The organism is Bradyrhizobium sp. P3_C3 (assembly GCF_056402655.1).
Window position 1 is genome coordinate 1 of the sequence record NZ_JBFUGY010000024.1, and the last position, 57671, is coordinate 57671.

47 protein-coding genes and 1 pseudogene (1 of these 48 running past the window's edge) are annotated in these 57671 nt (G+C 63.3%); 33 read left to right on the top strand and 15 right to left on the bottom strand.

Annotated elements, in window-relative coordinates; translation table 11 throughout:
• From AC1DW2_RS25125 to AC1DW2_RS25145, 5 genes and pseudogenes are all read left to right on the top strand, one after another.
• Nucleotides 1-250 (top strand): annotated as a pseudogene (locus tag AC1DW2_RS25125) (L,D-transpeptidase family protein); the annotation flags it as partial.
• Between the two features lie 942 nt (nt 251-1192).
• A complete protein-coding gene (locus AC1DW2_RS25130) occupies nt 1193-1597 on the top strand; it encodes a nuclear transport factor 2 family protein (RefSeq protein WP_477007362.1) in 405 nt (134 codons plus the stop codon).
• 1212 nt (nt 1598-2809) lie between these two features.
• On the top strand, nt 2810-3028 hold the full coding sequence (locus AC1DW2_RS25135; protein WP_477007363.1) for a DUF1127 domain-containing protein: 219 nt from the start codon (nt 2810-2812) through the stop codon (nt 3026-3028).
• 994 nt (nt 3029-4022) lie between these two features.
• Nucleotides 4023-5099, top strand: coding sequence for a hypothetical protein (locus tag AC1DW2_RS25140; protein ID WP_071915261.1), 1077 nt, complete (start codon nt 4023-4025; stop codon nt 5097-5099).
• A gap of 425 nt (nt 5100-5524) precedes the next feature.
• On the top strand, nt 5525-6787 hold the full coding sequence (locus tag AC1DW2_RS25145; RefSeq protein WP_477007364.1) for a patatin-like phospholipase family protein: 1263 nt from the start codon (nt 5525-5527) through the stop codon (nt 6785-6787).
• 60 nt (nt 6788-6847) lie between these two features.
• Here the strand turns inward: AC1DW2_RS25145 and AC1DW2_RS25150 are convergent, their stop codons facing one another.
• The 5 genes from AC1DW2_RS25150 to AC1DW2_RS25170 form a co-directional block, all read right to left on the bottom strand.
• A complete protein-coding gene (locus tag AC1DW2_RS25150; RefSeq protein ID WP_477007365.1) occupies nt 6848-10207 on the bottom strand; it encodes an AAA family ATPase in 3360 nt (1119 codons plus the stop codon).
• 644 nt (nt 10208-10851) lie between these two features.
• Nucleotides 10852-11565 (bottom strand): ABC transporter ATP-binding protein, encoded by a 714-nt coding sequence (locus AC1DW2_RS25155; RefSeq protein ID WP_477007366.1) that lies wholly within the window; start codon nt 11563-11565, stop codon nt 10852-10854.
• On the bottom strand, nt 11562-13331 hold the full coding sequence (locus tag AC1DW2_RS25160; protein ID WP_477007367.1) for a branched-chain amino acid ABC transporter ATP-binding protein/permease: 1770 nt from the start codon (nt 13329-13331) through the stop codon (nt 11562-11564). Before AC1DW2_RS25160 ends, AC1DW2_RS25155 begins: the two co-directional genes overlap by 4 nt.
• The gene (locus AC1DW2_RS25165) at nt 13328-14371 is read right to left on the bottom strand and encodes a branched-chain amino acid ABC transporter permease (protein ID WP_477007368.1); all 1044 of its coding nucleotides are present in this window, start codon (nt 14369-14371) and stop codon (nt 13328-13330) included. The genes AC1DW2_RS25160 and AC1DW2_RS25165 overlap by 4 nt, the downstream gene beginning before the upstream one ends.
• A gap of 43 nt (nt 14372-14414) precedes the next feature.
• Nucleotides 14415-15563 (bottom strand): ABC transporter substrate-binding protein, encoded by a 1149-nt coding sequence (locus AC1DW2_RS25170; RefSeq protein WP_038943768.1) that lies wholly within the window; start codon nt 15561-15563, stop codon nt 14415-14417.
• Between the two features lie 619 nt (nt 15564-16182).
• Here AC1DW2_RS25170 and AC1DW2_RS25175 point away from each other — a divergent pair.
• The 7 genes from AC1DW2_RS25175 to AC1DW2_RS25205 are packed head-to-tail and all read left to right on the top strand — an operon-like array spanning nt 16183 to nt 23554.
• On the top strand, nt 16183-16965 hold the full coding sequence (locus AC1DW2_RS25175; protein WP_063984212.1) for an aspartate/glutamate racemase family protein: 783 nt from the start codon (nt 16183-16185) through the stop codon (nt 16963-16965).
• 16 nt (nt 16966-16981) lie between these two features.
• Nucleotides 16982-17410, top strand: a complete 429-nt coding sequence (locus AC1DW2_RS25180) for an organic hydroperoxide resistance protein (protein ID WP_477007431.1) — start codon at nt 16982-16984, stop codon at nt 17408-17410.
• Nucleotides 17411-17434: 24 nt separating this feature from the next.
• Nucleotides 17435-18613, top strand: a complete 1179-nt coding sequence (locus AC1DW2_RS25185; RefSeq protein ID WP_166352002.1) for a thiolase family protein — start codon at nt 17435-17437, stop codon at nt 18611-18613.
• Nucleotides 18610-19851 carry an SDR family NAD(P)-dependent oxidoreductase gene (locus AC1DW2_RS25190; RefSeq protein ID WP_477007369.1) on the top strand — a complete coding sequence of 414 codons (1242 nt, stop codon included), beginning with the start codon at nt 18610-18612 and terminating at the stop codon, nt 19849-19851. Before AC1DW2_RS25185 ends, AC1DW2_RS25190 begins: the two co-directional genes overlap by 4 nt.
• Nucleotides 19852-19885: 34 nt before the next feature.
• Nucleotides 19886-20668 (top strand): cyclase family protein, encoded by a 783-nt coding sequence (locus AC1DW2_RS25195; protein ID WP_085404198.1) that lies wholly within the window; start codon nt 19886-19888, stop codon nt 20666-20668.
• Between the two features lie 57 nt (nt 20669-20725).
• Nucleotides 20726-21883 carry an ABC transporter substrate-binding protein gene (locus AC1DW2_RS25200; protein WP_477007370.1) on the top strand — a complete coding sequence of 386 codons (1158 nt, stop codon included), beginning with the start codon at nt 20726-20728 and terminating at the stop codon, nt 21881-21883.
• 9 nt (nt 21884-21892) lie between these two features.
• Nucleotides 21893-23554, top strand: a complete 1662-nt coding sequence (locus tag AC1DW2_RS25205) for an ATP-dependent acyl-CoA ligase (protein WP_477007371.1) — start codon at nt 21893-21895, stop codon at nt 23552-23554.
• A 12-nt stretch (nt 23555-23566) separates the two neighbouring features.
• Here the strand turns inward: AC1DW2_RS25205 and AC1DW2_RS25210 are convergent, their stop codons facing one another.
• On the bottom strand, nt 23567-24070 hold the full coding sequence (locus tag AC1DW2_RS25210; protein WP_028149405.1) for a MarR family winged helix-turn-helix transcriptional regulator: 504 nt from the start codon (nt 24068-24070) through the stop codon (nt 23567-23569).
• Between the two features lie 290 nt (nt 24071-24360).
• On the opposite strand from AC1DW2_RS25210, the gene AC1DW2_RS25215 reads away from it, so the two are divergent.
• From AC1DW2_RS25215 to AC1DW2_RS25225, 3 genes are read left to right on the top strand one after another with little or no spacing between them, the layout of a single operon-like run.
• Nucleotides 24361-26679, top strand: a complete 2319-nt coding sequence (locus AC1DW2_RS25215) for a bifunctional salicylyl-CoA 5-hydroxylase/oxidoreductase (RefSeq protein ID WP_477007372.1) — start codon at nt 24361-24363, stop codon at nt 26677-26679.
• Between the two features lie 16 nt (nt 26680-26695).
• The gene (locus tag AC1DW2_RS25220) at nt 26696-27874 is read left to right on the top strand and encodes an acyl-CoA dehydrogenase family protein (RefSeq protein ID WP_477007373.1); all 1179 of its coding nucleotides are present in this window, start codon (nt 26696-26698) and stop codon (nt 27872-27874) included.
• Nucleotides 27875-27892: 18 nt separating this feature from the next.
• The gene (locus AC1DW2_RS25225) at nt 27893-28324 is read left to right on the top strand and encodes a RidA family protein (protein ID WP_477007374.1); all 432 of its coding nucleotides are present in this window, start codon (nt 27893-27895) and stop codon (nt 28322-28324) included.
• Between the two features lie 50 nt (nt 28325-28374).
• Here the strand turns inward: AC1DW2_RS25225 and AC1DW2_RS25230 are convergent, their stop codons facing one another.
• The gene (locus AC1DW2_RS25230; RefSeq protein WP_477007375.1) at nt 28375-29211 is read right to left on the bottom strand and encodes an MBL fold metallo-hydrolase; all 837 of its coding nucleotides are present in this window, start codon (nt 29209-29211) and stop codon (nt 28375-28377) included.
• 24 nt (nt 29212-29235) lie between these two features.
• A complete protein-coding gene (locus AC1DW2_RS25235; protein WP_477007376.1) occupies nt 29236-29604 on the bottom strand; it encodes a nuclear transport factor 2 family protein in 369 nt (122 codons plus the stop codon).
• Nucleotides 29605-29785: 181 nt separating this feature from the next.
• On the opposite strand from AC1DW2_RS25235, the gene AC1DW2_RS25240 reads away from it, so the two are divergent.
• Complete coding sequence (locus tag AC1DW2_RS25240; RefSeq protein WP_477007377.1) at nt 29786-30667, top strand: LysR substrate-binding domain-containing protein; 882 nt, start codon at nt 29786-29788, stop codon at nt 30665-30667.
• Between the two features lie 248 nt (nt 30668-30915).
• On the opposite strand, the gene AC1DW2_RS25245 is transcribed toward AC1DW2_RS25240, so the two are convergent.
• Nucleotides 30916-31821, bottom strand: a complete 906-nt coding sequence (locus tag AC1DW2_RS25245) for a LysR substrate-binding domain-containing protein (RefSeq protein WP_477007378.1) — start codon at nt 31819-31821, stop codon at nt 30916-30918.
• A gap of 224 nt (nt 31822-32045) precedes the next feature.
• Between AC1DW2_RS25245 and dctA the strand changes: the two genes are divergently transcribed.
• The 3 genes from dctA to AC1DW2_RS25260 all read left to right on the top strand — a co-directional run bounded on the left by dctA (nt 32046) and on the right by AC1DW2_RS25260 (nt 34813).
• The gene (gene dctA / locus AC1DW2_RS25250) at nt 32046-33377 is read left to right on the top strand and encodes a C4-dicarboxylate transporter DctA (protein WP_477007379.1); all 1332 of its coding nucleotides are present in this window, start codon (nt 32046-32048) and stop codon (nt 33375-33377) included.
• A gap of 27 nt (nt 33378-33404) precedes the next feature.
• A complete protein-coding gene (locus AC1DW2_RS25255) occupies nt 33405-33914 on the top strand; it encodes an ureidoglycolate lyase (protein ID WP_477007380.1) in 510 nt (169 codons plus the stop codon).
• Nucleotides 33915-33976: 62 nt separating this feature from the next.
• Nucleotides 33977-34813 (top strand): bifunctional allantoicase/(S)-ureidoglycine aminohydrolase, encoded by an 837-nt coding sequence (locus tag AC1DW2_RS25260; RefSeq protein WP_477007381.1) that lies wholly within the window; start codon nt 33977-33979, stop codon nt 34811-34813.
• Nucleotides 34814-34888: 75 nt separating this feature from the next.
• Here AC1DW2_RS25260 and AC1DW2_RS25265 read toward each other — a convergent pair whose 3' ends face one another.
• The 5 genes from AC1DW2_RS25265 to AC1DW2_RS25285 form a co-directional block, all read right to left on the bottom strand.
• Nucleotides 34889-35929 (bottom strand): Bug family tripartite tricarboxylate transporter substrate binding protein, encoded by a 1041-nt coding sequence (locus AC1DW2_RS25265; protein ID WP_166093381.1) that lies wholly within the window; start codon nt 35927-35929, stop codon nt 34889-34891.
• A 215-nt stretch (nt 35930-36144) separates the two neighbouring features.
• Complete coding sequence (locus AC1DW2_RS25270; protein ID WP_477007382.1) at nt 36145-36831, bottom strand: siderophore-interacting protein; 687 nt, start codon at nt 36829-36831, stop codon at nt 36145-36147.
• An 84-nt stretch (nt 36832-36915) separates the two neighbouring features.
• On the bottom strand, nt 36916-37605 hold the full coding sequence (locus AC1DW2_RS25275) for an O-methyltransferase (protein ID WP_477007383.1): 690 nt from the start codon (nt 37603-37605) through the stop codon (nt 36916-36918).
• A gap of 105 nt (nt 37606-37710) precedes the next feature.
• Nucleotides 37711-38535, bottom strand: coding sequence for an AraC family transcriptional regulator (locus AC1DW2_RS25280; protein WP_439034480.1), 825 nt, complete (start codon nt 38533-38535; stop codon nt 37711-37713).
• 95 nt (nt 38536-38630) lie between these two features.
• Nucleotides 38631-39599 carry a LysR family transcriptional regulator gene (locus tag AC1DW2_RS25285; protein ID WP_439035734.1) on the bottom strand — a complete coding sequence of 323 codons (969 nt, stop codon included), beginning with the start codon at nt 39597-39599 and terminating at the stop codon, nt 38631-38633.
• Nucleotides 39600-39772: 173 nt separating this feature from the next.
• Between AC1DW2_RS25285 and AC1DW2_RS25290 the strand changes: the two genes are divergently transcribed.
• The 13 genes from AC1DW2_RS25290 (at nt 39773) to AC1DW2_RS25350 (ending at nt 55738) form a co-directional block, all read left to right on the top strand.
• A complete protein-coding gene (locus AC1DW2_RS25290; protein WP_477007384.1) occupies nt 39773-40393 on the top strand; it encodes a UbiX family flavin prenyltransferase in 621 nt (206 codons plus the stop codon).
• Between the two features lie 25 nt (nt 40394-40418).
• Nucleotides 40419-41840, top strand: coding sequence for a UbiD family decarboxylase (locus AC1DW2_RS25295; RefSeq protein WP_477007432.1), 1422 nt, complete (start codon nt 40419-40421; stop codon nt 41838-41840).
• A 127-nt stretch (nt 41841-41967) separates the two neighbouring features.
• Complete coding sequence (locus AC1DW2_RS25300; protein WP_477007385.1) at nt 41968-42807, top strand: helix-turn-helix transcriptional regulator; 840 nt, start codon at nt 41968-41970, stop codon at nt 42805-42807.
• A 143-nt stretch (nt 42808-42950) separates the two neighbouring features.
• Nucleotides 42951-45953: a xanthine dehydrogenase family protein molybdopterin-binding subunit gene (locus AC1DW2_RS25305; protein ID WP_477007386.1), complete on the top strand. Its 3003-nt coding sequence runs from the start codon at nt 42951-42953 to the stop codon at nt 45951-45953.
• Complete coding sequence (locus AC1DW2_RS25310) at nt 45950-46765, top strand: FAD binding domain-containing protein (protein ID WP_477007387.1); 816 nt, start codon at nt 45950-45952, stop codon at nt 46763-46765. The genes AC1DW2_RS25305 and AC1DW2_RS25310 overlap by 4 nt, the downstream gene beginning before the upstream one ends.
• Entirely contained in the window at nt 46762-47280 is a 519-nt protein-coding gene (locus AC1DW2_RS25315; protein WP_166093438.1) for a (2Fe-2S)-binding protein, read from the top strand. The genes AC1DW2_RS25310 and AC1DW2_RS25315 overlap by 4 nt, the downstream gene beginning before the upstream one ends.
• Nucleotides 47273-48817 carry an AMP-binding protein gene (locus tag AC1DW2_RS25320; protein ID WP_477007388.1) on the top strand — a complete coding sequence of 515 codons (1545 nt, stop codon included), beginning with the start codon at nt 47273-47275 and terminating at the stop codon, nt 48815-48817. Before AC1DW2_RS25315 ends, AC1DW2_RS25320 begins: the two co-directional genes overlap by 8 nt.
• Nucleotides 48818-48846: 29 nt before the next feature.
• On the top strand, nt 48847-49653 hold the full coding sequence (locus tag AC1DW2_RS25325) for an enoyl-CoA hydratase/isomerase family protein (RefSeq protein WP_477007389.1): 807 nt from the start codon (nt 48847-48849) through the stop codon (nt 49651-49653).
• Between the two features lie 72 nt (nt 49654-49725).
• Nucleotides 49726-51057 carry an MFS transporter gene (locus AC1DW2_RS25330; protein WP_477007390.1) on the top strand — a complete coding sequence of 444 codons (1332 nt, stop codon included), beginning with the start codon at nt 49726-49728 and terminating at the stop codon, nt 51055-51057.
• Between the two features lie 63 nt (nt 51058-51120).
• Complete coding sequence (locus AC1DW2_RS25335) at nt 51121-52818, top strand: GMC family oxidoreductase (protein WP_477007391.1); 1698 nt, start codon at nt 51121-51123, stop codon at nt 52816-52818.
• A 592-nt stretch (nt 52819-53410) separates the two neighbouring features.
• Complete coding sequence (locus AC1DW2_RS25340) at nt 53411-54403, top strand: NAD(P)-dependent oxidoreductase (RefSeq protein ID WP_477007392.1); 993 nt, start codon at nt 53411-53413, stop codon at nt 54401-54403.
• Between the two features lie 16 nt (nt 54404-54419).
• The gene (locus tag AC1DW2_RS25345) at nt 54420-55202 is read left to right on the top strand and encodes a class II aldolase/adducin family protein (protein ID WP_183243337.1); all 783 of its coding nucleotides are present in this window, start codon (nt 54420-54422) and stop codon (nt 55200-55202) included.
• A 134-nt stretch (nt 55203-55336) separates the two neighbouring features.
• Entirely contained in the window at nt 55337-55738 is a 402-nt protein-coding gene (locus tag AC1DW2_RS25350) for a VOC family protein (RefSeq protein ID WP_477007393.1), read from the top strand.
• Between the two features lie 25 nt (nt 55739-55763).
• On the opposite strand, the gene AC1DW2_RS25355 is transcribed toward AC1DW2_RS25350, so the two are convergent.
• A complete protein-coding gene (locus AC1DW2_RS25355) occupies nt 55764-56678 on the bottom strand; it encodes a LysR family transcriptional regulator (RefSeq protein ID WP_477007394.1) in 915 nt (304 codons plus the stop codon).
• Between the two features lie 89 nt (nt 56679-56767).
• On the opposite strand from AC1DW2_RS25355, the gene AC1DW2_RS25360 reads away from it, so the two are divergent.
• Nucleotides 56768-57671: the 5' portion of a hypothetical protein gene (locus tag AC1DW2_RS25360; RefSeq protein WP_477007395.1), read on the top strand. It continues 20 nt past the right edge of the window; only the first 904 of its 924 coding nucleotides appear in the window; it begins with the start codon at nt 56768-56770; its stop codon lies off the right edge, out of view.

Below are 57671 nucleotides of genomic sequence, written 5' to 3' on the forward strand. Positions count from 1 at the left end.
CCCGATCTATAGCGGACTGGACGGCGGAATGAACGAGGCGTTTCTTGCAAAGTATCTGGTCAGAGTGACGCTTGCGAAAGTGATGCCGTATGCATCTTATCTGCCGCAACTGCCGCCAATCCCCTGGGTCACCAACGATGGTTCGTTGACGAGTAGATGGTTTGGCACCTCGTTCTCGAAACCGATTGCATGTGATCTGGCTCGTTCCAGCTTCCTGTCGACCGTCGTGGTAGGAGACGACGGGTGCTAGAGCGCCCGGTCTACTTCAGGCTTGCATCCAGAGTCAGCTGCCGGGTCACTGCCAGCCTCGCCAATGCTTTCTCAAGGTCTGAATACGCCCGGAAGCGGAGTGCGATGAAGCGCTGCGCGAGTCGGCTCGGGCTAGGTGTGGACCCATGCGTTTCAGCTAAGAGCGAGTTATTCGATCAACTCGTCGGCGCGGGTGAGCAATTTCGGTGGGACGCCTTCGCGCAAATTAAGATTACGAAGTGCACTCGCGCGTTAACTGCTTTCCATCCCGCTGCCACTGCGAGGTTAAGGCGGCCACTCGGCGAACGCTCGGGTGCAGGTCTGCTATGGGTCATTCGCGTCATTTTTGGCCTGTTTGCCGGATGTCTGCTTCTCCCCTGACAGCAGCGGAATAGCACACATCCACCAACCGCTGCTTCGGGCCAATAGGCGACATCGCCGATCAGCCTTTTGCATTCAATGACCTCGTCGTTTCCATCAACACCTGACGGGCAGGTGAGCTTAACCATCCAGAATCGGTCAAGTGTATTGCCCCTTCGGTGCAAACTGTCTTCTGGCGAGAGATGGGCGTCAACGGTAACATTGCGCACACTGTTGGAGCGGGGAGAGACGAATGATCTCTGCTTGTTGGCTTGCCGTTTGGATCGCGTGCTTCGGCTTGGGAATGGCCGTGGTCTTCCGGACGGGGCTTGGTATTGAACGTTGGTCTCCCGCTCTCGGCTTGGCCTATCTCGTAATCATTGGCCCTTCAGTTCCAATCGTAGCTTGGTTGGCCGCGGATCAGATCGTAACTGTAGAGCAGGCCAGTTGCGCGGAGTTGGACCCAGCAGCGGATCGGCTGAACGGCATGTCGCCATCCGAATTCCGCGTGCGCTGTATCGCGACCCAAGACAATTCGGGTTGGCTTGCTCGTCGCAGAACATGAAAGCTCTGGAGACAAATCATGCCGGAAGCGCTTGAAGTCGAGATATCTGCCTTCTTCAACAAATACATGGAGACATTCACCACCTGGGATGGTGATCAAATCGCCAAACTCTACTGCGCTCCCTGCATCACCATGCGGGGTGACGGGTCGATACATTGTTTTCAGTCACGTGACGAGATTGCGCGGTTTTTCCAAGGAGTGGCCGACACCTACCGACGCGAAGGGACCGAAAGTGGAACTCTGCACGATGTAGTGGCTGTTCCTATAGGCGAACGCAGTGCTCTCGGAACTGTAACGTGGAAAAACCTCCGACCGGATGGAAGCGTCACAAGGCAATGGCGGCAGTCGTACAACCTTGTTCGCTCCCCCGACGGCTGGCGCATCATTGCTACGACATTTCACCTAAGCGGGGTACCGAGCTAGTGATTTCCGCTTTGGGTCAAAAGCTGCGGTCAGCCCAACCATCGTGTGACGCCCGCTTTCCCGTAGACAGCCGACATCGCGACGCCTCTTGCGCTGGTCGGCTGGCGTGATTCTGCTCAACCAAAAGCGGTCATGTGTCGATCTCGGTTCTGAAGATGAATGGAGCTCGATGAGATGTTTCGCATTTTATGGCACAGGTAACCCTTGCGCGCCGGTTTCGCCGAGCGCACTCTTGCAGAGCGCTTTCACAAGAACTACGGAGGGTGCGATCATGCCACGGGTCAAGCAAGCTTCGAAGCAGAAGCGCACAGCCAAAGCCGCCACCGTGAAGGTGCTAGGTGCGGCCGGACTGGGTCTTTCGCTGGCGAGTAGCGCATCCGCATCCACGATGCCCGCTACCGGTATCCCGCAATCCAACACCTCGCCAAATCAGCGCTTCTTTCTTGGCGAAGAGGAAATGGCCGACGTCAGTCTGGCCACGTTCCATCTTTTCGATAGAGAAAACTTTGGCGGCGGCGTGCAGCTAGCGCGGGGGTGCGGTGGTTGCGGGTGCGGCCATGGTGGCGGGGGGTGCGGCGGCGGCCGAGGTTGCGGCGGCGGCGGGTTTGTTGGCGGCCGAGGTTGCGGTGGTGGTGGGTTTGTTGGCATCCGAGGTTGCGGTGGTGGCGGGCTCGTTGGCATTCGAGGTTGCGGTGGTAGCGGGTTCGTTGGCATCCGAGGTTGCGGTGGCTTCCGTGGTTGCCGTGGCTTCCGTGGTTGCGGTTGCGGCGGCTGCGGGTTCAGCATCGGATTCTATGACGACATCGGGTTCGATGACTGGGGGTATGGTGGCTGGGGGTTCGGTGGTTGCGCGGGTTGCTGCGGATCCTGGGGAGCGTGCCGCTTGTGCTAAGTCCCACCAAGGACTCTGCTAAGCTGCGATCAGCCTCTCGCTGGTTACGAGTTTAAGGTCGACTTCGGGTCAAAATGCGAAGAACTCAGAGCGAGCAAATCCAGTCCGCACCGCCTCGCTAAGCGGACCTCCTTGAGCGGTGTCGTCACTTCGCTGATGGGCCAACATCGGACTTCCCAAGAATACATGACGCAAAGTGATTGTCAGGCGAAGCCGGGGCATCTCCGTTCCTTGGGCCAGAGATGCTACCTGCTGCTGACAGTATGCTGTCAGTAGCACAGCGATACAGTCCTCCCGAACTTATAGGGGGAGATAAAGCTGTGAAGTTGTCTTCAACACGCCTGATCTCCGCTGATATCAAGGCTCTCGTCAACCTCTACGAGGTTTGGGCCAGCGTTGGCGCGACCCTTCATCTCTGGCGGCAGCGTTATCGCGATCGCCGGGAGCTCGCGCGCTGGACCGAGCCCGACCTGCACGATATCGGCGTCTCCCGGAGCGACATCGCGCACGAACTCGAAAAGCCGTCTTGGCGGGCCTAGCGACGGCAGCCGCGCCGGCACCGGGTTAAGGGGATTCGAGGTTTAGCCGCCCCCATAAGGTGCTGCCTGCACGTTCCCGAACCTGTTGAAGTTGTTCTCCGGATTATACCCGGAGTCGCGCAGGTTCTTGATGTACATCTCGCGGTCGTTGGAATTACCTGGGCCCACAGCATATGGGCTCAGCCCCCTCGACCCCTCGCTCGGCGACGGCGCAGGCGACGCGCGGCCATGATGGGTCCTCTGTGCGGCCAAAGCGCCAGAAGTAGAAATTGCGAGAATAGCAACGATGACAAGAATGCTTTTGGCCATAGATCAGCTCTTCGATAATCCACGGGACTGGCATGACCGGCACTCATCGGCCATGGTCGAGGGATGATTGCCATACCGTACCAGGGGCCGCCCTGGCACCCGTACCCGCGCCCTTCCGCCCAAGCAGGCGGCGCAAGCGCGGCAATCGCCAGTAGTCTGGTCTTTTCGTGGCTGGCGATTTCTGATCACTATACGATGGGGACGACCGCTCTGTCTGGCAACACGAGGTCCTTCAAACTAGCGCGAGGACCGGTCGAGCCTAAGCCCAATGCCTGCGCGGCGAACGGGTGGTCCGGTCTGGGTCAAAAGGCGACCTTCGGGCGCGGCTGATTTAGGTCCGTTCAACCCTCAACAGCGGACATCGGAACACTGCCGCCGCAGGTCCGAAAAGTGCCATAAGCTGCCATTGAAGACGAAGGCACATTTTTTTCTCGATCCTGACCGGCATTCTTCCCGATGTCCTAAAGTCTATCTTGGTTGAAAAGACACGAGAGGCAGCGAAATGCTACCGGCACCAATCACTTGTTGCTTCTACCGTTGTCGCGGACTCTGCCTTCAGACTTGGATCGTCGCGACTTTCGCAATCGTGATGGCCTCCGCTCCACTGCAAGCCTCAACAGCACCAAAAACGTCAGCGTGCGGATACCTCGCTGGTCTAATTGATAAGGCACCGCCATCAGGGCCGTTGTTCCTGCCCAGCTATCCGACCGTCGAATCGGGGCCTCTGCATGGCGCCGCCTACCTCTATGACAATGCGGTAGCCGCCATCGCGTTGGTCGGTTGCGGTGAGCAAGACAAAGCGTATCGGATTGGCTCGGCGCTTCTCTGGGCCATCGACAACGACCGCACCTGGCATGATGGACGGCTCCGGAACGCTTACGCCGCGGGCGTGGTGGGGAATGGCCCCGTCAAACTTCCGGGGTGGTGGGACAATACTCAGAACAAATGGTTAGAGGATCGATATCAGGTGGGCAGCGATGTTGGTAACATGGCATGGGCCATGTTGGCGTTGCTGTCGCTTGATGATGTGAACGCCGGCTCTCGGTTCCGCGATGGTGCAGCACGGCTTGGCGCCTGGGTCGCGCAATGGGCCGATACGCGCGGTACTGGCGGTTTCACGGGTGGTACGTTTGGGCACGAACCGACGCCGGAAGTGCGGACGTGGAAATCGACTGAACATAATACTGACCTCGCCGCTGCGTTTGGCCTTCTTGCGATCCGTACAGGGGATTCGCGCTGGCGCGATAAGGCAACGGTCGCTGAGTACTTCGTAAATACGATGTGGGATCCGGCATGCGCCTGTTTCGCCGCAGGTACCGCTGAAGACGGTGTCACGCACAATCCGATTTTGGCTCTCGATGCTCAGGTCTGGCCTTTAATAGCGCTCCACGGAGCGGTCGAGAAATTTGCATCGGCAATTACGACCGCCGAACAGCGAATGAGTGTCGATGAGGGCTTTTCTTACGGTGAAGACCGAGACGGTGTGTGGACCGAAGGAACGGGCCAAATGGCTCTCTTGATGAAATTGCTCGGCAGGACTGGGAGAGCAGACTCGTTGATCGCTGTAGTCGAATCCCAGAGGTCGCCGGATGGTGGGTTCTATGCCACAACTGCCCGCGAGTTGCCGACCGGGTTCGTGTTGGACACCGATCCGACCAAACCGCGGCTCTATTTCCGATTGTCACATCTTGGCGCAGCTTCGTGGGCTGCCCTCGCGGAACGTGGGTTCAATCCCTTTACGGTGACAAAAGGACTCCCGTAGTTGAGTCGCGGTGCTTCTCGTCCGTTTCGGTCTGTTTTGATTTCGATATGTCCGTTCCGGGTCACAAGCCGACATCTGAGCAAAGACTACAAAGCGTCCGCTTTGGGCCAATAACGGAAGTCGCGATTGGACAACAGGTCCGCGGCCATGGTCGGCAATAAGTATCGTACGTGAAGTGGTTCACAAATAGACGGTCCAGACCGCGATAGGCTAAGCGGGATCTTCGTGCGCCAGTGGTATCAGCAGATTCGAGATCGAACATCGACGTCCACCGCTCCGTCGCACGTATCGTATTTCGCAATGCTGGCTCTATGAACTGTCAGATTTGGTTCGATGGCATTCTGTGCGGCCGAGAGCCCAAGAATGACCAATCTCTTCACGCAATTCAGAAAGTTGATTGGAGAATAAGCCACACGATAAATCAGATGGAGGATCCGATGGTAAAGAGAGCGATTGCGCTCGGCGGAGGCGGTCCGGCAGCAGGATTGCACATCGGGGTTCTGGAAGCCCTTGCCAACGAAGATATAAGGTTTGACGTGTGGGCTTTGTCCTGCATCGGCGCTTGGGTTGGGATCGTCTACAATCAGTTTGATGGAGTTGAAAACAAAGCCAGGGCGGAAAAGACCTATCAATTCTTCAAGAATGGCGTGTTTCGAGACGACGAAGGCTATAAGCGCTTCCCCATAAACACCGTGTTTGGTCCGGATTGGGCAGGAAGCATGAGCAGGGCTCTGACCAGCTTCGTCATGGATCCCAAGAACTATCTGCATTTATGGGACCCATCGACCATGGTGCATGCCTTCAGGGATTCTATGTCGCTCTGGTTCCCTCAACAGAAGTTCACGATCCCGGACGACGGAGACATCAACAGATGGATCCTTAATCAGGTCCTGGCACCCAATCCCTTCGTTCGCTATCTCACGTCAATGATGTACTTGTCCCATGTCACTGGCCTCTCCAAGATCAACTATCCGAATAGCCAGTTCATGAAGAGCATAAAGTTCGAAGCGCTCAAAGAGCCTGGAAAGCCCGTCATATTTCACAACGCCTGGAATCTTGATGACCATAAGCTCGCGTTGTTTTCCAACCGACCAATGATCCAGCAAGCCGACAAGAAGGAGTACAAAGGGCCAATCAGCGCGTCCAGCCTATGTGCGTGCTCAGCTCTTCCCTTCATCGAAGAAACAGTTGAGATCGACGGAGTTACGTACTGCGAAGGAGCGCTGATCGACACGGTCAACTTCGAGAGCTTGCTCGAGGAGCACCGTGATCTGGACGAAATATGGGTGAGCAGGATCGTCGATTCAAAGCAGGTCCGCAAACCGAAAGACCTTCATGACGCCCTGGCGAATCTTTGCCAATTATTCGCAGCGACCGTTGGCGAAGATGACGTCAGGATCTTCAAATATCACGTGCAGTACGACGAACCCAAATGGGAAGGCATAATCGTCGAGATCCAGGTGCCGGGGCACATCAATTTCAAATGGAATCACAGCAACCTCTATAACGGGCGAGTGTTGGGAAGAGCCGCTGCGGAACAAGCAATCAAGAGGTATCACGCACATGCAAACCTCGACCCGCATGATGGGCCACACTTCATAAATGAGCATCCAGAGAAAAACGACAAGGAGGGATGGCAAACGGTGAAAGATACGTATCGTAAATGCCAAGAGCGAGCGGATGCCTAGTGCCAAAGGCAAGTAGCTCTGCGACCGCTGAAGACTCCAATATCTGTGATCCGGACAAAATTACTGCAGTCGATCGAGCAGTGCCTTCGCTTGCTTTAGATCCTGCGTTTCAAAACCCTCGGTAAACCCCGCGTAGACGGGAGCAAGCAGGTCGAGCGCTTCCTTGCGTCTGCCCTGATCGATCCACAAGGCGCCGAGGTCAGCTGCAACTCGAAGTTCAAGGGCCTTGGCGTGTTGGCTTCTTGCAGTTGTCAGTGCGCGCTCGAACAGTGATTGCGCCTCGGTGCCGGCTCCCGGTACATCATGGAAGAGCAGCACGCGCGCCTTCAGTCGATACAGTTCGGCCTCAAATATCCGCTCGCTATTGCGGCTGGTTGTGGCAAGGCCCTGTTCGATCAGCTCGAGCGTGGCTTCGCGCTGACGGCTCGACAATAGGGCCGGGCTCAGGAGCACGTATAGGGCCGTGATGCCGAGCTGATAGCCGGCGTTACGGTATTCATTCATCGCAGCCTGGATTTCCGCGAGCGCGGCGGACGAAGGATCGAGAAAGCTGGCACTTATTCCCCGGACGGCGCGCGCCAATCCTCTCCATTGCCGGAATCCGTGCTCCTCCGACAAGGCAAGACAGCGTTCCGCATAGCCGTGCGCAGTCAGGAACTCGCCCCGAAGAGCGTGGAGAATGGACGCATAGTAACATCCATAGGCCTGCGAATGCGGATGACCAATGGCGTCGGCACGACGAATGGCGGTATCCAGTCGTGCGAGTGCGGTATCGGGGCGGCCCAGCAGCCAGAGCCCCCATGACATCAGGGCAAGGTCGGCCACGCCCGCATCCTGGCCGGCGGCACGCGCCGCCAATCTGTCCTGCTCGTTGCTTGCCTCGAACGCTTCGAAGGCCCGTACGATCACTTCGTGGGCTCCTTCGAGATGTCCCATAAAAAGTCGAATCATGCCTTGTCCACGCATCGCGTTGAGCAACGTTGGTCGATCGCCGCGCGCCTCCGCGAGTTCGAGCAGCGCCGAGATCATTTCCTCGGCGACCGGCAACTCACCACGAATGACGCTCGCGGTGGTCAACCAGAACATGATCTGTAGTTGCTCGGGGGGATCTACGAGGCGCTGGCACAGCTCGCGCGCGCGGACAAAGATCGCCACCGCATGTGGCGACGCTGGCCCCTGGGTAGCGATCAGGCATGGTCCCAGCGCGAATTGAAAATCGAGCTCCCGTCTGTCCTTTCGAGCACCGTCGGGCAGATGGGCCAAGACCTCGATGCCCTTCCGCAGGTGTGCGATAGCTTCGAGGTTGGCGGAGCGCATGGCCGCCTTCCTTCCCGCCTGGAGCCAATATTCTCCTGCCTTTTCGAACAGTCCCGCCTCCGTTAGGTGGAGCGCGAGAGTCTCGGGTTGAGCCTCCACGATTTCCGGGAACTGTTGCTCGAACACGTCCGCGATGGTGGCGTGCAGCGTAGCGCGTCGGCTCTTCAGAAGTCCGGATTCGGCAGCGTCGCGTACGAGCGCATGCTTGAAAGTATAGACAGCCCGGGGTATCTCGCCCCGGCAGAATATCAGCTCCGCCCGGACAAGCTGGGCAAGCGCCTCCTCCAGCGTCTGCCTTGGCAACTCGGCAACGGCGCTCAGCAGTTCGTAGGAGAACTCGCGCCCCACGACGGCGCCGATCTGAGCCACGTATTTCACCGGAGCCAATCGGTCGAGCCTGGCCATCAGCGATGCGCTCAACGTCGTCGGAATCGCCATCGATGGTAGCGGACGGCTGAGCGTGTAATGGTCGTCCCGCTCCTGCAACAGCCCGGTTTCGAGCACGGCCTTCGTCAGTTCCTCGACGAACAAGGGTACGCCATCGGTACGGGCGAGGATTTGGTGCATGACCTCCTCGGGTAGCGTCTTGCCGGCGGTGACGCGCTCGACCAATGCCGCCCCGTTGCGCCGACTGAGCCGCGTGAGCGAGATCGTCGTCACATGGGCATGACCAGGCCAGGGCGGCGCGAACTCCGGTCTCGCCGTGATCAGCAGCAGCACGCGAAGCCGCGGCAGCTTTTCCAGTGTAACCGCGAGCAGTTCCAGCGACGTCGGATCCGCCCAATGGGCATCCTCGAATATGACGAACACCGGCTGACGCGCCGCCAATGCTTCGAGCTGGGCCAGGAACGCCGCCAGCGTCATGTCCTTGCGGGTCTGCGGAGTCATTTCGGGAAGGCGATAGCGGTCGCAGAGCGGAAGCGACAGAAGATTGGCCAGGGCCGGCACCACGCGGTCTGCATCGGCGCCAAACCGCAAGAGCAGAGCTTCAAGCTTGGCAAACTTCTCCGTCGGCGTCTCGCCTCGCTCGAACCGGGCGGCACGTTCGAGGTTGGCGATGAATGGATACAGCGCACTGTTGGCGTGGTGCGCCGAGCAGAAGTGCCGTACCGTAATGTGTGGTTCGGCCTGGAGCCGCTCTTGAAGCGCCAGCGCGATATGCGACTTACCGATACCCGGCTCTCCAGTTAGAACCACGACGCAGCCTTCGCCTGACGCGGCATGCCGCCAGCGCCGCAACAGCAGTTCGATCTCCTCGTCACGCCCGATTAGCGGTGTCAACCGCGTCTTGTGCTGCGCCTCGAAGCGGCTTTCTACTCCACTGATCCCGAGCACCTGCCAGGCAGGTATTGGTTCCGCCCATCCTTTGAGCGCGACAGAGCCGAGATCGCGGTACTCGAAATGTCCATCGGTGAGCTGGTGTGTGCTCTCGGAAATCAGCACCATACCGGGCTCGGCGAACTGCTGCAGGCGAGCGGCCAGGTTCGGTGTCTCACCAATGACCGCGTGCTCCTTGGCGGCGCCTTCGCCGGTCAGATCACCCACGACGACCATTCCGGTGGCGATGCCAACGCGGACCTGTAGCCTCGTACCGATATCTGTCTGGAGGTTGGCCACGGCATCGACCAGTGTCAGTCCCGCGCGTGTCGCCTGCTCGGCATCGTCCTCGTGCGCCTGGGGATAGCCGAAATAGGCAAGCACGCCATCCCCCATGTACCGCGCGATGACGCCCTCATTCCGGGCGATAACACCCGCGATGCAGTCGTGATAGGCACCGATGACCGAGCGCAAGTCCTCTGGATCCAGTCGGGCCGCAAGTGCCGACGAGTCCACCAGATCGCAAAACATGACCGTCAGTTGGCGCCGCTCGGCGCTGTCCCGCGGCGCTGGTTTGGCGGCCGTTCGGACTGATACGAGGACTTCACTCTTGAGTTCTGCAATTGCGCGCAGAATCTTGCGCCGGTGCCCAAGCAGGACGCCAAGGTCCTTGAGGTCCTGCTCCGTGAGATCGCTAACGACCGAGAAATCGATGGCGTTCTCGGCGAAACGCTGGGCGTACTCCCCCAAACCGATCGATGCGAGCCACTCTGCAGTACCTGTCATGGGATACCTATGGCCTATGCGATAAGAATAGCACATTGGAGTAGCCAGCGAAGGCGCATCTATCGCTGGAAGCGCAGATCGCCGGACCTCTCGCCCAATTGAAAGGGCTCCGGCGAAAACTGGATGCTGCCAAGCGATGTCGCAGTTGGGTCAAGAGCCGACATCAAGCAGACGGCCACGATAGGTCTGCCATGAGCCAATAGCGGTCGTCGGCGAGACCGGACGTAATATGCACTTTGTGCCAAAATGCGGATTCAAGATGGAGCGCAACTGATGTTCGATTTATCGCGCCGATTAGAGCATCATTGATTAGCCTTTGCTGTGGCCCAAGATGTGGGCGCGCAAGCGACGCCATTTCATCGGGTGATGGTATGCTCCACCGTTCCCAATAGTCGCGCGCGGGCTTTAGCTTGCCGATCCCCTAGTAACTGGGAATGTCCGAGTTGGCGATGGAAGCCATCGGCTATCCATGGGCAGCGATGATGGCATTGTGCCACTGTGTTGCCCGACGGATCAAGTTGATTTCGTAAAATCCGCAGTTGCTGGGTATCAAGCCATTGATATCGCTGTCGCCAGCTACTGTGCATGGGGTTGTTTTTCGATATTTTTGTTGTGCGGCTCGCCGAGCCTGATCCGAACCAGCGCTAGTGCCCGCCGAGATAGGCCGTGATCAGCCTGGGATCGTGGATGAGGTCCTTGGCCGGGCCCGACTGCACGACCTCGCCAGTCTCGAGCACATAGCCATAGTCAGCCGTCTCGAGCGCGGCGCGGGCGTTCTGCTCGACCAGCAGGATGGAGACGCCCAAGTCGCGTAGCGACGCGATGGTGCGAAAGATCTCGCGCACGATCAGCGGCGCGAGGCCGAGGCTCGGCTCGTCCAGCATGAGCAGTTTCGGCTTGGCCATCAGCGCGCGGCCGAGCGCGAGCATCTGGCGCTCGCCGCCGGAGAGCGTGCCTGCCGCCTGGCGCTGCCGTTCCTTCAGGCGGGGGAAGCGGTCATAGACCTCGTCCAGTGTCTTCTGGACGCCCGAGCGGTCGCGCAGGCTGTAGGAGCCGAGCAGGAGGTTGTCCGCGACCGACATGTCGGAGAACAGCTCACGCTTCTCCGGCACGAGGCACAGCCGGCGCTCGACGCGGTCTTCGACCGACATCCTGCCGATGTCGTGACCCTGGAAGACCATGCGCCCGCGTGAGGCCAGCAGGCCGATGGCCGCCATCAGCAGCGTGGTCTTGCCGGCACCGTTCGGGCCGATGACGGTGACGATCTGACCTTCCTCGACCGACAGCGACACGTTGCGGACCGCTTCGACATTGTCGTAGCAGACCGTCACATCCGTCATGGACAGCATCTCGCTCACGCGACGCCTCCGAGATAGGCTTCCTGGACCCGTTCGTCGCTGCGGATCGCGGCTGGCGCGCCTTCGCAGAGTTTTGAGCCGAAATCGAGCACCACGATGCGGTCGACCAGCGACATCACGAACTCCATGTCATGCTCGACGACCAGGATGGTCAGATGGTCTGCCCGCAGCGAGCGGAGCAGTTCCGCGAGCCGCAGCTTCTCCTGGCGGCGAAGGCCCGCGGCCGGCTCGTCCAGCACCAGCAGCGCAGGGTCGGCGGCGAGCGCACGCGCGATCTCAAGGATGCGCTGGTTGCCGAGCGGCAGATTGCCCGCGAGCTCGAATGGCTTGTCGCCGAGCCCAACGCGTTCGAGCTGCATCATGGCCTCGTGCCGGGCGCTGGCTTCCTCGCGCTGGTTGAGGCGGAAGGCGCCGGCGAACAGGCCGCTGCGCGTGCGGGCATAGGTGCCGAGCATCACGTTTTCCAGCAGGCTCATGCGCGGGCGCAGCTTCACATGCTGGAAGGTCCTGGCGACGCCGGCCTTGGCGATGCGGGACTGCGCGTCATGCGTGATCGGGCGTCCCGCAAAGACGATCTCACCCTTGTTGACCCGGAGCGCGCCGGTCAGGCAGTTGAACATCGTGCTCTTGCCGGCGCCGTTGGGGCCGATGACGGCAAGGATTTCGCCGGCGCGGACCTCGAAGCTGACATTGTTGACGGCGACGAGGCCGCCGAACCGGCGCTCGGCGCCATCCACTTTCAGAAGCAGCTCCCCGGGCGTCGGTTGCGCGCGACGGGGCAGGGGCGGCGCCGGTTGAGGTCGCTCGCGCCTGGCCTTGGGCAGATAGCGGGCGACGAAGGGAACGATGCCTTGCCGGGCCCATTGCAGGAACAGGATGAACAATGCGGAGAAGGCGACGATCTCGAGCTGGCCGGAGGCACCCTTGGCGATCAGCGGCAGATAATCCTGCACGCTGTTCTTGAGCAGCGTGACGACCGCGGCCCCCACGACGCCGCCGAGCAGGCTGCCGGCGCCGCCGACCATCGACATCATCAGATATTCGATGCCCATGCCGGCATCGAACGGACCCGGGCTGATGAAGCGGCTCATGTGTGCGTAGAGCCACCCGGAGAGCGAGGCGAGGAAGGCCGCGATCACGAAGGTCACGAGCTTGATGCGAAAAGCGTTGATGCCGAGGCTCTCGACCAGCGTGTTGCCGCCGCGGAGCACGCGCATGGCGCGGCCGAGCCGGGAGTCCAGCAGGTTGTAGCCGAGGAAAAGCACCGCGGCGACGATGCCCCAGATCAGGAAATAGATCTGGGCGCTCGTGACCAGCGCAATCGAACCGAAGCTGATCGGCGGAATCGACGAGATGCCGTTGAAGCGGCCGAGCCCCTCGACATTGCCGAACAGGAAGCCGATCGCAAGGCCCCAGGCGACGGTCGAGAGCGACAGGAAATGGCCCTGAAGTCGCAGGGTGACGACGCCGAGAAAGGTTGCGACGCCGCAGGTCAGCACCACGCCGAACACGAGGCCGAGCCACGGGGAGTACCCGTTCAACGCAGAGACCCACGCGGTTGCATAGGCGGCGACGCCCACGAACGCCGCCTGACCGAAGGACACGATGCCGCCGACGCCGGTGAGGAGTGCAAGACCAATGGCGACCAGCGAATAGATGCCGATATAGTTCATCAGCGTGATGCTGAACGGACTGAGCACGAAGGGCGCCACCGCGAGACACAGCACGGCGAGGACGGCGGCAAGCTGAATGTGGAGGCGCGTCATTCCTCGATCTCCTCCTCGGAATGCAGCGAGGCGAGGGATCGCCAGATCAGGATCGGGATCAGCAGCGAAAAGACGATGACGTCCTTGAGCGCGCTGCTCTCGAAGGAGGCGAAGCTTTCGAGGATGCCGACGCCGACGGCGCCGATCGCCGCACCGGGATAGCTGGTCATGCCACCGACGATGGCGCCGACAAAGGCCTTGAGGCCGATCAGGAAGCCGGAATCGTAGAACACGGTGTTCACCGGCGCGATCAGGATTCCGGATACGCCGGCCATCAGCGATCCCAGCAGATAGGCGATCGTGCCGGCGCGGGCGGGGCGTATTCCCATCAGCCGGGAGCCGGTCCGGTTCACGGCCGTGGCGCGCAGCGATTTTCCGACCAGCGTGAAGTCGAAGAAGAGATAGAGGAGGCCGCTGAAAACGAGGGCCGCGATCACGATCAGCATGGTCTGGCCCGAGATCAGCACGCCCGCGAACTCGGTCGAGAGCGAGGTCAGCGGCTCGGTTCGAACCCCTTCGGGCCCGAAGAACAACAGGCCAAGGCCGACCAGCGCGAAATGCAGCGCCACGGACACCGTCAGCAACAGCAGCACGGTGCCGTCAGCGATGGGACGGAAGACGATCCGATCCAGAAGCGGGGAGATCGGCGTGATCAGCATCAGCGCCAGCACGAGCCTGGCGGCAAGCGGCGGGTCCAGTCGCATGACAAGCCAGGCTGCACCGACCACGGCGAGCGGAAGCAGGAGATAGAAGGATACCGCGCGGGGCAGCAGCCGGAGTTCGCCGGAGCGCACCAGCGAGATGATCTCGATCAGGGTCGCAAGACAGGCCAGGATCACGACCAGCGCTCCCGTGCCCGGAAAGCGCTTCGCGTCGAGGGCGGCCAGCGTCAGCGCGGTGAAGGCCGCGATGTCGCCGAAGGGAATGAAGATGACTCGCGTCACCGTGAAGATCAGGACGGTCCCGATCGCCACCAGGGCATAGACGGCCCCGGTGGCGATCCCGTCGATCGCGAGAATGGCTGCAATGTCGCTCGTCATTGAGACGTCGTTGCTCCCTGTGATGCCGGGGCCATCGATACGGTTATGGCGCGTACTTCCAGGCGCCGCCGGTCAGGCGCACCACGACGAGCGAGCGCTCGTCGACGCCGGTGACCGCACCGGGCTTGAAATTGTAGACGGCATGCACGCCCGGCAGCTCCTTGGTGCTGAGGATCGCGTCCCGCAGCGCGGTGCGGAATTCCGCCGTTCCGGGCTTGGCGGTCTTGAGCGCGCGCTCGGCAGCGTTGGCGAAAATCAGCCAGGCGTCGAACGAATAGGCGGAGAAGCCGTCGGTGGTCGGGATGTTATGGGTCTTCTGGTAGACGCTGCGGAAATCCAGCGCGATCTTCTTGGCAAAGTGCTCGTCGGGAAGCTGCTCGGCGACGATCACGGGACCCGCGGAGACCTGAATGCCGTCGGCCGCCTTGCCGCCGACATTGACGAAGTCCGGATTGACGAGTGCGACCGTGCCGTAGGTGTTGCCCTTGAAGCCCCGCTCGGCGAGCGTGAGGAGGGGCAGCGCGCCTTGCGTGCCCGAGCCGCCGTCCAGCACGGCGTCAGGACGTGCGGCCATCACCTTGAGAATCTGCGCGGTGACCGAGGTGTCGGTGCGGGCGTAGCGCTCGTTGGTCTGTATCTTGATGTCGCCGGCGGCTTCGGCGGCCTTGGCACCGTTGTAGACGAGGTCGCCCCAGGCATCTGAGAAGCCGACATAGCCGATGTTCTTCATGCCGTCGCGCTTCATGCGGTCGGCGACGATCTTGACGAGGAGAGAGGCCGGCTGCGGCACCGACACCACCCACTGCTCCGGCGTATCCGGCAGCTTGCCGATCGGCGAGACCGCGATCATCGGCACTTTCAGCTCGCTCGCCACCGCCGCCATGGCGATGGTCGAGGGCGCCGTGGCCGTGCCGATCAGGAGGTCCACCTTCTCTTCTTCAACCAGCTTGCGCGCATTGCGGGTCGCGGCCGACGGGTCGGAGCCGTCGTCGAGCTGGATCAGGCGAATGGTCTCGCCGTTGATGGTCTTCTTGTATTCATAGGCGGCATTGATGCCGCGCCCATAGGGGATTCCGATCGACGAGCCGTTGCCGCTCAGCGAGGTAACGAAGCCGATGGTGATGTCGGCCTGCGCAGCCGGCGCTGCGAAGAGTCCGGCGACAAGTGCGAGTAGGCTCAGAGTCTTGCGCATACGCGTTCTCCTCCGTTGGTGCTGGATAGGAATGCCTCGAAGCTGCCGTGCGGGGAGTCCGAACGACGAACGAACCGATTGAAAGCATTGCTGCAGCGCCGAAATCCGGGCGCGGCCGAAGAGGGGTTGCTCGGCCGGATCTCAGCGGCCATGGCGCTGGTTGCCGCTCGAACGACAGGCCCACCGGCCGATGTGGGCGGGACTTTCCTGAAGCAACGAAAGGCCGTTGGCCCGGCCGCGATGCGCGGCCGGCGATGCTGTTGCTGCCGGCTGTTCGAGCACGGCGACTGTCCACACGATCGAGTCTCTCAAAATCGGTGCCCTGCAACATCCACCGGTCCCTGGCCGGCGAGGAATTACTTAAAGCCTAAAGTATTGTTGGTGGAGCCGTCAACACGTGTCACGGCTCTGTCAGAAAAAATGTTGTTGCATACAATTTCGCCAGAGTGCGGCGCCTCAATGCCGATCGAGCGTACGAAAAGGCCGGGCTTCCCTTGCGGTGGCGGTGGCCGTCGGCGACGCCGCCGAGCGCATTTGACGCGTGAATTAGTTTATGATTGAAATATATTTGTCGGCCGTCGACGACCGATCCTCCGATCACCGCCTGAGGAGAAGGACGATGCGCATCTTCTGGCAGAGCTTCGTTGATGCGAGCGTGAACGCGCCCTACATGGCGCGGCTGTCGGAATACCTCAACAACATCGCTGCATCGGGCACGACAGTTCACGTCGAGGGCATTTCGCCGCCCGACCGGGAGTTCGGACGGCTCGCGGAATTGCGCTGCGCCGTCCAGGCGATCGACAACGGCATTGCGGCCGAGGAGGGCGGGTTCGACGCCTTCGTGATGGGACATTTCCAGGATCCCGGACTCTACGAGTTGCGTTCGACGCTGGACATTCCCGTGATCGGGACCGGCGAGGCGACGTTGCTGGCGGCCTCTCAGCTCGGCCGGAGGCTCGGCCTTGTGACGCTCGATCCCGTCTTCGAGGTCTGGCACTACGAGCAGGCCGAGCGTTATGGCCTCGGCGATCGCGTGGTCCATGTGACCGGCCTTGGCTGCAAGCCGGCGGATTTCGCCGATGCCTTTGACGGAGATCAGGCCGCGCAAGCCCGCATGATCAAGGACTTTGTCGCCTGCGCACGCCCGCTGATCGAGCACGGCGCCGACGTCGTGATCCCCGCCGGTGTACTGCCGGGCCTTCTGATCGGAAGGGAGCATGGCCTGAAAGTCGGGCACGCGCCGGTGGTCAATTGCGCGGCGGTGGCGCTGAAAAGTGCCGAGATGTGGGTGCAGCTCCGGCAGCTCAATGGCACCGAGCCCAGCCGCGGGCCGAGCTTCAAGCGGGCCAGCGCCCAGGCGCGCGACGATTTCCGCGCACTGCTTGCTCGCAACAGCCGCTAGGACTGGAGAGTGAATGATGATGAATCCCGAAAAGATCCTGTACGAGACCGAGGTGACGGCGATCGGCGGCCGGGACGGCAAGGCCGCCAGCGCCGACGGCCTGTTGTCGGTATCGCTGTCCGTGCCGAAATCGCTGGGCGGTCCCGGGGGCGGAGGCACCAACCCCGAACAGCTCTTTGCGGCCGGCTACGCCGCGTGCTTTCTCGGTGCGGTCAAGCTCGTCGCGCGCACCCGGACGGTCGTCCCATCCGCTGAGCCGTCAGTGACCGCGAAGGTTGCGATGGGTCCGGTTCCCGTCGGATATGCGCTCGCCGTCGAACTGAAGGTCAATCTGCCCGGTGTCGAGAGGTCGGTGGCCGAGGAGGTCGTCGCAGGCGCGCACGAGCGCTGTCCCTATTCGAATGCAACCCGCGGCAATATTGCGGTGAAGCTCACGGTCATCTGAGACAATGAACGAGGCGGGCGGTTGGTGACCAATACCTTGCGCACACCATATGACGGCGTCGTGATTGCGGCGCCCGTCACGATTCCCTATGTGCGCTACTCCATCGAGAGTGCGCAGTGGTGGATCGGGCGGGCACTGAGTACGCTCGTTGCGCAGGCCGGCATCAAGGCTTCCGACATCGACGGTCTGTGCGTCTCCAGCTTTACCATGGGCACCGACAGCGGGATCGGGCTGACGCAGCATTTCGGGCTCTGCGTACGATGGCTGGATACGATTCCGCTCGGTGGCGCCAGCGCCATCGCAGGCTTGCGAAAAGCGGCGCGCGCGGTTCAGGCGCGCGACGCCGACATCGTGGCGTGCATCGCCGGCGATACCAACCATGTCGATTCGTTCCGGCTGACGCTGGAGAACTTCTCGCGCTTCAACCAGGATGCCGTCTATCCCTATGGCGCCGGTGGTGCCAATGCGAGCTTCGCGCTGATCGCCCGCAACTACATGCGGACCTTCGGCGTCACGCGTGAGGATGTCGGCAGGATCGCCGTCGCCCAGCGCGCCAATGCCCTGCGCAACCCGCATGCGCTGATGAAGACGCCCCTGACGATGGAGCAGTATCTGGCGGCACGGCCGATCTCCGATCCCATCCATCTCTTCGACTGCGTGATGCCATGCGCCGGCGCCGAGGCCTTCCTGGTGATGCGGGACGAGACCGCGGCTTCGCTCGGGCTGACAGCAGCACGGCTGCTTTCGACAATCGAGCGGCACAACGCCTTTGCTGATGATCCGATGCAGGTCCGCGGCGGCTGGGCAATGGACGTCGGCGAGCTCTATGCGATGGCCGGCGTGAAGCCCGACGATCTCGATATCGTGCAGACCTATGACGATTACCCCGTCATCACGATGATGCAGTTCGAGGATCTCGGCTTCTGCAACAAGGGGGAGGGGGCCGAGTTCGTGCGCCAGCACGATCTCACCATCGACGGCGACTTTCCGCACAACACGTCGGGCGGACAGCTCTCGGCCGGACAGGCCGGCGCCGCCGGCGCCTATCTCGGTCTCGTCGAGGGACTTCGACAGGTTCTGGGAACTGCAGGCCCCACGCAGGTCGGGAACGCGAGCCTCGCCTTGGCCTCGGGGTTCGGTATGATCAACTATGACCGTGGTCTCGCCTCGGGCGCCGCGATCTTTGCAGGGCCGTCGCGATGATAGAGCCGATCAAGCCGCCCCGGCGCAAGAACCCGCTGCTGCGGACGCGGCTGCCTGCTTCGCCGCCGCGACCGCGCAGCAGGACGTCGCATGGGTTTACGCGGGCAGCCGCCGAGGGCCGCTTCATGCTGCAACGCTGTGACGCCTGCGGTTCTTTTGCTTATCCGGCGCGGGAGGCCTGTCCGTCTTGCCTGTCGGCCGGACTTGCCTTCGTCGATGCGCCACGACGAGGTGTTCTTCTTGCCGAAACGACTGCGCGCGTGCCGAGCGATGTCTATTTCCGCGAGCGGGCGCCCTGGCGCATCGGCCTCGTGAAGATGGAATGCGGTCCGACGATTGTGACGCACCTCCATGCCGACTGCGTGGAGGGCGCACCGGTCCGCATGTCGTTTCAACTCGACAAGAGCGGCCAGGCGGTGGCCTTTGCCCATCCCGAGGGGGAGACTCCCAACATGGCAGACGACAAGCAATGGCGGGAAATGACGGCCGATCCGAAATTCCGGCGGGTGCTGGTCACCAACGGTCGGAGCGTGATCGGTCAGGAGGCCGTCGCCGCCTTGAAGGCCGCGGGCGCCAAGACGGTGTTCGTCGGCGTTGCCGAACCGTGGCGGCCGTTCGCCGGCGAGCAGCTGCTGCGCGGCCAGGACGGAATCGAGATCGTGACCCTTGACGCCGCCGACGAGAAATCTGCGGCCGATCTCGCGGCCGACATCGGCGGCAAGGTCGATATCCTCGTCAACACGACGGAGTATGTGCGGCCGGGCGGCCTGCTCGACCGCAGGGGCACGAGCATCGCGCGCGACGAGATCGACCAGGCCTATCTCGGCTTCATCAACCTCGCACAGGCCTTCGGTCCCGCCATGCGAATGCGGGGTGCCGATGGCACCAACAACAGCGCCGCGTGGGTCAACATTCTCTCGGTCCATGCGCTGGCGAACTGGCCTGCCTTTGGCGCCTACTCGGCCTCGCAAGCGGCGTGCCTGTCGCTCTCGCACTGCCTTCGCGCCGAGCTCAGGCCCGGCGGCGTCAGGGTGATGAATCTGTTCACCGGGCCCGTCGACACCGAGTGGTTCCAGACCGTACCGCCGCCGAAGGTTGCGCCGCGCGCAATCGCGCAGGCGATCGTGTCGGGGCTGAGAGGCGGGCTCGAGGAGATGTATGTCGGAGATGTCGCCGAGGAGATCCGGCAACGTCTCGCGGCCAATCCGAAAGCGCTCGAGCGCGAGCTCGACAGGTGACATCGGGATTTCAACCAAGCCGGAGGACGTGACGATGCAGAGCAACAATCTCCTGGAGCTGGCGGGTGCGGTTTCTTCCGGCGCGGTGCGCGTCGTCGATCTCACATTTACGCTCAGTCCGGATTTTCCGGTCATCGTGCTGCCGCCGGAGTTCGGCCAGGCCGCGCCGGTCCGCATCCAGGAAATCTCGCGTTATGACGGTCGCGGTCCGGCGTGGTACTGGAACAACGTCACGTTTGGCGAACACACCGGCACGCATTTCGACGCGCCGATCCACTGGTTCACGGGCAAGAACCTGCCGAACAATGCCGTCGACACGATGCCGACCAAGGACATGATCGCGCCGGCCTGCGTGATCGACTGCTCCGCGCAGGCGGCGCAGGATCCCGATTTCCTGCTGACGGTCCCGCTCGTCGAGGCCTGGGAAGCAAAGCACGGCCGGATCCCCGAGCGGAACTGGGTGCTGCTCAGGACCGACTGGTCGAAGAAGGGCTGGCGCGACTACTCCAATCTCAGGGATGACGGCGCACATACGCCCGGCCCCAACGCGGCCGTCATGAAGTGGCTGGTGGAGGAGCGCGGCGTCATCGGGTTCGGCACCGAGACCATCGGTACGGATGCGGGCCAGGCCGGTCATTTCGAGCCGCCTTATCCAGCGCATCATTTCCTGCACGGCGCCGGACGCTACGGCCTGCAATGCTTGTGCAACCTGGATCAGCTTCCACCCACCGGGGCGGTCATCGTGGCCTCGCCGCTGAAGATCCAGAACGGCTCCGGCAGTCCGCTTCGCGTCATCGCGCTGGTTGCGTCAACCTGAATCCAATCCATGGCGCTTGCCAATCGGAACAAGACATCCTCACGAAAGACAGGTGCCATGAACTTGATCAAGAGCCTGCTGGCTTCCACCGCATTGCTTCTCGCCGTCCCGCAACTTGCGCAGGCCGAGATCCTCGTCGGCTTCGTCACCGGTCTCAGCGGGCCGGTATCCTCGATCGGCATCCCGAATGCGAAGGGCATCGCGGCGGGAGAGGCCTATGTCAGTGAGATCGGCGGCGAGAAGGTCCGCGTCATCCAACTCGACGACGCTTCGGATGCCACCGCCTCGGCGCGCAACGCGCGTAAGCTCGTCGAGCAGGAGAAGGTCGATATCCTGATCGGAACGTCGGGCGCGCCGCAGACCCTGGCGATGGCGACCGCCGCGATCGAGATGAAAGTGCCGATGATCGCGGTGTCACCGATCGCGCCGGTGCCGCCGGGCGACGGCGGCCCCTGGGTCGTCCAGACGCCGCAGCCGACGCCGCTTCTGGTGCAAGGCATCGTCGACCACATGAAGGCGAAGGGCCTGAAGACCGTCGCGTTCATCGGCTTCTCCGATGCGTTCGGCGACCTCATGTACAACTCGCTCGAGCAGAGTGTGAAGACGACCGACATCAAGATCATTGCCAACGAACGCTACGCCAGATCGGACTCCTCGGTCACGGCTCAGGTGCTGCGCGCACTCGCCGCACGTCCCGACGCCATCATGCTCGGCGGCACCGGAACGCCCGGCGCGCTGCCGGTCATCGCCTTGTCCGAGCGCGGATATAAAGGGCCGCTATACGGCAATCATGGGCTGATCAGCGCCGATTTCCTGCGTCTCGCCGGCAAGGCCGCCAACGGCATCATCTGCCCGACTGGACCCGTGACCGCGGCGGAGCAGCTTCCGTCCAGCAATCCGATCCAGAAGGTGGCCCTGGATTTCCGCGCTGCCTTCGAGAAGGCGAACGGCGAGGCGCCGACGGATTCATTCTCGTCCTATTCCTTCGACGGCTGGCTCGTCTTCGCCGATGCCGCCAAGCGCGCGATGGCAACCGGTGCCAAGCCCGGTTCGCCGGAATTCCGCACCGCGCTTCGTCAGGCGCTGTTCACGACCAAGGAGGTCGTCGGGACGCAGGGCGTCTACACCTACACGCCGGCGGATCGGCATGGCGTCGACGATCGCTCGCGCGTCATGGTCCAGATCGAGAACGGCAAGTACAAGCTGTTGCCCTGAGACGGGAGCATGATCGTGACGGAGAACGCGCCGGTGAACGTCAGCGACGCGGTCGGCCGGGAGAACGTGACGTCGGCCTGGGCGTGTGCAGTGACGTCGTTTCCGCCGTCGGACCGCATCCTCTCAACGATCCTCACGCGGCAGGCCGAGCGCTACGGCGAGCGCGTGCTGCTTGTCGCTGGTGAGACGCGTTGGAGCTTTGCTCAGACCGCGGCGATCGCGGCCGCGTCGGCCCAGGCGCTCGTCGACGCCGGGATCAAGCCGGGCGATCGGGTTGCGCTGATGTGTTCGAACCGTCCGGAGTTCCTGCAGGTCTATCTCGGCTGCGCATGGCTTGGCGCCATCGCAGTCCCGATCAATACCGCGCTGCGCGGCTTCCAGCTCTCCCACATCTTCCGCAATTCGCGTCCCGCGCTCCTCGTCGTCGAGGCTCAGTTCGTCGACGCGATCGAGAGTGTCGAGGCGGGTGTCGACCTGCCACCTCGCACCTGGATCGTCGGCGCTGCCGCCGGTGCAGTCGATGCCCGGCTTTCCGCGGTACCGTTGCCGGCGCTCGGAGCCGCGACCCCGGCGGGTGCCGTGCGTCCCGGCGATACCGTCGCGATCCTCTACACGTCGGGAACGACGGGGCCAGCGAAGGGTGTGTGCTGTCCCCAGGCGCAGCTGTTCTGGTGGGGCATTTATTCGGCGCGGGCGCTTGGCATCCGCGAGGGCGATGTGCTGTTCACGACACTGCCGCTGTTTCACACCAACGCGCTCAATGCGTTCTATCAGGCGCTCCTGAACGGCTGCACCTACGTCCTGGAGCCGAAATTCTCCGCGTCCGGCTTCTGGGCCGCAGCGCAACGGCACAAGGCGACGGTCGGCTATCTGCTCGGCGCGATGGCGTCGATGCTGCTGGCGCAGCCGAAGAATGCCGACGACTCGACGCATTGTCTTCGCGTTGCGCTTGGAGGCGGCGTGCCGCCGCAAATCCACGGTCCGTTCCTTCAGCGGTTTGGCGTGCCGCTGGTCGACGGCTACGGGTCGACCGAGACGAACTTCGTGTTCGCGGGTACGATCCCGTCCGATCGTCCGGGAACGATGGGCTATCTGGCCGACGGAATCGAGGCGCGGATCGTCGATGAAAACGATTCAGCGCTTCCTGACGGACAGGCCGGCGAGCTCGTGCTTCGCGCCGGAGAACCCTTTGCTTTCGCCACCGGCTATTTCGGCATGCCGGAGAAGACGGTCGAGGCCTGGCGAAATCTGTGGTTTCACTCGGGCGATCGGGTCGTTCGAGATGCTGACGGACATTATCGCTTCATCGACCGCATGAAGGATTCGATCCGCAGGCGCGGCGAGAACGTATCCTCATGGGAGGTCGAGCAGACCATCCAGTCCCATCCCGCGGTCGCCGCCTGTGCGATCTACCCGCTGCCGTCGGAGCTGGGCGAGGACGAGGTTGCGGCTGCGATCCTGCTCGAACCGGGCCAATCGCTGGAGCCCGTCGACATCGTCAGGCATTGCGAAGGGCAGATCGCCTATTTCGCCATCCCGCGCTATGTGCGCATTCTGAGCCAGATGCCGTTGACTGAGAACGGCAAGATCAAGAAGGGCGTGCTGCGCGAGGCGGGCATCACCACGGATACCTGGGATCGCGAGGCGGCCGGATTGAAGGTGCGGCGCTGACTGTCGGTCCGCTCATGGTTTTTGCAGGGCGTCCCTGACGGCACCCTTGAGGTCGTCGAGCTCGCCGATCAATCCGTCGAACCGGTCCGCCGGGAAATCCGCCAGCAGCTCGGCAAGCCACGCGCCGTGGCTCTTGGCCATTCGCCTGAAGGTCTTGCGGCCTTCGACCGTCATGCAGACAATCTGCACGCGGCGGTCGAGGTTCGAGGGCGTGCGCGTGATGTATCCGTCCTCGACCAGGCGGTCCACGATCGGCGTGAGGTTCCCGGCCGAGACCATCAGGCGCTTGGGCAATTCTCCCAGCACAAGCCCGCTCGGTTCGCGGTCGAGCTGGGCCAGAACATCGAAGCGGGGCATCGTGAAATCGAACTCTTCGCGAAACCGGCGCCGCAACTCGCCTTCGATCAGGGTCGTGCAGGCGAGCAGCCGGAGCCAGACCCGCGTTTGAGCCCTGTACTCGGCGTCCTGATCCGCCCCATTCTTTGAAACAGGCGTGGACTCCTTCGCGAGTGCCAATCGAATCTCCCGGGCTTGGTGGCCTGACGAAAGCCGGCGCAGCTGTCGTGGTCATTGGCAAGATAGTTCGTGCCAAAAGTAAATTCAAGGCTGCGCCCGAGCGGCTCGGAATCGGCGCTGCCGTGTGTCCAATTTACACTGAATCTCCAGATCGACGCCGCGGAGACCAGCCCGTGGGCCGGGTCTTTGCAGAACCGCCTTGACAAGACGCGCGCCGAGGAAATATTTTATGCTTAAAATAATTTGGGTGAAAGCTCGGCACACGGCGCGACGCGCGAAAGCGAGGGATCATGCGCATAGTCTGTATCGGCGGCGGCCCGGCCGGTCTCTATCTGGGCCTGCTGATGAAGCGCCGGCACCCGGAGCATGTCATCACGGTCGTCGAGCGCAACAAGCCCTACGATACGTTCGGCTGGGGCGTCGTGTTCTCGGATGCCATGATGTCCGCGATGCGCCTTGCCGACCCCGAGAGCGCGGCCGAGATCGAGGACGCCTTCAATCACTGGGACGACATCGAGCTCGTCTTCAAGGGGACGCGCCAGCGCACGACGGGCCATGGCTTCATCGGTATCGGGCGCAAGCATCTGCTCAATATTCTTCAGCGGCGCTGTGAAGCGCTGGGTGTCGAGCTCGTCTTCGAGCGCGAGGTCGAATCCGATCTCGAATACCCCGACGCCGACCTGATCGTCGCCTGTGACGGCGTCAATTCCAGGATCCGCGCTCGCTATGCCGAGCAATTCCAGCCCGACATGGTGATCCGGCCCAACCGCTTCATCTGGCTCGGCACCAAGAAGGCGTTCGACGCCTTTACATTTGATTTTCAGAAGACCGAGCACGGCTGGTTCCAGGCGCACATCTACAAGTTTGATGCGGAGACCTCGACCTTCATCGTCGAGACCACGGAAGAAGCCTACAACGCCCACGGGCTTGGCGAGCTCGATCAGCAGGCCTCGATCGAGTTCTGCGAAAAAATCTTCGCCGAGACGCTCGATGGCGCGAAGCTCCTGACCAATGCGCGCCATCTGCGCGGCTCGGCCTGGCTCAATTTCAGCCGCCTGATCTGCGGCAAATGGAGCGTGTTCAACGGCAAGTCTCATGTCGTGCTGATGGGGGATGCCGCGCACACCGCGCATTTCGCCATCGGATCGGGCACCAAGCTCGCGCTCGACGACGCCATCGAACTCGCCAACCAGTTCGATCGCCATGGCCACGGTCGCGCCGGCATCGAAACCGTGCTGGACGCGTACGAGGAGGTGCGCCGCGTCGACGTGGCGCGCATCCAGAATGCGGCGCGCAACGCCATGGAATGGTTCGAGGTGGTCGGCCACCGCTATGCCGATACGCTCGAGCCGCCGCAATTCTTCTATTCGATGCTGACGCGCTCACAGCGCATCAGCCACGAAAACCTTCGCCTGCGTGATCGCACCTGGCTGGAAGGTTTTGAGCGCTGGTTCGCCGCGCGGTCGGGCATTGCGGTCAAGGATGGCGAGCGGGTGCCGCCGCCGATGTTGACACCGCACCGTGTGCGGGGACTGACGCTTGCGAACCGGATCATGGTCTCGCCGATGGCGATGTATTCGGCGCAGGACGGGCTCATCGACGACTTCCACGTCGCTCATCTCGGCGCGCGCGCCATGGGCGGCGCCGGGCTGGTCTTCGCCGAGATGACATGCGTCTCCCCGGATGCGCGGATCACGCCGGGCTGCCTCGGGCTCTGGAACGATGCACAGGCGGCGCAGTGGCGCCGCTTGGTCGAGCTCGTCCATGGCGTCGGGCATGCCAAGGTGGGGATTCAGCTCGGCCATGCCGGGCGCAAGGGTGCGACCAGGGTGCCCTGGGAAGGGATCGATCAACCCCTTGAATCCGGAGAGTGGCCGCTGATCTCCGCGTCGGCCTTGCCGTATCTGCCGCACAGCCAGATGCCGCGGGCGATGGACCGCGGCGACATGGACCGCGTGCGCGACGATTTTGTCGCGGCAACACGTCGTGCCGCTGCCGCCGGCGTCGAGTGGCTCGAGCTCCATTGCGCGCACGGTTATCTGCTGTCGAGCTTCCTCTCGCCGTTGACCAACCGGCGTACGGACGAATACGGCGGCAGCCATGAAAACCGCGCGCGCTTTCCGCTGGAGGTGTTCGAGGCGATGCGCGCGGTGTGGCCGTCCGACCGGCCGATGTCGGTGCGCCTGTCCTGCCATGACTGGACCGAGGGCGGCAACATTCCGGCCGATGCGGCGATCTTCGCCGCCATGTTCAAGGAGGCAGGGGCGGACCTGATCGATTGTTCGTCGGGGCAGGTCTGGAAGGACGAGCGGCCGATCTATGGACGCCTGTTCCAGACGCCGTTCGCCGACCTGATCCGCAACGAGGTCGGCATTGAGACCATCGCAGTCGGCGCGATCTCCGAGGCCGATCACGCCAATTCGATTCTCGCGGCCGGCCGCGCCGATCTCTGCGCCATCGCGCGGCCGCATCTTGCCGACCCGGCCTGGACGCTGCACGAAGCCGCGCGCATCGGCATCACCAAGGTCGAGTGGCCGAAGCAGTATCTATCCGCCAAGGGACAATACGAAACCAATCTGGCGCGCGCTGCGGCTGCGGCCGGGCAATGAGCGGAGGAGGGATCAGATGAACTCCACGGCGAAAGTGATCCGGCGCGAATGGCTCGATTGGCCGTTTTTCGAGCCGCGCCATCATGCGGTCGGCGAGGCGCTCGACCGCTTCGTGCAGTCGGGGGCTCTCGACACAATCGATCACACTGATGTCGATGTCGCCTGCCGCAAGCTGGTGCGCGCGATGGGCGAGGCGGGGGTGCTCGATTGCGCCGTAGCGGCGCCCGACGGCGATGCGACGACGATCGATTCTCGCTCGATCTGCCTGTCGCGGGAGTCGCTCGCCTATGCCGATGGCCTCGCCGATTTCGCCTTCGCCATGCAGGGGCTCGGCTCCGGCGCGATCGCGCTCGGCGGCTCGGCGGACCTGCGCAAGGCCGTGCTGCCGAAAGTTCGCGCCGGCGAATGGCTGGCGGCCTTCGCGCTGTCCGAGAAGGAGGCAGGATCGGACGTCGCGGCGATGTCCTGCACGGCGCGGGCCGACGGCAATGACTACGTCATCGATGGCGAGAAGACCTGGATCTCCAACGGCGGTATTGCCGATGTCTACACGCTGTTTGCGCGAACCGGCGAGGCGCCGGGCGCCCGCGGCATCTCGGCCTTCGTCGTCTTCCCGGATGATCCCGGCTTCGGCATCGCCGACCGCATCGACGTCATCGCGCCGCATCCGCTGGCGACGCTGCGCTTCACCAATTGCCGGATTCCGGCGAGCCGTCGCCTCGGCGCGCCGGGCGGCGGGTTCAAGCTCGCGATGCAGACGCTCGATATCTTCCGGGCGTCTGTCGCAGCCGCGGCGCTCGGCTTTGCCCGGCGTGCGCTGGACGAAGCGCTGTCGCACGCGCGCAGCCGGCACATGTTCGGTGCGACGCTGGGCGATCTCCAGCTGACCCAGGCCGCGCTCGGCGACATGGCGACGGAGACTGACGCCGCCGCGCTCCTGACTTACCGCGCGGCCTGGCGCCGCGACGTCCAGAAGCTTCCGACGACGCGCGAAGCTGCCATGGCGAAGCTGACGGCAACCGAAACCGCGCAGCGCGTCATCGACCGCGCCGTCCAGATGTTCGGCGGCCGCGGCGTGCGCAAGGGTGAGATCGTCGAAAGCCTCTACCGCGAAATCCGCGCGCTGCGCATCTACGAGGGCGCGACCGAGGTCCAGAAACTGATTGTCGCGCGCGATCTCCTGAAGCCGCGCTGAGAGGATCGAGAACTCCGCATGAGTACGATGATGAAATCAGAAGCCGCCGCGACCAGCGGCCTTCAAGTGCTTCAGCCCAGCGGCTGGCCGCAGCCGAAGGGATATGCCAACGGCATCATGGCCGATGGACGTCTCGTTGTGACGGGTGGTGTCGTCGGCTGGGATATCGCGGGTCGGTTCGCCGACGGGTTTGTCGCGCAGGTTCGGCAGACGCTCGAAAACATCGTTGCGATCCTGGCGGAAGGCGGCGCCCGGCCGGACCATCTCGTGCGCCTGACATGGTATGTCGTCGACATGGATGAATACACCGCGAATCTGAAGGCGCTCGGCAAGGCCTATCGCGAGGTGGTTGGCACCCACTACCCCAGTATGGCGCTCGTGCAGGTGGTGCGCCTCGTCGAGCCATCCGCGCGCGTCGAGATCGAAGCGACTGCCGTCGTCCCGCGCTGACGAGGGCGTGCGTGAAGGTGCTGCCGCCGATCGCGCGGGCTCGTGGGCCGCTACGCCACCGGAATGAACGCATATCCTTGCCCTTCTTCGACCACTCTGCCGATGCCTGGTCGACCTAAATGAGCGCCGGCCAGCCACGTCTGCGCATTTGCTGCGTCCCGGAGCAACCTGATCCGGGTAGCCCTCGCCACGGCTTCGTCATCGTCATAGGCCCAGGTAAGCTCGAGACGGGAAAACTGTGCGGCGGGAACGTGGATAAGGTCGCCGCAGAACAAGACATCGTCCTTGTCAGTGTTGAGGAGATAACCCATATGGCCCCGAGCGTGCCCAGGTATATCCACCGCCAGTAAATGATCGGCCAGCCGATCTCCTCCGTTAACGGGGGCAAGGAGTGAACGAAATTGCTCCAGCACGGGCTCGGCAAGAAACTCCTCGACGGCGTCTGCCCCTATCACGATCTTCCTCAGGCCGTTAAACGCGCGTCGACCGTCGGGCATCAGGAGACCATTGATGTGGTCGCCATGAGCATGAGTGAGGGCGATCATCGTGACCGATGACGTGTCGATGCCTGCCTCCGCCATCGCCTCCGCGAGGTGACCCATGGACGGGTCCCAACTCCCGCCCGCTCCACAATCGATCAAGACGCGTTCCATGCCAGAGCGATCGAATAGGAAGCAGTTGACCGATAATCGAACCAGCGAAGCGTCCCGCTGAGGCGGTTCGGTCTGCCTGCCTACTTTGTCGTTTGGATATTTGAGGGATTCGGCGGGCAGGTCGACATATCCATCAGAGAGTGACCAAATCCTCCATGATCCCGACGCGCAGCCCAAGGTGTTGGCGCTTTGTGACAGAGCTTTCACGGACAACCTGACAAGCGTTTGATTCATTCTCTCAAAACGACAATGAAGCCGTCAGGTTTTCGAAGTCATCACTTTCTGAGCGATCTTCCAGGTTCCGTCGACCTTCAAGCACGACAACATGTCKGTGAAGTATCGCGGCGGAATCTGCAATTTCAGTTTCAGAAGCGCGAGCTCTCCTTCAACGTCAATTGAGAGGATCTGATCTTGGCGCTCCAGGCCTTGTTGTTTCGGAGCTTTCAAATTGCGGACAGCTGCCAGCCACGTCGCAATTGGCGTCACGCTCACGCTGCCGTCGTCGCCGACCTTGGTCACGGAACTCGAGGGATGGAATATAGACGCGAATTTGTCGGCATCCATTTCATAGGCACTGTCGAAATAGGTCTGCGCCAGGGAGCGCAAGGCACGAGCATCGGTATCCATAGGCCTGTTATCCATAACGTTTGGAACGGGAAGAAGCTGCGCGTGGCTGGAAAGTTTCGTCTCCGGCCGTAACCTGCAGAAGGTTGCCTCAAGTCTTCCTTGCTGACCGAACCTAGGACAAAGTAGCTTATGAGGATAGGCGTGTTGAACAACATGGGCTTATGAGGAATATTCATAAATCATGAGAAACGAGCTGAACGAACTCGCTACGTTTGCAATCGTCGCCAGAGAGCGAAGCTTCACGCGGGCTGCGGCAAAGATCGGTGTGTCTCAGTCTGCCCTGAGCCACACGATCCGGGGACTAGAGCAACGGCTCGAGCTGCAGCTTCTTGCTCGAACGACCAAGAGCGTCGCACCAACCGCCGCAGGGGCAGCTCTCTTGAAGGAATTGTCTCCGGCACTCGAGCAGATTGCTCGTGCCATCAACGAGGCCCGAAACGTTCGACACCGGCCTGCAGGGCGCCTTCGGATTGTCATGTCCCGGTCGGCTGCCGTGATGGTGTTGTTGCCACGGCTCACGGCATTCGCGGAAGCTTACCCCGACATCGTTCTTGACGTTGTTACCGTCACTGGCCCCGTCGACCTCGTTGCGGGTGAGTTCGACGCCGGTATTCAACTTGGCGAGTACATTCAGAAAGACATGATCGCGGTGCGGGTCACCCAGGAGTTGAGATTGGCGGTGGTCGGATCGCCCGGCTATTTTTCATCGCGAAGCATTCCCCGGAGACCCAAGGATCTAAATGACCATCGATGCATAAGCCTGCGTCTTCCGGGCGGTCCATACAGGTGGGAATTCGAGAAAGGACGAAAGGCGGTCACGGTCGGCGTCAATGGCCCGCTCATCATCGATGATACCCACCTGGTGATTCAGGCGGCACTCGCTGGCGCCGGCCTGGGGCTCGCATTCGAAGAGCAGGTCGCGGAGCATGTTGCGAAACGTCGCCTTGTTCGTGTGCTGGAGGATTGGACGCCGCCAATTCCCGGGTTCTTCATGTATTACCCCAGTCGTCAGCATCAGCCGGCTGCGCTGTCTGCACTAACGAACACGCTGCGAGCCTCTTGACAAGACTTGGCGCGCGACCGCGCGAGGCGAGCTTCTTCGGCTGAAGCCTCGATGCCGCGCACAGCGGCTGTATGCGTTATGATTGTGCGGAGAAAGACACATCGATCGCCGACGTTGCGGGGCCAGCGCCTTGCTTGGCGCGATTTCATTGATTGTGCGGGGGATGAGCCCCGGTGTTGGCCGTGCCCGACGAATGGGATACCCACCCAGAGCCGACCGACGATGGCGACAACGACCGTCGTGCTCTTTCAGGAAGCTTGCCTCGGGCTTTTGCGGTGGCTTAGGTACCGAACGGCCAATTTGATGAAATTGCGCACGACCATCGACGTTTCATCCTCTCGGAATACCAAAAACACATCGGCCGAGGGTGGTGAGGGTCTGATGGGCCGGAATACAATGTCGGCTGTCGTGAAGCGTGCAATGGACTGGGGCACCAGTGCCACGCCGAAGCCCGCCACGATCAGGCTCGGAATCGACTGGGCGTCGACGACCTGCTGGGATACCCGCGGCAAAAAGCCGGCATCGACACAGCATTTCTGGATGTAGCGTGCGAACTCGGAGCTATTGGGGTCGAGGACGATGTGATCCTCCGATGCTAATTCGCTAAGCGCAACGCGCTTGCGCCCGGCCAACGGGTGCGCGTGCGGCAGTGCGAGGACCACCTCTTCGCGCCAAGCAAGCTTGCTGGTCAGGCCGTGTTCGGTCGGAACGCTGCGAATGAGACAAATGTTGGTCGTGCGGTTGAGGAGTGCTGCGATCTGCAACGCAGGCGCCTGCTCATGCACCGTGGTTTTCACCGACGGAGCAACCTTTCGGTAGGCGGCAAGCAGTTCCGCCAGCCGACCGCGCAGGATGGAGCCGGTTGCACCAACGTCAAGCGTGCCGATAAGGCCGGCGCCGATCGACTGAACTTCGTCTTCCGCGAGCTTGATTTGCTGGAGAATGGCGCGACCTCGGTCCAGCAGGGCTTCACCGGCCTTAGTCAATTCGACCCTGCGGCTGGTCCTGTGGAGAAGCTGCGTCTTGAGCTCGGCCTCCAGCGTCTGGATGTGCTGGCTCAGCGGTGGCTGGGAAAGGTTCAGTCGCCGAGCGGCGAGGGTGAAGCTGCGTTCTTCGGCGACGGCGATGAAATATCGGAGCTGGCGGAGATCCATTTGGAAAACCTATCAATCGTGTCGTTCTATATATTGGACTTGAGATCCGCGATGGTCAACGAATGCCCGACGGAGCCCTCTGCGAGCCGGGCGCGGTCCGCGATCACGGCAAGCGCGCTCCTTTGTGCGTACGACGACACGTCACCACCAAACAACAAGATAGGCGGAGGCCCGAAGGCCCACCAAGCCGCGCCGGCCGAAGACCAGCCAAGCGAGGAAAAGCCGTGCCCAAGATATTCAAGTCACTCTTCTTCCAGGTAGTCATTGCGCTCATGCTGGGCATCGCCCTCGGCGTGGCTAATCCCGACCTCGCCCTTCAGATGAAGCCGCTCGGCGACGGCTTCATCAAGCTGATCAAGATGCTGGTGCCTGTGATCGTGTTCTGCGTCGTCGTGCACGGTATCGCCGCGGCGGGAGACCTGTCGAAGGTTGGAAGGGTTGGCATCCGCTCTCTCCTGTATTTCGAGATCGTCACCACCGTCGCACTGGTGTTCGGCATTGGGCTTGCCTACTATTTCGAGCCGGGCGCAGGAATGAACATCGACCCGAAGACGCTCGACGCCAAGGCCCTTAGCGGGTTCAGCCAGACCGCGGCTCAGGTCGCGGGAGGCGGCGTCTCCGAATTCCTGATGAAGCTCATCCCCTCGACGATTGTGGGGGCCTTCAGCTCCGGCGACGTCCTGCAGGTGCTGATCGTCTCGATCATGTTCGGCTGCGCCGTGTCCTTGTGCGGCGAGCGAGCGAAGCCGGTCGTCGAGTTCATCGAGCGCGTGAACGAGATCATCTTCAAGATGATGAATTTCGTCGTCCGGCTCGCGCCGATCGGCGTCTTCGGTGCGATCGCCTTCACGGTTGGGAAGTATGGTGTTGGTTCGCTCAAGCAACTCGGTGGGCTCGTCGGCCTGTTCTATCTGGCCGTGGTCCTGTTTGTGATCGTGGTGCTCGGCGCAATCATGCGACTGTCCGGCTTCAGCCTGTTCAAGTTGCTCGCCTACTTGCGCGAAGAGTTGATGATCGTTCTCGGCACCGCCGCAGGTGACAGCGTTCTGCCGCAAACCATGCGAAAGCTCGAGCAGCTCGGCATCAAGCGGTCGACGGTTGGTCTGGTGATACCGACCGGATACTCGTTCAATCTGGACGCGTTCTCCATCTACTTGACCCTGGCCGCAGTCTTCATCGCACAGGCGACCAACACGCCGCTTGCGACAGGCGATCTCCTGGCGATTCTTGGCATCGCGTTGCTCACCTCGAAGGGCGCGCACGGCGTTCCGGGCTCGGCCATCGTCGTGCTCGCCGCGACGCTTGCCGCTATCCCGGCTATTCCGGCGATCGGCCTTGTGCTCATCCTGTCGGTCGACTGGTTCATCGGCATTGCCCGCGCCCTCGGCAATTATGTCGGAAACTGCGTTGCCACCGTCGTCGTCGCGTCCTGGGAAGGCGACATCGACAAGGCAAAGGCGCATCGTATCCTGAACGGCGAGATTGATCCCTCAAGTGAGGGGCTGGTCGATGCCGTCGGCGGAGATGAGCCCGTCCCGAGTGCACAGACGGCGTGAAGCGCGAGTGTTGGTTGGAATATGGCGATGCTGACGCTTTCGATTGAGCCTCTAACGAGGAAGGCATTTGCGCCTTTTGGCGATGTCGTCGATACGGATGGGTTGACGCCCCTGCCGATCAACGAAGGCTTTGCCCGGCGCTTCAACGATCTCGCCACGATCGACGTCACCGCGGAAGGCGGACAGATCAACATCAGTTGGTTTGTCGCCTCCACCCGGCCTGCGCCGATCGCGATCCGGCTGATGGAGCGCCATCCGCTTGGAAGTCAATTGTTCATGCCCTTGAACCGCAAGGAGTGGCTGATCGTCGTCTGCACGGATCCGCATATCGCCTCGACCTATCGGGCCTTCGCTGCAACGGGACACCAGGGCGTGAACTATGCCCGCAACTGCTGGCACCATCCGCTGCTTGTTCTGGAAGACTCCAGTCCGTTCTTCGTCGTCGACCGGAAGGGCGGGGGCGACAATCTTGAGGAATATTGGCTGGAAGAGATGATGCAGCTCGATTTTGCGCCGGACAGCATTCTCGGCAAATGACGCGCGGCAAGCAGAGCCGCGCAATGACATACCACACGGGAAACCTATCGGAGGCTACGACCATGCCATCGCAAACCTATCACGTGCCGCAGGGCGGCCATCCGGCCCAGACGGAGCTCTTGAGCGGCCGGGCGGTCTTCACGAACGCATATGCGGTCATACCAGGAGGGGTGCAGCGCGATATCGTCGTCAGCCATCTGCCGCATTGGGATAAGACGCGTGTCTGGGTGCTGGCGCGACCGCTCTCCGGATTCGCCGAGACATTTTCCCATTATCTTATGGAGGTGGCACCGGGTGGGGGAAGCGAGATGCCGGAGCCGGACAAGGATGCCGAAGGCGCGCTGTTCGTCGCGGGTGGCAAATTGAGCCTTGAGGTGGCCGACAAGGAGCGGGAGCTGCGGCCCGGGGGCTTTGCCTATCTTCCGCCCGGCCGTGGCTGGAGTATTCGCAATCGCAGCTCGAGCCCAGCTCATTTTCATTGGATCCGCAAGCTGCATCAGGGCGTGCCGGGGCTTGCTCACCCCGACGTCATCGTGACCAACGAGGACTCGGTCGCACCGACGCTAATGCCAGATACGGATGGGAGATGGAGGACCACACGCTTCATCGATCCGGCCGATATCCGATATGACATGCACATCAATATTGTCACGTTCGAGCCGGGCGCATCTATTCCCTTCACAGAGACCCATGTCATGGAGCACGGTCTTTACATTCTGGAGGGCAAGGCCGTCTACCGGCTCAACCAGGACTGGGTCGAGGTCGAGGCAGGAGATTTTATGTGGCTGCGGGCGTTCTGTCCGCAGGCGTGCTACGCCGGKGGCCCAGGTCGGTTCCGTTATCTCCTCTATAAGGATGTCAACCGGCACATGGATCTGCGGCCCTTCACGGCAGCGTAAGTTGGAGGCCCTTTTTGGCGAGCTATCGCGGACGGATCATCCGGACGATGCTGATAATTGCACAAAAGCTCAGGGTTACATCGGCTCGATGCCGATCTTCTTGATGACCGCAGCCCATTTCGTCGTTTCCGATGTCATGAAATCCTTCAGGCCTTGTGGGTCCATCACCATGGGCTCAGCGCCTTGCTCGACGAAGAGGGCGCGCACCTTCGGATCGTTCACGGCTTCCGCCATCGCCGCATAGAGCCTGTCGAGCACGGCCTTGCCTGTGCTCGCGGGCGCGAGCAGAGCAAGCCAAGCGGCGCTCTCGTAATTCTTGAGGCCCGCCTCCGCCGCGGTCGGCACATCCGGCAGCGCGGTCATGCGCTTGTCGCTGGCCACCGCGAGCGGGCGTGCATCGCCGCTCTTGATCAGGCTGATGACGTTCGGCAAGAGCTGGAAGCCAAGCGGGACCTGGCCCGCGATGAAGTCCGGCGTATAGGCGGCGATATTGCGATAGGGAACGTGCGTGATCTCGGTGCCCGTGAGCTGCTCGAAATAGGCGGCCGCCAGATGCTGCGACGAGCCGACGCCGACCGTTCCGTAGTTCAGCTCCCGCGGATGCGCCTTGGCATAGTCGATCAGCTCGTTCAGTGATTTCGGTGGCAGCCTCGAATTGATCACGATGACATTCGGTAACGTCGCGAACAGGCCGATCGGGACGAGATCCTTCTGCGGATCGTAGGGCAGCTCCTTGTAAAGCGACTTGTTCGCGGCCAGTGGACCGGAGGTGCTCATAAGCAGCGTGTAGCCGTCGGGTGCGGCATGCGCCGCAGCCGCGGTGCCGATATTGCCGCCGGCGCCGGGACGATTGTCGACCACGAAGGCCTGCCCGAGTGACATGGACATACGGTTGAGCAGGATGCGGGTGATGACGTCGCTGGCGCTGCCGCCGGCGAAGGGCACAAGCACCTGGACCGGGCGGGTCGGATAGTCTTGCGCGTTTGCATGCCGCATTCCCGTTGCTGCGAGCAGGGCGCCACCACCGAGCGAGAGCAGCGACCTCCGGTCAGGACGAAATCCCTCGTTCTGCTGATGAGCGCCATCTGTGATCTTGCTGCGACCGAACCGTGCCATCTCGGACTGAATCTCCCGACTGTGTCTTGTTCTGCGAGCCCAGGGAGCGTCCGGGACGGGAGTCGTCGGGGATGAGCGCCAGGTCGCATTTTTCTGCGCCTGGACCGTAGTTAGCAGGCCGCTACGACCGTCATGCCTGCACGTCTCAAAACTTACCAACCCGTCTCATTTTGCAGTGGGCGCGACATCTTGTCCGAGTACGACGACAGCGACGCCTAATCCAGCCCGCTCTTGCCCGGCGCCCAATAGGCTTTGGTCTTGATCCGCGATGATGCGACGCCCGCAGCTTTCAGCGCGCGGCTGACGCGCTGGATCGATGAGGCCTTACCTGTCAGGACGAACTGCGCTCCGTTTGCAGCAAGGCGCAGCATTTCCGCCTCAACGGTCGCGAGATGGTCGTCGCTGTCGCTGCGAGCGATCAATCTTGCTTGGCCGAGGCCAATAGCCTCGAGCGCCTGCCGCGACTCCGCGGCATCAGTGGCTTCGAACATGTGGAGCGCGCCGCCGGCCTGCAAATTGTTGCGGAGAGCTGCGGCAATGCCGAACGAGGTCTCATCGCCGAACAGGACGACTGGCGCCTCAAAGCCGGCAAGATCGAGCGAGCGGCGCGGCCCGAAGAACTGGAAGGTATCGCCTTCGCGCAAGCCACTCGTCCATCGGCTGCCGGGGCCGTCGCCATGTACGAAGGCGACGAGGCGTGTTCTGCCGTTGCCTGTGTCCCACGACATCGGCGTATAGGTGCGCGCACTCAGGCCTGCGCCCATCGCGATCTGGATCTTCTGGCCGGCGGTCCATTTGACGTCCTTAAGCGCTTCGCCTTCGAGTTCGATGAGCCGAAAGCGCGGCGAGAGTGTCTCGATGGCTGCAACGCGCGCAGGACGCATCAGCCATCGCAGTAACATGCGTGTGACACGTCCCTGCGGTGCCTGTGATGACTCGGAGATTTGTGGTGCCGGGCTGGGCTCGATCAAGGCTTGGCTCCCGGATTATCTGCTCTTGATCGTGAGTTCATTGCCGCGGCCAGGGTCGAACGGCAGCGACAGCGAGAGGTAGCCATTCTCGGGATCTCTGACGTAGCCGATATAGCCCGAAGCTTCCTCGAACGCGTTCTCGCCGACGATGAGTGCGCCGGGCTTGAGCTGCGGCTCCAGCAGCTTGAGAATGGGAAGATAGAGCGTGAAGGCGCCATCGAGCATCACCATGTCGATCTCGCCGAGGCCGGAGCCGAGCGTTTCGCGGGCATCGCCGAGCCGGAATTCGACAAAGTCCGCGAGCCCCGCGGCGGCAACGTTCGCGCGGGCGCGCTCGATCTTGCCGGGCTCGAGATCGGTCCCGATCAGGCGGCCGCCGCCCATGTCGCTCAACGCTGCCGCCATGTAGATCGCCGAAATCCCCATCGAGGAGCCGAACTCGACGATGCGCTTCGCCTTGCAGGTACGGGCGCACATGTAGAGGAAGCGTCCGAACCGCGGAGAGACGCTCAGGAAGTTGTCCGCAAATCTCTGGTAGACTTCATTGAGATCGCGGCTTTCGGCCGCGATGGCCTGGCTGATCATCTCTTCGCGACTGCTGGCCTCACGCGCGAAGGTCTGCATCAGCGGCGCGTCGGCAATCTTCGCCTCCTGGTGAAGGCGATGAAGGACGTCTGCGACGAGGCCCGTGCTGAGTGAATCCATCTTGGTCGGCTCCTTGCAATGCGCCCACTGGCGCTTCGGAGCCTCGATACGAAATCGTGCCTCTGACCGCATTCCGCGAACGGGACAATCGATTGCGATTTCCGGTCAGTGTACGCCGATGCGACGCTCGGCGAGATAACGTGCCGGCGGCTTGCCCAGCGCCTTGCGAAACATGGTGACGAAGGCGCTCGCGCCCTCATAGCCGAGATCGAGCGCCACGGCCTGGACGGAAGCGCCCTGGTCGAGGCGCTGAAGCGCGATGAGGATGTGAAGCTGCTGGCGCCAGCGGCCAAAACTCATGCCGGTCTCGCGTTGCAGGATGCGGGTGAGGGTTCTCGGGGCAACGGCGATGCGCCGGCCCCAATCGTCGATCGTCGCGCGATCGGAAGGATTTGCCATCATCGCGCTGGCGATCCGGCGCAGTCTGGCATCTACAGGCATCGGGAAGCGCAGTTCCTCGACGGGCGCCGTCGACAGCTGGTCAAGCAGCACCGTAGCGATCCGGCCGTCGGCGCCATCGACATCGTACATGACAGGCATGTGGGTCGCATGCACCAGCAGATTTGCCAGCAAAGGCGAGATCGACAGAGCGCAGCAGTGTCTCGGCAGCCCTGATGCTGCATCTGGCTCGACGAACAGGCAATACATCTCGACATCGCCTACGACGGTCACGCTGTGCGGGACACGGCCGGGAATCCATACCGCACAGCGCGGCGGTACGATCCAGACGCCGTGTCCGGCCTCCAGCCTGACGATGCCCCGCAAGGTCAGGACAAGCTCGTCCTTGCGATGCTCGTGCATGGCCAGCTCCATGCCCTTCGTGACCATGTGACCGCCGAAGGCGGCGAGGGCGCGTGGCACGGTCTCGGGGTCGAAATCCCCGAGATCATCGGGGCGAATATGGTCGTCGTTGAGCCGGAAGAAAGGCATTGGGCGGTGATTGGTCCGGACGCGGTGGCGTGCGTCAGACAATATCGGCCTGCGATTGAGAGTTTCAACGCAGATGGCGCGAATCTCGATCAGTTCTAACCAGCTCGCTTCCGCGGCTTCCTGCGCTCCTTGCGGGAGGGCAAGCTAGCCCCGCCGGCGGAGGGCACCACGAACTCTCGCGCCACCGCGGCGGCCTGCGCGAGATCCTGGCTGATGACATCGAGCACCGCCTTGGCCGCGACCGACACCGCTCGCCGCGGGTGATGCACCCAGGCAATCGAGCGCACGATCCGTTGCTGGTCGAAGCGATGCGCCCGGATGGCGCCGCTCGCGAGCGATTGCCGGAGCGCGATGGTCGGCAGCACTGTGGCAAAATCGGTGGTCGCGATCACGTCGCAGAGCGCGGGGAGGGTGTCGAGCTCAAGCCGCGGCCGCAGGTCGATGCCGACGGCGGCGGCGTGCTCATCCAGGATCAGCCGCAGGCCGTGGCGCTTGGACGGCAGCACGAGGTCGAAATTCGCGACGTGGTCGAAGCGTAGTTTTGCCGGCGGCCTGACCGGGCTGTCCTTCCGGCAGGCGAACACCATCTCCTCGTCCATGATGTGATGCGCGGACAGCGGCGTCTTCCGGCGCGGCACGTTGATCAGCGCGAAATCGAGCTGGCCTGTGTTGACCCAGTCGACCAGCGTCTCGGTATAGCCTTCGCAGGCGGACAGCGTGATCTCGGGATAACGACTGGCGACCGTCGCCGACGAACTGGCCATAGTGCTCTGCGCCACCGACGTGATGAGGCCGACCGAGACCCGCCCCGAAATGCGCCCGCCGAGCTGCGCCATCTCTTGCCGCGCGTACTCGGCGTCACGCACGATCGGCGCGGTCAGCCGCACCAGCGCCTCGCCGGCGCTGGTCAGAGTCATGCCCTGGACGCTGCGGTCGAACAGTTTTTGGCCGAGTTCGGCCTCGAGCTTGGCGATCTGCATGCTCAGCGCGGGCTGCACGATGTTGAGCTGGCGCGCGGCGCGGGTGACGTTCTTTTCCTCCGCCAGGCAAAGGAAATATTGCATCTGCCTGAGTTCCAAGGGGCCTGTCCTTCGTTCGCCGGTCTTGCTCGCGGGCATCATCATAGATGATGGACGATATAATCAATCATTATTTGTAGTGATGGGTGGGATTGCCTAGTCTCGTGGCGGACCGCGGGGCCTCATGGCCCGGGCCGTCTGGGAGCGAAATCAGACATATGCAGGACGCCACACCCAAGCGGATGATCATCGGCATTTCCGGCGCCTCCGGCGTCACCTATGGCGTGCGCCTGCTGCAGCTCCTGCGCAATGCCGGCGTCGAGACGCATCTGGTGATGTCGAAGACGGCTGAGCTGACCTTTGCCTACGAGACCGATTTGAAGATCGCGGAGGTGAGGGAGCTCGCCAATGTCTGCCATGCGATCGACGACATGGCCTCGGCGATCTCCAGCGGCTCGTTCCGCACCGCCGGCATGATCGTGGCGCCGTGCTCGATGCGCTCGATGTCCGAGATCGCCTCGGGCGTGACCACGACGCTTTTGACCCGCGCTGCCGACGTCGTGCTCAAGGAACGCCGGCGCCTGGTGCTGATGGTGCGCGAAACCCCGCTGCACACCGGGCACCTCCGGACGATGACGGCTTTGTCCGAAATGGGCGTGATCATCGCGCCGCCCGTGCCGGCCTTCTACGCAAAACCCGAGAACCTCGACGACATGGTCGAGCACACCGTCGGCCGTGTGCTCGACCTGTTCGACATCGATATCGGCGTTGTGCGCCGCTGGGGCGAGGACGAGGCGCTCAAGCGCCGCTCGCCGCCGCTGCGCAAGATCGCGCCTTGACCTGAAGACCTGAGGAATGACCCGTATGCGAATGGAAAATGTTGCGAGGAGAAGCGCGAACGCGCCCGCCGATCTGCGCGCCTGGCTCGCGTTTCTCGCCGAGCGCGGCAAGCTCGCGATCGCTCGCGAGGGCATTGGGCTGGCTGACGAGCTCGCCGCCGTCGCCAAGCGGCTGGAGCGCGACAGCGCCGTGCTCTTCCCGCGACCCGATGGGCATGAAATTCCCGTCGTTGCCAATCTCTTCGCCGGACGCGACTGGGTCGCCGATTCCATCGGCGTGACCGAGGACCAGTTGCTGCCACGGTTCCTGGCTGCCGCAAGCCATCCGCTGCCGACGCATGAGGTCGCGAGCGGACCGGTGCAGGACGTCGTCCACGAGGACGTCGATCTGCTGCGCCAACTCCCGGTTCCCAAACACAATGAACGCGACAGCGGCCCCTACATCACGGCCGGCCTGCTGATCGCGCGCAGCCCGAAGACCGGTGTACAGAACGTCTCGATCCACCGCTGTCAGATCAGTAGCAGGAACCGCATCGGCGTGCTGCTGCTGCCGCGGCACACCTTCTCCTACTACCGCCTCGCGGAAGAGCTGGGCCAGGCGCTGGAGATCGCGATCGTGATCGGCGCGCATCCGGCCTTGATGTTGGCCTCGCAGGCGATTGCCGCGCTTGACGAAGACGAGATGGCGATTGCCGGTGCGCTGCTCGGCGCGCCCGTCGACGTCGTGAAGTGTCGCACCAATTCAGTCCGTGTGCCCGCCCACGCGGAGATCGTCATCGAGGGACGCATTCTTCAGGGCGTGCGCGAACCGGAAGGTCCGTTCGGCGAATTCCCCCAATATTATGGTCCGCGCGCCAATCGCGAGGTGATCGAGGTTGATGCGATCACGCATCGTGCGAAACCGATCTTCCATACCATCGTGGGCGGCGGTTTTGAGCACCTGATCCTCGGCGGCGTGCCGCGCGAGGCGACGCTGCTCCAGCATCTGCGGCGCAGTTTTCCTGGCGTGATCGACGTCCGCCTCACGCGCGGCGGCACCTGCCGCTACCACCTCGCGATCAAGATCGACAAGGCGAACGACGGCGAGCCCAAGAACATCATGATGTGCGCGTTCGGCGCCCATTACGACATCAAGCAGGTGGTCGTGGTGGACAAGGACGTCGACATCTCCTCGTCCGAGGAAATCGAATGGGCGGTGGCGACGCGCTTCCAGGCCGACCGCGACCTCATGGTCGTCGCCGGCGCGCTCGGCTCGAAGCTCGATCCGACCACCGACAACGGCATCAGCGCCAAGATGGGCCTCGATGCGACCGCGCCGGTCAACGCGCCCGAGCTCGCTTTCAAGCGCATTCGCGTCAAGGGCGAGGAGGAGGTCGATCTCGCCACTGCCTTGCAGGCCGACCCCGGCGCTGCGGTCGCGCGGCTTCTTTCGGAGACGCGTGCATGAGCGGATTACCGCTCGGAAGCAACTTGCGTCGGTTTGCGCCGTTGGAATATGAAGCGGGGGCTGCTTATAGTGCCGCGCCGATGAAGCAATCATTTTGCAGCGCAACGCTGCCGGGAGGAAGAAACTGATGTCGACGGCCCTGCGCATCGCTCATGGCGCTTTCGGCAGGGTCGCTCTGCTCGACATGGACCGTTCGCTGGTCCGCCACGCTCATCATCACTGCCACGTCCTGCTCAAGGTCGAGGGCTCCGACACGCAGTTTCTTGTGGGCGACCAGGTCACGCCCCTGACGGATACGGCCGCCGTGCTCGTCGACGGCTGGAAGCCGCATGCCTATGTGCACGACGCCAACCGTCCGCGCACGCTGATCATGGCGCTCTATATCGAGCCGGAATGGCTGAAGGAGTTCCGTCCCGGCTGGGCGGCCAGCGGTGCGCCGGGCTTTTTCGAGCGGCCGTCGGGCGAGGTGTCGCCGCGCATTCGCCAGCTCACGCTGCATCTGGCGGCTGAAATGATGGCGAATCCGGATGCGGTGCGGACCCACGAGCAGACGCTTTCGGATCTCATGATCGCGGTGATCGAGCGCTTCACGCCCTGGCGCAGCTTCCCGACCTCGATCCGCGGCATGAGCGCGGTGAGCTGCGATTGGCGCATCCGCCGCGCGATGGATGCGATGCGCGTGCACGATTYCTATGCCAACGTCGATCAGTTCGTGAAGGGTGCGGGCCTGTCGCGCGCGCAGTTCTTCCGCCTGTTCGAGACCTCGCTCGGCGTCTCGCCAAAGCTGTATCTCAATGTCGTCCGCATGGAGCGCGCGCTCGACGCCGTCATGCGCGAGGACACGCCGCTCGGCGAGCTCAGCGAGCGCTTTGGCTTTCCGGAGCCTGCGCATTTCACGCGCTTCTTCCGCGACCACGCCGGCGTCAGCCCGCGCGAGTTTCGCAACGTCTCGCGTCTTGCGGGTTGAGTCTTGCGGGCCGATATTGCGCTGCACGCTCTCGAATGAGACGATTTGGTAAGTCGTGAGAGCGGGCGGTATGGCTCCCGCACCCCCAGTCCTGACAAACGTCATCGTCGCGTCAAAGAACGCGTCGGGAGGTATGCCGGGACATGTTGCAGGCGGTCAAATCCGCAAATCCGGGAAGTGGCGATGAGCCGTGGGTCGGGCGTTCGATCGAGCGCGTCGAAGACGCCGCGCTGCTGTCTGGCCGCGGCCGCTTCATCGACGATCTCGGTGTCCAGCCCGGCACGCTACACGCGACGATCCTGCGCTCGCCGCATGCGCATGCCGATATTCTCTCCATCGATGTTGAAGCCGCGAAGCGTCTGCCGGGCGTCGCCGCGGTTCTGACCGGCAGCGACGTCAAGGCCGTCACGACGAGCCTCGTCGTTGGCGTGAAGGCGCCGGTGGAGTGTTGGCCGATCGCGATGGACCGCGTGCGCTATGTCGGCGAGCCGGTCGCTTTGGTCGTCGCAACTGACCGTGCGCGCGCCGAGGATGCGGGCGAGCTGATCAATGTCGAGTATCGCCCGCGGGCTGCCGTCATCGATCCGCTCGGGACTCTCGCATCAGGCGCGCCGGTGCTGCACGAAGGCTTTCCCGGCAATCTCGCCAGTGACCGCCATTTCCGCTACGGCGATCCTGAAAAGGCCTTCGCGGAGGCGCCGCATCGCTTCTCGATCGACATCCGCTATCCCCGCAATTCCTGCACGCCGATCGAGACCTATGGCGTCGTCGCCTCGCACGATGCCGGCGAGGATGCCTATGAGGTTCTCGCCAATTTCCAGGGCCCGTTCAGCATCCACACCGTGATTGCGCGCGCGTTGAAAGTGCCTGGCAATCGGCTGCGGCTGCGCACGCCGCCTGATTCCGGCGGCAGCTTTGGCGTCAAGCAGGGGGTGTTTCCCTACATCGTGTTGATCGCGGCGGCAGCGCGCGTCACGGGACGGCCGGTGAAGTGGATCGAGGACCGGCTCGAGCATCTCACCGCATCGGTATCGGCGACCAACCGCGCGACGACGTTGTCGGCGGCGGTCGCAGCAGACGGAAAGATCCTCGCGCTGGACTGGGACCAGGTCGAGGATTGCGGCGCGCATCTGCGCGCGCCTGAGCCTGCCACGCTCTACCGCATGCACGGCAATCTGACCGGCGCCTACGACATCCGCCACGTCAAGATTCGCAACCGCGTCGTCGTCACCAACAAGACGCCAACCGGTCTCAACCGCGGCTTTGGTGGCCCGCAGGTCTATTTCGCACTGGAACGGCTGGTGCAGCGCATCGCGATCGGCCTCGGCCTCGATCCGCTCGACGTCATCAGGCGCAATCTGATTGACGCCGGCGCGTTTCCCTATCGCACGGCGACCGGTGCCTTGCTCGATTCCGGTAACTACCAGGACGCAGTTGCGCTCGCAGTCGAGCAGGGCAGGCTCGCGGAGCTGAGGGCGAAGCGCGATGAGGCGCGGGCGCAGGGGCGGCTCTACGGGATCGGCTTCACCGCGGTGGTCGAGCCCAGCGTCTCCAACATGGGCTACATCACCACCGTGCTGACGGCGGCCGAGCGCCGCAAGGCGGGTCCCAAGAACGGCGCGCAGGCAACCGCAACCGTCGGCCTCGATCCGGTCGGCAGCGTCATCGTTCACGTCGCCTCCGTGCCGCAGGGGCAGGGCCATCGCACGGTGCTGTCTCAGGTCGTTGCCGACGCCTTCGGGCTTCAGCCTAAGGATATCCGCGTCAACACCGAGATCGACACCGCCAAGGACGCCTGGTCGATCGCGTCCGGTAACTACGCCAGCCGTTTCGCCGCAGCCGTGGCGGGCACGGCAAAGCTCGCCGCTGAGCGCGTCGCCGGCAGGCTCGCCCGCATCGCCGCAAGCCAGTTGAACGTCGAAGCCGCCGACATCGTGTTTGCGAAAGGCTTCGTTGCCTCCAGGCACAATCCGGAGAACCGGATCGCGTTCTCGCGCGTCGCAGCGCTCAGCCATTGGTCGCCAGGCTCGCTGCCTGATGATGCCGGCCAGACCATCCGCGAGACCGTGTTCTGGACGCCGCCGGAGCTGACGCCGCCCGACGACGAGGACCGCATCAACTCCTCGCTCTGCCACGGCTTCATCTTCGATTTCTGCGGCGTCGAGATCGATCCGACGACGCTGGAGACGCGAATCGACCGCTACGTCACCATGCACGACTGCGGCACCATCCTGCATCCCGCCATGGTCAACGGCCAGATCCGCGGTGGCTTTACGCAAGCGCTCGGCGCCGCGCTCTACGAGGAATATGCCTACGCCGAGGACGGCAGCTTTCTGACGGGAACGCTCGCCGACTATCTGCTGCCGACCACGACAGAGGTGCCGGAGCCGCAGATCATCCACATGGAGACGCCGTCGCCGTTCACGCCGCTCGGCGCAAAAGGCGTCGGTGAGGGCAATTGCATGTCCACACCCGTCTGCCTCGCCAATGCGGTCGCGGACGCGCTCGGCATTGCCGATATCACCTTGCCGCTGGTGCCGGCGCGGCTTGCAGAGCTGGTGCGCGGTGCCGAACCGCCGCCTCCCGCTGGCGGCGCGACGGCTGCGCCTGTGCGCGAAGGCGACCGGCGGCTGCGCGGTGAGGGGCAGGCCTCGGTAAAGGGGCCGCCCGAGCAGGTCTGGGCGATGCTGCTCGATCCCGCCACCCTGCAATCGGTCATTCCTGGCTGCCAGCGCGTCGACAAGATCACCGACACGCATTTCCGCGCCGACGTCACGCTCGGCATTGGCCCGGTCAGCGGGCGGTATCGCGCCGATGTCGAGCTGTTCGATCTCGATCCGCCGCGCGCGGTCACCCTGCGCGGCGGCGCCACCGGCGCGCTCGGCTTCGGTAATGCCGAGGGACGTATCACGCTCGCGCCCGACGGCAAGGGCGGAACGAAGCTGACCTACAGCTATGACGCTGCGATCGGCGGCAAGGTGGCGAGCATCGGCGGTCGCCTGCTCGACGGCGCGACGCGCGTCATCATCGGCCAGTTTTTCACCGCACTGGCCCGCAAGGCTGGCGGTGGTGGTGCGGAGGGTGGCGGCTTCTCGCTCTTCGCGCTGCTGGCAAAGGTGGCGAGCCTGTTCGGGGGGCGCCGATGAAGCCGCCCGCATTCGACTATCTCCGCGCCGCAACCGTCGGCGAGGTCCTCGAAGGCCTCGCGCAGCAAGGTGGCGATGCCCGCGTGCTCGCCGGCGGCCAGTCGCTGATGGCGATGCTCAACATGCGTCTCGCCAAGCCGAAGCTGCTGATCGACATCATGCGTCTGAAGGAGCTCCGCCAGATCGAGCGGAAGGGCGATGCCGTCACCATCGGCGCCGGCGTGCGCCAGGCTGATCTCCTGGCGTGGCCTGACCTCGCCGAGGCGCTGCCGCTGGTTGCACTGGCGCTGCCCTGGGTCGGGCACATGCAGACCCGCAGCCGCGGCACAATCTGCGGCTCGCTCGCGCACGCCGATCCCAGCGCCGAAATGCCGCTGACGCTGGTTGCGCTTGGTGGTGAGGTGCTGTTGCGCAGTGCCAAGCGTCGTCGCCGCGTCGCAGCCAAGGACTTCTTCGCCGGCATGATGCTGACCGCGCGCGTCGATGACGAACTGATCGAAGGAATCTCGCTGCCCGCCGTCAAGGGATCGCGCTTCGCCTTCCGCGAGGTCGCGCGGCGCCACGGCGATTTCGCCATTGTCGCCTGCGCGGCGATGAAGACACCGACGGGCGTGCGTATCGCCGTTGGCGGCGTCGCCGACGTTCCGACTGTGCGCGATTGGCCGCGGCTGGAGGGCAGCGCGCTCGACGATGCCCTCAATGCCTTCGCCTACGAGCTCGGCGCCCGCGACGACGTCCACGCCACCGCGCGCTACCGGCGCGACCTTGTGCGCATGATCGGTCGCGATCTGATCGGCGAGGTGCTGCAATGACGCGTCTCAAGGCAGATCAGCGCCATGCCGTCCGTTTCTCGCTCAACGGCAAGCCGGTCGAGGGCGAGGCGGAGCCGCGCATGCTGCTCTCCGATTTCCTGCGCCACCAGCTGGGAGCGACCGGCACCCATGTCGGCTGCGAGCACGGCGTCTGCGGCGCCTGCACTGTTGTCGTCGACGGCATGCTGACGCGGTCGTGCCTGACGCTCGCTGCGCAGGTCGATGGTTGCGAGCTCAGGACCGTCGAAGGCCTCGCACCGTCGGCAGACCGGCTCGGCGTGCTGCAGCAGGCGTTCCGCCGCAACCACGCGCTCCAGTGCGGCTTCTGCACCGCCGGCATTTTGATGTCGCTCGACCACTATCTCGCCAGGAACCCGGCGCCGACCGAGGCCGAGATCCGCGACCTCCTTAGCGGACATATCTGCCGCTGCACCGGCTACACACCGATCATCCAGGCGGCGCTCGAAGCCGCCGCCGAACTCGCTTCATCCAAAAAAGAGACGTCCGATGCTTGATCTCGCCAGCAGCTTCATCGCCAGCGCCGCGCGCGATCCCCATGCGATTGCGTTGGTCGACGGTGATCTGCGCCTGACCTACCGCCAATGGTACGGCAAGATCTCTGCGCTCGTGGCATCGTTCGACCGCCTTGGCCTCAAGCCCGGCGATCACGTCGTCACGCTGCTGCAAAACCGCTGGGAAGCGGCGACGCTGCACTGGGCCTGCCAGTTCGCAGGCCTCGTGATCACGCCGATCAACTGGCGCGCCAAGGCCGACGAGCTCGATTACTGCATCGAGAATGCCGAAGCCTGCGCGATTGTCTATCAGGATATCTCTGCCGAGGCGGTGCAGGGCTCGGGGTTGGCAGGCAAGCCGCTGCGTGTTTCCGTCGATCCCGGGACGGGGGAGGCCACCAGCTTTGCCGATCTGATCAAGGACAGCGCGCCGGACGCCGAGCCGCGTGTCGGCACCGATGCCTGGTCGATCATGCTCTACACATCAGGCACGACCTCGCGGCCGAAGGGCGTGCCGCGGCGGCATCGCGCCGAACGCGCCGCGGCGATCGCCCATGTCGCGCAAAATCTCTACGGCCGCGGCGAGCGCACGCTCGGCGTGATGCCGCTCTACCACACCATGGGCGTCCGCTCGCTGCTGGCGATGTCGCTGATCGGCGGCACTTTCATCTGCCTGCCGCGCTATGACAGCCGCCAGGCCCTGGCCCTGATCGAGAAGGAGGAAATCACCAACCTCTATCTGGTGCCGACGCTCTATCACGACCTCGTTCATCACGAGGCCTTCTCTAAGACCGACGTCTCCAGCGTCCGCAAGCTCGGTTTTGCCGGCGCCTCGATGACCGACGGCCTTCTCAAGAAGCTGAACGAGGCGTTCAAGCCAGAGTTGTTCGTCAATCACTACGGCAGCTCCGAGATCTACACCTTTACGATCGACCAGGATGCCGCGGCAAAGCCCGGCTCGGCCGGCAAGGCCGGGCTGAACCAGCACGTCAAGGTCGTGCGCATCGGCGCGAAGTCGGTCGCGGAGCTTGCTGCGGTCGGCGAGGAGGGCGAGATTATCGCGACGCTCGCCGGCGACGAGGCCTTCGAGGGCTACTGGCGCCGTCCTGAAGCCGACGCCAAGTCGCTGCGCGAGGGCTGGTACTTTACGGGCGATACCGGCTTCGTCGATCCCGACGGCGACCTGTTCGTCACCGGGCGCGTCGACGACATGATCATCACCGGCGGCGAGAACGTCTCGCCGGTCGAGATCGAGAGCTGCCTGTCGCTGCATCCGGCGGTCGACGAGGTTGCAGTGGTCGGCGTCGCCGACGAGAAATGGGGCAAGGTCGTCGCCGCCTTCGTCAAGCGCAATCGCCCTGTGTCGGACGTCGAGCTGGAGCAGTTCTGCCGGACCACGGGTCTTGCCAATTTCAAGCGGCCTCGGCGCTACGTTTTCGTCGACGCCATTCCCAAATCGCCGGTCGGCAAACTGCTGCGGCGACTGCTCGTCGCCGGTGAATACGAGGCTGAGCGCCTGCCGCCATCAGACGCCGCCTGATCAATAACCATCAACAGAAGGAAACCAAGATGCCGTCAGCCTATACGTTTACCGATCCCCGCCTCGCAAAGCTCGACGGGTTCAAGGTCGAAATCGACGAGGCGCATGAGCGCGCCGACATCATCTTAGGGAGGCCGCCCTACAATGTCGTGGCGATGCCGCAGCGTGACCAGCTGCGCCTGACCTTCGAAACGCTGGACGAGGATCCGCGGGTGCGCGTTATCGTGGTGCGCGGCGAGGGCGAGCATTTCTCCAGCGGCGGCAATATCGGCGGCTTCATGGAAGCGAGCCCCGAGCGCGTCTCCAAGCTCGCCTGGAACATCGCCGCGCCTGCACGTTGCGCCAAGCCCGTGATCGTTGCCAATCGCGGCTATTGCTTCGGCGTCGGCTTCGAATTGTCACTCGCCTGCGACTTCCGCATCGCCTCGGAGACCACGCAATACGCGTTGCCGGAGCAGAAGCTCGGCCAGATCCCGGGCTCGGGCGGCTCGGCTCGCTTGCAGAAGATGGTCGGCATCACCCGCACCAAGGACATCGTGATGCGCTCCAAGCGTATCTCGGCCAAGCAGGCGTTCGACTGGGGCATCGCCACGGAGTGTGTGCCGGATGCAGAGCTGGAGAAGGCGACCGACAAGCTGGTCGACGAGCTCCGCACCTTCTCGCCGCTGGCGCAACGTACCGCCAAGAAGCTCCTCAACGACACCGAGGATTCGACGCTCACGATCGCGATCGAGCTCGAAGGCCATTGCTACAGCCGCCTGCGCCAGTCGGAAGACTTCAAGGAAGGCGTCGAAGCCTTTAACGCCAAGCGTCCGCCGAAGTTCACCGGGCGCTGATGCGCGACAAAACTGCCGCGGTTCGCAATGACGCGAACCGCGGCTCTATCAAAACGGGGGAGGTAAAACAACATGGCTGAGATGGATATGCCGGTCGCGGGCGCACAGGCGTCGGCCGATAACAAGCAGATGGTCAATGCGATCATCGCATCGGTGCTCGGATGGGCGCTGGATCTGTTCGATTTGTTCATTTTGCTCTACGTGGCGCCGGTCGTCGGCGCGCTGTTCTTTCCGTCGAGCAACCCAGCGCTGTCGCTGGCTGCGGTCTACGGCTCTTTCGCCGTGACGCTCCTGATGCGGCCGCTGGGCTCGGCGGTGTTCGGGCATTATGCCGACGTGCACGGCCGCAAGCAGGCCATGCTGATCGCCATCATCGGCGTCGGCATCAGCACGGCGGCGTTCGGCCTGCTGCCGACCATCGCCCAGGTCGGCGTGATCGCGCCGATCCTCTTCCTGATCCTGCGTCTGGTGCAGGGCATCTTCGTCGGCGGCGTCGTGGCCTCCACCCACACCATCGGCACCGAGTCGGTGCCGGCGCAATGGCGCGGCGCGATGTCGGGTCTGGTCGGCGGCGGTGGCGCCGGCATCGGTGCGCTGCTCGCGTCCTTCATCTTCCTGATCACGTCGTCGATCTTCCCCGGCGATGCCTTCGCGGTATGGGGCTGGCGCTTCATGTTCTTCTCGGGGCTGCTGAGCTCGCTGCTCGGCTGGTTCATCTTCCGCAACCTCGAGGAGTCGCCTTACTTCAAGGAGCTCAAGCGCCAGCAGGGTAACAAGCAGGCGAAGGTCTCGAAGGCGCCGGTCAGGGACGTGTTCTCCGGCGAGTATCGCGGCGTGCTGCTGGTCAACCTTCTCATCACCTTCGGTGGCGGCGCCGGCTATTACCTGACCTCGGGCTACCTGCCGAGCTTCCTGAAAGTCATCAATGCGGTCCCGAACCAGACCTCGTCGTTGATCCTGATGGGCGCGAGCGTGTCGGCGTTCTTCTCGGCCGTGCTGGTCGGCGCGCTGAGCGATCGTATCGGCCGCAAGAAGACGTTCCTCATCATCGGTGTCCTGGCCGCGGTGCTGCTGCCGCTGTGCTATCTCAATCTCGGGGCGACCAAGGACACGACGCAAATCACGCTCTATGCGCTCGCGATCGCCTTCATCGGCAATGCCGGCTATGCGCCGGTGCTGATCTTCCTCAACGAGCGTTTTCCGACCGCGTTGCGCGCTAGCGGCACGGGTCTGTCGTGGAACATCGGCTTTGCGCTGGGCGGCATGATGCCGACCTTCGTCTCGCTGGTGAGCGGCAGCCCTGCGGAGATCCCGATGTCGCTGGCCTACTTCGCAGTCGGCGTGTTCGTGATCTACCTGATTGGTGCGGTCGTGATCCCCGAGACCAAGGGTAACTTCCGCTGAGCCGAATCGGCGCGGCCGCATTCGTGGCCGCGCCGATCCATCGAATTGCGCGATGAGACGGGAATGGATGGGCTGCATTTCGACGACGTGATCGTCGGTGGCGGATCGGCGGGCTGCGTGCTCGCCAATCGGCTTTCCGCAGACGGAAGCCGCCGCGTGCTTCTGATCGAAGCCGGGATGGACACGCCGCCCGAGGCGACGCCGCCGGAAATCCTCGACAGCTATCCGATGACGCTGTTCTTCGGCGACAAATACATCTGGCCGGGCCTGTCAGCGGCCGCCGGCCGCAATGCCGAGGGCAAGCCGGTCGTCCGCGCCTACGAGCAGGGCCGGGTGATGGGCGGTGGCTCCAGCATCAACGTGCAATCGGCCAATCGCGGCCTGCCGCGTGATTATGACGAATGGCGCGATCTCGGCGCGCGCGGCTGGGGATGGGCGGATGTGCTGCCGTACTTCCTCAAGCTCGAAACGGACCTGGATTTCCACGGCCCGCTGCATGGCAAGCACGGCCCAATCCCGATCCGCCGCATCGCGCGCGAGGCGATGCCGCCGTTTGGCAAGGCCGTGGGAGAGGCTTTGTCGGCAACCGGCCTGCTGTTCCGGAAAGACCAGAACGCCGAATTCGAGGACGGCATCTTTCCGCCGGCGTTTTCGAACCGTAACGACCGGCGCGTCTCGACCGCCGCCGGCTATCTCGACGCAGCAACGCGCGCGCGGCCGAACCTGACCATCTGGGCGGACAGCGAGGTCGAACAACTCCAGCTMGATGGCCGCCGCGCGAGGGGCGTGGTGGTCGCGCGGGGCGGGCAGAAGCTCGCCGTCGCCGCCGGCCGCGTGATCCTGACCGCAGGCGCGCTGCAATCGCCGGCGATCCTGATGCGGGCGGGCATCGGCCCGGGTGCGGCGCTGCAAGCGCTCGGCATTCCCGTGGCGATCGATCTGCCCGGCGTCGGCAGCAATCTGCGCGATCATCCCGCACTGACCTTCTGTCAATATTTGCCGCGGCGGTTGCGCTTGCCGCTTGCCCGGCGGCGTCCCAATTTCGCGGCGATGCGCTTCTCGTCCGAACATCCCGGCTGCGACGCCTCCGACATGTACATCACGGCCTCGGCGCGCGGCGGGTGGCATGCGCTGGGCACGCGGCTTGGTCTCTACTTTCTCTGGTGCAACCGGCCGTATTCGAGCGGCTCGCTCACGCTGGCGAGCAGCGACCCGAAAACCTATCCTGTTGTCGATTTCAACCTGCTGTCCGACCGACGCGATCTCGAACGGATGGTCGCGGCCGTCCGTCTGCTCGCGAAGCTTGTCGTTCATCCCGCGCTCAACCCGGAGGCGGGCGATTTCTTCCCGGCCTCCTTTTCTCCGCGTATCAAGCGGCTGAGCCGGTACGGCACCGGCAATCGCATCGTTGCGTCCATCCTCGGGCCAATGCTCGACATACCCGCGGGCCTCAGGGCGCTTCTGATCCGGCTCGTGCTGCTCAACGGCACGGCCTTCCAAGCGACGCTTGCCGACGATCGTGCCCTCGAAGCCTTCGTACGGCAAAGCGTGTTCGGAGTCTGGCATCCAGTGGGGACATGCCGCGTGGGCGATCCCGCCGACCGGATGGCGGTGGTCGATCCCGGGGGCCGAGTGATCGGCAGTGAGAACATTTTTGTGGCGGATGCCTCGATCATGCCGCGGCTGCCGACGGCCAATACCAACATCCCCGTGATCATGGCGGCCGAGAAGATCAGTGATGCCCTGCTGTCGCGAAATTAAGCTCTGTGCTGCGCCAGCGCGGAAACGCCGTCCTGCGTTAGGTATTCGAGTTCCACGAGGTCACTCCATTGGATTCGACTCCTGAACAGGAAGCGCCGCGACGACCGACTGCGGCATCGAGCGGTTCACGTTAGACCAGGCTCGATCTTCTTCGCTGCTGTTAGCCGAAAGTGGCCCGTGATGGATTGGAGCGAAGGTTAGATTGTTTCAATCAGTTAAAGGGCGGCGTGTGCATGACGTGTGCACCGGGAGATCAAGAAAAATCTTGCGCAGGCCGACGTGAGCAGTCGATTTGAAGCAGGCGGATTGGTCGCGGAAAGCGCAGCTTCTTTGCACTCACGCAGCGACCTATTCGATCAATGACACGACGTCCTGGGATGAGACCAACTGGCTCTTAATCAGCGGGCTCGGGTTCGAGCCTTTGCCGCGTCGGGCGCGAGCCCCCGCAGAAGCGCCAGGGCTCCAGAGACAAATCCTTTTGTCTTGCCGAAGCGCGTCGTCCTCTTGTTGCAAGACACCCGTCATCTTTGAAAGGACTATCTTGCCGCAAACGCCTAGCATATCCGGATCGTTGCCATCGTGACTGCGTGACATGAACACTCCCCGAGTTGAAAACCAGCGCGCCTCCACCAGCGTGCGATCGCCGATCATCGTCAATCAGCTTGGCCCGGACATTCGTGCGGCGCTGGTCGATCACTGGTCGCGCCCGCTGATCATCGATCATCCCGCCGATCGCGCGCCCTGGGATGTTGCTCCCGAAGCCGACGTGCTGCTGACGCGGCCGCTAGTGGGCTGGCACAAGGCGCCTGCGGAGAGGCCGGCCGGCTGGCCATTCGGCCTGCGCTGGATCCAGACGGCATCGACGGGCGTCGACTTCTTTCCGGCATGGCTGCTCGACGGTCCGGTGGTCACGGTCGGCCGCGGCATCTCGGCTGATCCGATCGCGGAATATGTCCTTGCGGCGATTCTCGGCTTCGAGAAGCGCATCCATGACATCCGGCCGCGCAGCCGCGAGCAGTGGAAGATCAGCCCGCTGGGCTCGCTCACCGGCAAGACGATCGGGATTGCCGGCTTCGGCGCGATCGGCCGCGCAGTCGCCGAGCGGGCCAAGCCGTTCGGTGTCAACATCAGGGTTCTCAGGCGCTCGGCCTGGCCATATGTCCTTCCGGGCATCCAGCCGGTTGATAGCGTCGAGGAACTGGTCGCGGTTTCCGATCATCTCGTCCTTGCTCTGCCGGCGACGACCAAGACCGCGCGTCTGATCAACGCCGATGTGCTGGCGCGGGCCAAGACGTCGCTGCACCTAATCAATGTCGCGCGTGGGCGGATCGTCGATCAGAGGGCGCTGTTGCAGGCGCTCGACGAGGGGCGGATTGCCGGCGCGACACTCGACGTCACCGATCCCGAGCCGCCGCCGGAGGGCGATCCGATCTATCGCCATCCCAAGGTCGTCCTGACCCCGCATGTGTCATGGACGGGTGGCGAGGATGCCAAGCGGCTGGCCGACAAGACGCTGGTCAACCTCGACGCCTACGCCCATGGCGTGGCGCTGGCCGACGTCTTCGACAAGAATCTCGAATACTAAAAAAGGAAAGGCAACAATGAACAAGGTCGTCGAGAAGCCCAAGAAATACTCTCTGGTCGAGCGCGCGCCGGCCGCGACGTTCGAGGAAGAGCGGCTGCACCGCAAACAGCGGCTTGCCGCAACATTCCGCCTGTTCTCGCGCTACGGCTTCGATCAGGGGCTCGCAGGCCATGTCACCGTGCGCGATCCGGAGTTTCCCGAGCGGTTCTGGATCAATCCGCTGTCGAAGCATTTCAGCCAGATCAAGGTCTCCGACCTTCAGCTCGTCGATCACGATGGCAACATCCTGATCGGTGACAAGCCGATCAACCAAGCCGGCTTCGTGATTCACTCCGCGATCCACGCCGCGCATCCTGAGGTGATCGCGGCCGCGCACACCCATTCGACTTATGGCAAGGCCTGGTCGGCGCTCGGCCGCCTGCTCGATCCGCTGACGCAGGATTCCTGCGCCTTCTACGAGGATCACGTGCTGTTCGATCCGTTCTCCGGCGTCGTGCTGGAGGCGGAAGAGGGCCGCAAGATCGCGCAGGCGCTGGGATCGAAGAAGGCGGCCATCTTGCAGAACCACGGCCTGCTCACGGTCGGACCGACCATCGAGGCTGCCGCCTGGTGGTACATCGCCATGGACAATGCTGCGCGCGCCCAGCTGCTTGCGGAAGCCGCCGGAACGCCAAAGCCGATCCCGCACGAGATCGCTAGCCTGACCTCGCGGCAGGTCGGAACGCACAAGGGCGGCTATTTCAGCTTCCAGCCGTTGTGGGACTGGATCACCGAGGCGGAACCGGATCTATTCAATTAGGGATCGAGGCTTCCGAGCCGGGCCGATGACCCGGCTAGCCGAATTGCGCCATGCTCCAACATCGTGAGATATAACGGCGGGCGGCTCATCGCGCTTGTGCAAGTGGCCGCCGCAGCGGTGAGGAGCAGGGCGACATGGTCAATGGTCTGCCAAGCGAAGTTGAAGTCATCACATTGTTCGTCGATGACATTGCGTCGTCGAAAGCGTTTTACGCCAAGGTTTTCGCGTCCGAGACGGTCTGGGAAGATGCGGTCTCATCCGTGCTTCGATTTGGTGGGCTCCTGGTCAATCTTCTCGACGCGTCTCAGGCACCGCCGCTTGTCGAGCCGCTGCGTGTCGCGCTGTCCTCCGCAGGGGCGCGCGCACTCCTGACGATCAGGGTCGTCGACGTCGATCAGGTCTGCTCAGCCCTGCGGGAGATTGGCGTCGATCTGCTCAATGGCCCGATCGACCGTCCGTGGGGGCGACGAACTGCGTCCTTTGCCGACCCCTCAGGCCATGTCTGGGAGATCGCGCAGCTGATTGAGCGGAAATAGCAGCCTGCTGCCGGCCCGCCGATCGCTACAGCGTCCCACAGACGCGATTGACCAGTTCGATGAACCAGCGCAGCGGCGGATTGGCCATGGCGCGGCGCGTGTGGAGAAGGTCGATGGTGAATGGCTCCACATCGTAGGGAATCGGAACGACAGACACGCCGGCGGCTGTCGCGAAGCGGCGCGCGACGCGCTCGGCCATGGTTGCCACGAGATCGGTGCCGGCGACGGCAAACGGCACCGCGACGACATGGGCGAGCGTGATCGCGGTCCGGCGCTTGCGTCCGTGCCGGCTCAGCATCGTGTCGATTGCGCCGGGAAGCCCGTCGCCGCCGGCGGAGGAGAACAGCACATGCGGGAGCCGCGTGTAATCGTCCTTGGTGAGACGGGCTTTCAGTGTGGCGCGTTTGGCGTCGCGAATGCAGACGAATCTCTCCGTGAAAAGCGTGGATCGGATGATGCGCGTGGAAGCGGGAAGATGGCCACCGATCAGCGCGTCGACATCGCCGTGTTCCAGGCTTGCGACACTCGCGGCCGGATCAATGATGGGGCGCACCACGAGATCGATACCAGGCGCCTCCCGCCGCAACGCCCCGACCAGTCGCGGCACCACGACGAGGTCGCCATAGTCGGTCGCCGCAATAGACAGGCGATGGCGGGCTGTTGCCGGATTGAAGGCTGATGTGGGTTCGAGCACGCCCCTGATCTGCCCCAGAGCGTCGCTGATCGGCCGCGCCAGCGCCAGCGCCTTGGCCGTCGGCTGCATGCCGGAGGCCGAGCGCACGAAGAGCTCATCGCCAAACAGCGCACGCAGCCGCGTCAGCGTGCTGCTCATGGAGGGCTGCGCCAGGCCGATGCGTTGGCCGGCGCGGGTCACATGGCGTTCCTCCATCAGCGCCTCGAAGGCAACCAGGAGGTTGAGGTCGACGGAAGCCAAATTCATTTGAGCGATGATAGATATAGTAACAATCGATTTCAAGAATGATGCGGGGTGTGGTCTACTGGCGAAGACGACATGATTGGGCGCGGCGTATGCGATCCTCACTCCTGCACTTCATCCCGCGCGGACCGACATTGCTGGCGCTTGGCGTCCTGCTTGGATTGGCCTTTCCGGCTCTTGCGGACCTGGCTCGCCCCTTGATGGCAACCACGATCTTCCTGATCGTGCTGGGAACGCTGTTGCGGATCGACAGTCAGGCCGTCGTCGCAACGCTGCGACGGCCATCGCATTCCGTGCTCTTGCCGGCTGTCGTCATGGTGGCCTGTCCGCTCGTGATCGGTGTGGCCGGTCACGCCTTGAACCTTGGTCCGGAGATCGCGCTTGCGGCGGTGCTCGCCATCTCGGCGCCGCCATCGAGCGGAACGGCAGCGGTGGCACGCATGCTCGGGCTCGACGGGGCGGTGCCGCTCGTGGTGACGGTGTTGTCCATGGTGCTGGCTCCGGTCACCGTGCCGCTTCTTGCAGGCTGGTTCGGCGAACTCGAGATCAGCGCGCTCGAGCTCGCGCTTCGCCTGGCGCTGTTGATCGGCGGCGCCGAGGGGGTGGCTTTCCTGGTCCGCCGGCATGCAGCCCCGGTGCTGGCGGCCCGTGGCGGGATGGTCGACGGGATCATCGTCGCGGCGCTTCTCGTCTTTGCGGTGGCGACGATGGCTGACATTCGCGCGCAGATCGCGGCAGATGTGCAGGCCGCCATGCTCTGCCTCGGGCTCGCCTTCGCTTGCAATATCGCCCTTCAAGCAGCTGGTGCCGTGCTGCTGCCGGGCAATTTGGGCCAGCGGCTGACCGTCGGGCTCATCCTCGGCAACCGTAATGTCGGCCTGGTCTGGTCGGCGCTGGGTGCTGCCGCCTCGCCACGCATGGCGCTATACTTCGCCGCGACGCAATTTCCGATCTACCTCCTGCCGCGCCTGATCGAGACATTGATCGGCCGGGACA

What these genes read in the sequence shown, in the direction of transcription:
- AC1DW2_RS25130 (WP_477007362.1), top strand. Translation starts at nt 1,193, where the DNA reads ATGCCGGAAGCGCTTGAAGTCGAGATATCTGCCTTCTTCAACAAATAC.
- AC1DW2_RS25145 (WP_477007364.1), top strand. Translation starts at nt 5,525, where the DNA reads ATGGAGGATCCGATGGTAAAGAGAGCGATTGCGCTCGGCGGAGGCGGT.
- AC1DW2_RS25150 (WP_477007365.1), bottom strand. Translation starts at nt 10,207, where the DNA reads ATGACAGGTACTGCAGAGTGGCTCGCATCGATCGGTTTGGGGGAGTAC.
- AC1DW2_RS25160 (WP_477007367.1), bottom strand. Translation starts at nt 13,331, where the DNA reads ATGACGCGCCTCCACATTCAGCTTGCCGCCGTCCTCGCCGTGCTGTGT.
- AC1DW2_RS25165 (WP_477007368.1), bottom strand. Translation starts at nt 14,371, where the DNA reads ATGACGAGCGACATTGCAGCCATTCTCGCGATCGACGGGATCGCCACC.
- AC1DW2_RS25170 (WP_038943768.1), bottom strand. Translation starts at nt 15,563, where the DNA reads ATGCGCAAGACTCTGAGCCTACTCGCACTTGTCGCCGGACTCTTCGCA.
- AC1DW2_RS25175 (WP_063984212.1), top strand. Translation starts at nt 16,183, where the DNA reads ATGCGCATCTTCTGGCAGAGCTTCGTTGATGCGAGCGTGAACGCGCCC.
- AC1DW2_RS25180 (WP_477007431.1), top strand. Translation starts at nt 16,982, where the DNA reads ATGATGAATCCCGAAAAGATCCTGTACGAGACCGAGGTGACGGCGATC.
- AC1DW2_RS25190 (WP_477007369.1), top strand. Translation starts at nt 18,610, where the DNA reads ATGATAGAGCCGATCAAGCCGCCCCGGCGCAAGAACCCGCTGCTGCGG.
- AC1DW2_RS25195 (WP_085404198.1), top strand. Translation starts at nt 19,886, where the DNA reads ATGCAGAGCAACAATCTCCTGGAGCTGGCGGGTGCGGTTTCTTCCGGC.
- AC1DW2_RS25200 (WP_477007370.1), top strand. Translation starts at nt 20,726, where the DNA reads ATGAACTTGATCAAGAGCCTGCTGGCTTCCACCGCATTGCTTCTCGCC.
- AC1DW2_RS25205 (WP_477007371.1), top strand. Translation starts at nt 21,893, where the DNA reads ATGATCGTGACGGAGAACGCGCCGGTGAACGTCAGCGACGCGGTCGGC.
- AC1DW2_RS25215 (WP_477007372.1), top strand. Translation starts at nt 24,361, where the DNA reads ATGCGCATAGTCTGTATCGGCGGCGGCCCGGCCGGTCTCTATCTGGGC.
- AC1DW2_RS25220 (WP_477007373.1), top strand. Translation starts at nt 26,696, where the DNA reads ATGAACTCCACGGCGAAAGTGATCCGGCGCGAATGGCTCGATTGGCCG.
- AC1DW2_RS25225 (WP_477007374.1), top strand. Translation starts at nt 27,893, where the DNA reads ATGAGTACGATGATGAAATCAGAAGCCGCCGCGACCAGCGGCCTTCAA.
- AC1DW2_RS25230 (WP_477007375.1), bottom strand. Translation starts at nt 29,211, where the DNA reads ATGAATCAAACGCTTGTCAGGTTGTCCGTGAAAGCTCTGTCACAAAGC.
- AC1DW2_RS25240 (WP_477007377.1), top strand. Translation starts at nt 29,786, where the DNA reads ATGAGAAACGAGCTGAACGAACTCGCTACGTTTGCAATCGTCGCCAGA.
- AC1DW2_RS25245 (WP_477007378.1), bottom strand. Translation starts at nt 31,821, where the DNA reads ATGGATCTCCGCCAGCTCCGATATTTCATCGCCGTCGCCGAAGAACGC.
- AC1DW2_RS25255 (WP_477007380.1), top strand. Translation starts at nt 33,405, where the DNA reads ATGCTGACGCTTTCGATTGAGCCTCTAACGAGGAAGGCATTTGCGCCT.
- AC1DW2_RS25265 (WP_166093381.1), bottom strand. Translation starts at nt 35,929, where the DNA reads ATGGCACGGTTCGGTCGCAGCAAGATCACAGATGGCGCTCATCAGCAG.
- AC1DW2_RS25270 (WP_477007382.1), bottom strand. Translation starts at nt 36,831, where the DNA reads ATGTTACTGCGATGGCTGATGCGTCCTGCGCGCGTTGCAGCCATCGAG.
- AC1DW2_RS25275 (WP_477007383.1), bottom strand. Translation starts at nt 37,605, where the DNA reads ATGGATTCACTCAGCACGGGCCTCGTCGCAGACGTCCTTCATCGCCTT.
- AC1DW2_RS25280 (WP_439034480.1), bottom strand. Translation starts at nt 38,535, where the DNA reads ATGCCTTTCTTCCGGCTCAACGACGACCATATTCGCCCCGATGATCTC.
- AC1DW2_RS25285 (WP_439035734.1), bottom strand. Translation starts at nt 39,599, where the DNA reads ATGCAATATTTCCTTTGCCTGGCGGAGGAAAAGAACGTCACCCGCGCC.
- AC1DW2_RS25290 (WP_477007384.1), top strand. Translation starts at nt 39,773, where the DNA reads ATGCAGGACGCCACACCCAAGCGGATGATCATCGGCATTTCCGGCGCC.
- AC1DW2_RS25295 (WP_477007432.1), top strand. Translation starts at nt 40,419, where the DNA reads ATGCGAATGGAAAATGTTGCGAGGAGAAGCGCGAACGCGCCCGCCGAT.
- AC1DW2_RS25305 (WP_477007386.1), top strand. Translation starts at nt 42,951, where the DNA reads ATGTTGCAGGCGGTCAAATCCGCAAATCCGGGAAGTGGCGATGAGCCG.
- AC1DW2_RS25310 (WP_477007387.1), top strand. Translation starts at nt 45,950, where the DNA reads ATGAAGCCGCCCGCATTCGACTATCTCCGCGCCGCAACCGTCGGCGAG.
- AC1DW2_RS25315 (WP_166093438.1), top strand. Translation starts at nt 46,762, where the DNA reads ATGACGCGTCTCAAGGCAGATCAGCGCCATGCCGTCCGTTTCTCGCTC.
- AC1DW2_RS25320 (WP_477007388.1), top strand. Translation starts at nt 47,273, where the DNA reads ATGCTTGATCTCGCCAGCAGCTTCATCGCCAGCGCCGCGCGCGATCCC.
- AC1DW2_RS25325 (WP_477007389.1), top strand. Translation starts at nt 48,847, where the DNA reads ATGCCGTCAGCCTATACGTTTACCGATCCCCGCCTCGCAAAGCTCGAC.
- AC1DW2_RS25330 (WP_477007390.1), top strand. Translation starts at nt 49,726, where the DNA reads ATGGCTGAGATGGATATGCCGGTCGCGGGCGCACAGGCGTCGGCCGAT.
- AC1DW2_RS25340 (WP_477007392.1), top strand. Translation starts at nt 53,411, where the DNA reads ATGAACACTCCCCGAGTTGAAAACCAGCGCGCCTCCACCAGCGTGCGA.
- AC1DW2_RS25345 (WP_183243337.1), top strand. Translation starts at nt 54,420, where the DNA reads ATGAACAAGGTCGTCGAGAAGCCCAAGAAATACTCTCTGGTCGAGCGC.
- AC1DW2_RS25350 (WP_477007393.1), top strand. Translation starts at nt 55,337, where the DNA reads ATGGTCAATGGTCTGCCAAGCGAAGTTGAAGTCATCACATTGTTCGTC.
- AC1DW2_RS25355 (WP_477007394.1), bottom strand. Translation starts at nt 56,678, where the DNA reads ATGAATTTGGCTTCCGTCGACCTCAACCTCCTGGTTGCCTTCGAGGCG.